Genomic DNA, 56377 nt, shown 5'->3' on the forward strand with positions numbered 1-56377 from the left:
AACTCGGTGGCCACCTCGTTGTGCGGTTCCTTGACGAGCATGTGGTCGTGCCAGATGCGCAGCGGGATGCCGGCGAGCCGTTCCGCGGTCTCGGCGAGCTTCGGGTGGAGGGTGAGCTCGCGCATCACCGGGTCCTGCTGCCAGACGTTGACGAGCTGGCTGAACACGGCCCCCATCGTGCTCTGGCCGCGGTGTTCCTTGAGGAACCGCTCGGCGGCCGACCTGAAGTGCTCGACCTCGTCCCGGTCCAGCAGGCCGGGGACTCGGACGAATCCGTTCTTTCGGTATTCCTCGATCATGTCGATCAGCGTCGCGTTTCGCTGATGGTCGCGGCCAGGGGGATTCCGACCGCTCGCCGTACGATTCCGACATGTCGGTGACCCTGCACGAGCGGGAGCTGTTCGGGGGCGGGCCGGTGCTCGCGGGGGTCCACACGCTGATGGGCGAGCTCGAATCGCACGGGCACGACTTCGTGGAGATCGCCGTCATCGGCGAGGGGCGCGGCACCCACCTGAGCGTTCACGGAGGGCACGAGCTCCGCCGCGGCGACGTGATCGTGCTGCGGCCCGGCGCGTGGCACGGCTTCAGCGGGTGCGACGCGCTCACCGTGGCCAACTGCTGCGTCTCGGCCGCCGCCCTGCGCGCGGAGTTCGCGCTGCTGGAGCAGGTGGGGGCGATCCACCGGCTGCTCTGGACGGACCCGGTCGCCGAGGGCGCTCGCGGGGTCCTGGTGACCAGGACGGATCCGGACGCCGCGCTGGAGGCGATCTCGGAGATCCGGCGGCTTTCCGCGGAGCCGTACCAGCGGCTCGGCGAGGCCCGGCTGCTCGGGCGGCTGCTCACCGTGCTCGGGACGCTGACCGACGGGCGCGACCCCGTCCCGCCGGCTCCCGGGCATCCGGCGGTGCGGGCCGCCAGCGGCCTGCTGGCCCGGGAGCCCGCCAGGGCGTGGACGATGGACGCCCTGGCCGCTGCCGTCCGCCTCGACCCCGACTACCTCGGGCGCCTGTTCCGCCGGCACGTGGGGCTGTCGCCGCTGGCGTACCTGGCCAGGATCCGGGCCGAGCGGGCCGCCACCCTGCTGCTCCACACCGACCTGCCGGTCGCCCGGGTGGGCGCCGAGGTCGGCTGGAGCGACCCGACCTACTTCGCCCGCCGTTTCCGCTCCCTGGTCGGGCTCACCCCCAGCCAGTACAGGAACCCTCAAACCGCGAACCGGGCCGTCACCGCTTCGGAGTGACGCGCAGCAGCCGCCGAATCCAGATGATTCTTGGACGTTTTCCCGCCCCGTGTCGGCGATGCCATCACCCCTTGTCGAAGGCCGGTCACCGGGAGCCGTGAGCCGGGCACCGCGGCCCGGCCGGCGGGGCGGGCGCGTTTGCGCAGGCTCTCCAGGGAAGCCGAAGCAGGCACCCACCGCATGGCAGAGGAGCACCCAGTGAGCGAATTTCCCTCGGCGAGCCGTACCGAATATCCCGAGTCCGGCTCCACATCCGGCACGGTCGATCGTGCCAAGCAGGCCGCGAGCGAGACCGCGCACACCGCGGCCCAGCAGGCCCGCAACGTCGGCGGCGAGATCAAGACCCAGGCCGGCCAGGCGGTCGGCCAGCTTCGAGGACGGCTACGCGACCAGGCTGACGCCCAGAGCCGCCGCGCCGCCGAGAAGCTGCGGTACTGGGCCGACGACCTGAACGGCATGACCGACGGCGCCAAGCCCGACAGTCCCGTCCAGGGCGTGCTGAGCCAGGTCGCCGGCACCGGGCACCGCGCGGCCGACTACCTGGAGGAGCGCGGTCTCGGCGGCGCCGTGAGCGACGTGCAGGACTTCGCGCGCCGCCGCCCCGCCGTCTTCCTGGCCTGCGCGGCCGCGGCCGGGTTCCTGTTCACCCGCATCGCCAAGGCGGGCGCCAAGGTCGCCCAGGAGGACCAGCAGGACTCGCGCGAGACCCTTCCGGTGGTCCCCGGCACCGCCACGACGACCCCCACGACCCCCACGACCACGGGCTACGGGGTGACCACGGCCTCGCCGTACTCCAGCCCGGCGGCCCCCACCACGACGCCGGCGCCGGCCGAGCCGTACCCGTCGCCCCGGTATCCGGAAGGTGACGTCCGATGAGCACGCCAGGTCCGCAGCCCTCGCCCTCGCTGGGCGACCTGGTCGGCGACCTCGGCAGTGACCTGTCGAAGCTGTTCCGCCAGGAGGTGGAGCTGGCCAAGACCGAGATCCGCGAGGAGGCCGCCAAGGCGGGCAAGGCCGCCGGCATGCTCGGCGGGGCGGGCGTCGCGGGCTGGATGACCGCGCTGTTCGCGAGCCTGGCGCTGGTGTGGGGGCTGGACGCCGCCATCGACGCCGGCTGGGCCGCGCTCATCGTGACCCTGCTGTGGGGCGCGGTCGCGGCGGCGCTGTTCGTGACGGGCCGCAAGAAGCTCCAGACCGTCTCGCCGGTGCCGGAGAAAACCGTACAGACGCTGAAGGAGGACGCGGCGTGGGCACGCGATCTGAAGAGCTGAAACAGGAGATCGAGCAGACGCGGGCCGAGATCGCCCGAGACGTCGACCGGCTGGCCGACAAGACCAGCCCGGCCCAGATCCTCCAGCGCCGGGCCGAACGCGTCAAGATCGCAACGAGAAACCTCAAGGAGCGCGTGATGGGTACCACCGGGCACGCCGGCGAGCGGCTGCACGACACGGCGGACAGCGTGCGGCACAACCTGTCCGAGGCCGGCGGCGCGGTGCGCGACACCACCTCGCACGCGGCCGACGCCGTCAAGGACGGCGCCTCGCGGGCCGCGGACGCCGTCAAGGCCGCCCCGCAGCAGGCGATGCGGAAGACGCAGGGCAACCCGCTGGCGGTGGGCCTGATCGCCTTCGGCGTCGGCGCCCTGGCCGCGGCCGTGATCCCCGAGACGCGGGCCGAGCGGCGCGCCGCCCGGCAGGTCAAGGAGCAGGCGGGCGAGTACATCGAACCGGTCGTCGACTCGGTCAAGGAGTCGGCCCAGTCGCTCGGCCAGGAGGTCAAGGCGACCGCCCAGGAGGCGGGCCGGCAGGTCAAGGAGGCGGCGGGCGACGCCGTCCAGGCGACCAAGGAGCACGCGCAGGATCAGGTGTCGACGGTCCGCGACCAACGCTGAGTGACCACTCGGACCAGGAGCCGGGCGAAGGCGGTCTGATTCGCCCGGCTCTCGCACGTCCAGATGACGCATCGACAGCGAGCTTGTGCCACTTCAGGATGGGTAGTCCCCTCCTGTCACACGTTGGAGGGAACATGTCACAGACAGTCATCGATCTCATCATGGCCGACCACCGCGATGTCGAGCAGCTCTTCGACAAGCTCAAGCGGCAGCCGGAGAACCGGCCCGCGCTCCTCGCCGAGCTGGCCGCCAAGTTCGTCGCCCACGCCCGCGCAGAGGAGGCGAAGGTCTACCCGGAGCTGGCCAAGGCCGACCCGTCCGAGCGCGGCGAGGTCCACCACGGCGTCGAGGAGCACCACGAGGCCGAGGAACTGCTGGCCAAGCTCATGCGCTCCGACCCCGACCGGCCGGAGTTCCTCGATGTGCTGAAGGACCTGGAGAAGGCCGTCAGCCACCACGTCGAGGAGGAGGAGAGCGAGATCCTTCCCGCCCTGGCCAAGGCCATCCCGACCGACCGCCTCGTCAAGATGGGCCGCGTCTTCAGCCAGGCCAAGGCCGAGGAGCTCGCCACTCCGCCCAAGCCGGCCGGCCGTACGAAGGCGGAACTGCTGGAGCAGGCCAAGGAGAAGGGCCTGAACGGCTACAGCTCCATGACCAAGGACGAACTGATCGACGCGCTCAGCGTCTAGAACTCGGGGAACGCTTTCATGCCCAAAGACACCAACCCGCTGGCCAAGGCCGTGGACAAGGCCGTCGACAAGCTCACCGACGCCGTGACCGACCACGGACCTGCCGCCGAGATTCCCGGACGCCCGGGAGCCGAGCCGCCGAGCCTCGACGAACCGGTCGAGCCGCGCGGCCCGCTGCCGCCCAAGCCGGACCAGCGCGGACCGGACCCGTTCACCGCGACCGGGCAGCCCTCGGGCGACACCCCCGAGAGCCGCGCCCAGGGCGGACCCTTCCTGACGACCGCCACCGGCACGCGGCTGCCCGACACCGACCACTCGCTGAAGGCCGGTCCGCGTGGCCCGGTGCTGCTGCGCGACCACCACCTGCGCGAGAAGATCACCCACTTCGACCACGAGCGCATCCCGGAGCGGGTCGTGCACGCCCGCGGCGCGGCGGCGCACGGCGTCTTCCAGTCGTACGGCACAGCCGCGTCCATCACCAAGGCGGCCTTCCTGGCCAAGGACGCCGAGACGCCGGTGTTCGTGCGCTTCTCCACCGTGCTGGGCTCGCGCGGCTCGGCCGACACGGTGCGCGACACCCGCGGCTTCGCGACGAAGTTCTACACCGACGAGGGCATCTTCGACCTGGTCGGCAACAACATCCCGGTGTTCTTCATCCAGGACGGGATCAAGTTCCCCGACATCATCCACGCCGGCAAGCCGCACCCGGATCGCGAGATCCCGCAGGCCCAGAGCGCGCACGACACGTTCTGGGACTTCGTGTCCCTGCACACCGAGGCCACCCACCACACGCTCTGGAACATGTCCGACCGCGGCATCCCGCGCTCGTACCGGACGATGGAGGGCTTCGGCGTCCACACCTTCCGCCTGGTCGCCGCCGACGGCGGCACGGTGCTGGTGAAGTTCCACTGGAAGCCGAAGGCCGGCGTGCACTCGCTGGTGTGGGAGGAGGCGCAGCTCCTGGGCGGGGTCGACCCCGACTTCCACCGGCGCGACCTGGCCGACGCCATCGAGGCCGGCGCGCATCCGCAGTGGGAGCTCGGGGTGCAGATCTTCCCCGACACGCCGGAGCAGACCTTCGAGGGCATCGACCTGCTCGACCCGACGAAGATCGTGCCGGAGGAGCTCGCGCCGGTGCAGCCGATCGGGCTGATGACGCTCAACGCCAACCCGGTCAACTACTTCGCCGAGACCGAGCAGGTCGCCTTCCACGTCGGGCACCTGGTGCCGGGCATCGACGTGACCGACGACCCGCTGCTGGCCGGGCGGCTGTTCTCCTACCTGGACACGCAGATCACCCGGCTGGGCGGGCCGAACTTCAACCAGCTCCCGATCAACCGGCCGCACGCGCCGGTCAACGACATGCTGCGCGACGGCATGCACCAGACCGCCGTGCACGCCGGGGCCGCGCCGTACCGGCCCAACTCGCTCGACGGCGGGTGCCCCTTCCACGCGCCCGACGGCTACGTGGAGGTGCCCGTGCCGGTGGAGGCGGCGGCGCGCGGACGGGTGGCGCCCGCGTCCTTCGACGACCACTTCAGCCAGCCGCGGCTGTTCTGGCTGAGCCTGTCGCCGGTGGAGCAGGAGCACGTCATCGCCGCGTACACCTTCGAGCTGAGCAAGGTCTACGAGCAGGCGATCAAGGAGCGGCAGCTTCTGGTGCTGGCCCGGATCGACCCGGTGCTGTGCCGGGAGGTCGCCGCCGGGCTCGGACTGCCGGTGCCCGACGGCGCGCCCGAGGGCGATCCGATGCCCAGCCCGGCGCTGTCCCAGGTGGGCAAGGCCTGGCCGACCGCGGGACGGATCGTCGGCATCGTCGCCGGCCCCGACCTCGACGCGCTCCGGACCGTACGGCAGGCGGTGCTCGACGGCGGCATGGTGCCGCTGGTCATCGCGCCGACCGGCGGCACCCTGACCGGCGACGGCGACCCGATCACCGTGCAGCGCACCTTCGCGGCGGCCCGTTCGGTGGAGTTCGACGCGATCCTCGTCGCCGGTGCTCCGGCGCCGGGCGCGGACGCCCAGGGCGCTCGTGACGCCAAGGCCGGTGTGCCCGGCCCGGTCGACCCGAGGGTGGCGCTGCTGCTCAACGAGGCCTACCGGCATGCCAAGCCGCTCGGCGGCTGGGGCCAGGCCGGGGACGCGTTCGCCGCGGCGGCCGTTCCGGCGGGGGCGCCGGGCGTGGTGCTCGGCGACTCGGCCACCGCCGTCCTGGAGGAAGTGACGGGGCTGCTGGCCCTGCACCGCGTGTGGGAACGCTTCCCGAGCGCTCTGGCCTAGGCAGGGAAGAAGGGGACGTCGCGACGTCGTCCTCAGGCAAGCCCAGAAGGGAGCCAACCGCTGGCTGGGATCGTATTCCAGCCAGCGGTTGCGCTTCGCCCCCGCGGTGAAACCCGCATGAGGTCGTCCAGCCACCGCCGTCTCGCCACAGTTGGCTGGCCTGCCGAAGCACTCACCTGACGTGCTGATCGGCACCAAGAAGGCGATCTACTCGTCTCTATAAATAGCGATATGATCGCCCGCTGATGGATGGCTACGGAGCTTTCATCTCATACAGCCACAGGGGTGACGGCGCGTTCGCCCCTCAGTTTCAGCGGCTGCTGGAAGGATTCGGTGCTCACGGCAGGCGAGGCCGGTCACTCCGGATCTTCCGTGACGACGCCAATCTCGCCGCGAACGCGGCGCTGTGGTCGTCGATCGAGACAGCACTTGCGGCCTCGGAATGGCTTGTTCTCCTCGCCCGGCCGGAGTCGGCGGCCTCAGCGTGGGTCGGACGAGAGATCGAGTGGTGGCGGCAGAACCGATCCGCAGACCGCCTCCTGATCGGTCTGACCGACGGGGAGATCGCCTGGGACGGCGCAGCAGGCGACTTCGATTGGGTACACAGCACCGCCGTACACCCTGCGCTGCGCGGCGCCTTCGAGGAGGAGCCGCGGTGGATTGACCTGCGGGGTGTCCGCGCCCTTCCACGACTGGACAGTGGCAATCCCCGGGTGCAGGAGATCCTGGCGGAGTTCTCCTCTCCGCTGCGGGGGATGGAGAAGGATGAACTGCTGGGGGAACACCTCGACCGATTACGCAGGGAGATCCGTCGCACCCGAGGAGCGCTCGTTGTTCTGGTCGCCTTGCTCATGGGCGCGGCGGGTGCCGGCGTCTTCGCGTTCATGCAGGCAAACCGCGCGAATGAGGAGGCGAACGTCGCCAGAGCCCGGCTCTTGTCCGCCACAGCAGAGCGTGATTCGGGTGAGGATTCGTCGCGGTCCCAACTTCTGGCCGCGGAGGGCTACCGGCTTCATCGGGATTCGCAGACCCTTTCCGCTCTCTTCCGTACGCTCAACGACAACCCCAGTCTTGTACGGCAGGCGTACCTATCAGCCGAGGTCACCGCGGTAGCGGCTTCTGGGGACGGACGGGTCGCCGTGGCGGGCGCCGCGGACGGAACAGTGATCCAATGGAACCTGCAGACGTCTGTTATGCAGAAGATCCGGCTGGCGCCGCGCCCGGTCACCGACGTCGGAATCTCCCGGGATGGCAGTGTCATCGCCGCGGCCAACGGACGGGCAGCCGTGATCTGGCGCCCTGGCGCCGATCCCAAGCCGCTGGCGGTTCCAGCGGCACACGGCGTGGCAGTCAGCGAATCGGGAGTGGTGGCGATCGTCTCCGATCCAGAGATCCGACCGCAACGTCTCGCCGTGTTCGACGGTGAACGGAGCAGCATGGTTCAACTGGGGGATGGCGCCTGGTGGGGAAGTATCGGGATGCCCGATGACCGGACGGTGGTTGTGCTGGGCGCGAATGGGCGATGGCAGCGATGGAACATCTGGGAACGGTCACTGGAGGAGCGGTCGACCGAGGAGGCGTTCCCGCCCAGCTATGACGTGGCAGCCGCGGCCGAGAACGGGAAATTTTTCGGATACATGAAGCTGGGCTGGGTGGTGATCGAGGACACTTCCCGGCCTGGCGCCAAGCCGCGCTTTTCGGGCCACGGTGGGCCGCAGAACATCACGCCGACCGTCTTTGCCATCAGCCAGGACGGAAAATGGGTGCTGACGGGAAGTGCCGACGAGTTGTGGTTGTCTAGCGCTTCTACGGATTCGGACGCGCGGCTCACCGCCTACCCCCTGGCCGGCGCAGGTGGTGCGGCGCGCGCCGCCTTCTCCGGCGTGGAGGGGCGATTGATCACCGCGAAGGGCCGCATTCTGACGCTCTGGGATCGGGCCCGGCGCTCGCGCCTCCAACAGGGCTGGACCTATCGCGTTCCGGAGGTGCCTGGGGCGGGAGGATACGTCGGACTCGCCGTCTCCCCAGATGGTCGGAAGGCCGCGCTCGTCGGCCCGTACGGCGAGGTATTGGTTCACGAGCTTGACAAACCTGACAACGGCCTCGGAGCGCGGACGCTCGACGGAGCCAAGCTCGCCTTCTGGCGGTCCGCCGACGAGCTGGTCGTGGCTGGCAACGGCCTGCTTTCGTATATCCAAAAAGGTGAACTGGAGTCTCAACAGGTCTCGGACGAGAGATCAGATCCCCTCGCAGCGGTGCCCACAGCTGACGGCAAAGGGGTTGTCATCGCTTATGCGTCGGGTGCCTTAGGCATCCATCCCTTCGACGGATTCGCCGTGAACAGCGTTGTGCACCCTGGCTTCGGCACCGCGACATACGCGGCCGTCAGCGCGGATACAAGGTTTGCCGCCTTTGTCGAGCAGGATGGCAAGGGGAGGATCGTCACTGCTGAGTCCGGACTTAGCAGGCCGATCCCCGGTGAGGCCGAGGGCGTGGCGTTTCACGACGACTACCTGCTCATCTCGCGGCCCAACGGGTCCCTTGACGTGTACGGTCGGAAGGATCTCAGATTGATCCATTCGGTGGCCGGGCGTCATGGCTACATCGGCCCGCTGACCGGTATCCCTGGCACTTCGCTCGTTGCCAGGATGCGAAACGACGGAACAGCGATCATCTACGACCTGCGGTCGGGGGCGCTCGTCGGGTCGCTCAATCTTCCGCAGAACCAGGGCTTTACCAGCTCCCCATGGCACAGCACCACCCTGCTGGGATATGAGGGCCAACTGCTGACCGCCACGCCAGGCGGTGTTCTCGCCCGCTGGACGGTAAGTGAACGCGGTTGGCTCGACACTGTCTGCGACAACACCCAACGAGACCTCACCCCTGGGGAGTGGAAGGAGGTCACGGGGACAGAGGCCCCTGGCGACCTCCGTTGCCGGCGTTGACCGTCCACCTGTCAGGAATCAGCTGCAGTGACAACAAGTCGCACTGCATCGACACCTGGCTCGGTCGCCGCTAGCCGCAGCTCACCTCCTCGGTCGGCCTGCCCGCTAGAGGGCGACACGTGCTGGGTGGCGATTCCAGGGAGAGGGGGCTCAGCTTGCCGCGGGTGGCCGGCTCGTAGCCTGTGGTGGTTGCCGGGCAACGAGAGTCCGCGCGGTAATGCCCGATCCGATCGCCCAGGTGGGAGTGTGCTGCCCGGGGAGCAGCTTGCGCCTCCCGTCCCGGCCGAGCAGGACCGGGCCGATTCGCCTGAGGTGAACCTGCTCCGTCACCGCTGCTCCCGTTGGCCGGTGAGCCGGGCGATCTCTTCGGGCGATCGCCGGAGCCCGACAGCAGCGAAACCCGGTGGCGGCGACCGGCGCGTCAGCTCTACGGGTAGATCCAGACCTGGCCCGCAGCGGCGCCTACCGGAGTGTGAGCGAGCGTGGGATGCACGGTCGTGGACACCTCGCGCGGCGGTTTGGCCTCGAGCCCGAGTGACTTCGCTCTCGTCGAGCGGGGCTCACTTCCGACGAAGCGGATCGAGCGGTCTCTGGTGGGCGGCCGCTCTCCGGACCTTCACCGCAAGATCATGCATCGCCGACTCGGGCGGCTGTAGCCGAGAGGTTTCACGCCAGCGGGGAAGGGCCGGGGGGTGAGCAACGTCGATCTCGTTTTCGCGCTGGCCGGTGCCGGCGCCCTGCTGGCCGCCGTCCTGCCCGGCGTGCTGCGCCGGCTGCCCTTCTCCCTCCCGCTCGTCTGCCTGCTCGGCGGCATGCTGCTGTTCTGGCTGCCGCTCCCGCTGTCGGCGCCCGACCCGGTCGCGCACCGCGTGGCGATCGAGCACGTCACCGAGATCTGCGTGGTCATCTCCCTGATGGGCGCCGGGCTGGCGCTCAACCGCAGGGTGGGTCTGCACCGCTGGTCGTCGACCTGGCGGCTGCTCGGCTGGACGATGCCGCTGACCATCGTCGCCGTGGCGCTGCTGGCGTCCTGGCTGCTGGGCTGGCCGCCGGCGGCGGCGCTCCTGCTCGGCGCGGTGCTGGCGCCGACCGACCCGGTGCTGGCCTCCGACGTCCAGGTGGGCGAGCCGGTCGATGCGGAGAACGCCGACGACGAGGTCCGCTTCGCGCTCACGTCGGAGGCGGGGCTCAACGACGGCCTGGCCTTCCCCGTGGTCTACGCGGCCATCGCCCTCGCCACCGTCGGCGGGCTGGCGTGGGCGGGGGAGTGGGTGCTGACGGATGTGCTCTACCGGGTGGCGGCCGGGGTGGTCGGCGGGCTGCTCATCGGCCGCCTGCTCGGCCGGCTGTCCTTCCACGCCAGCACCGAGAAGTTGCGCCTGGCCGAGCACCGTGACGGGTTCGTCGCGGTGGCGGCCACCTTCCTCGCCTACGGGCTGACCGAGCTCGTGCAGGGCTACGGGTTCATCGCGGTGTTCGTGACGGCCTGCACCATCCGCAACGCCGAGCGCGACCACGGCTACAACGGCATCCTGCACGGCTTCATCGAGCAGGTCGAACGGCTGCTCACCGCCTGGCTGCTGCTCCTGCTCGGCGGTTTCGTCATCGCGGGCGGGCTGTCCCCGCTCACCTGGCGTGGCGCGGCCGTGTCCGTGCTGCTCCTGCTGGTCGTCCGGCCGCTGACCGGCTGGCTGGCCCAGCTCGGCGGCCCCGGAGGCCCACGCGAACGAGCCGTCATCTCGTTCTACGGCATCCGCGGAATCGGTTCCCTCTACTACCTGGCGTACGCGCTGGGCCACGCCGACTTCGGCGTCCCTGCGGAGGAACTGTGGGCGATCGCCGCGTTCACCGTGCTCGCCTCGGTCGTGCTGCACGGGATCAGCGCGACACCGGTCATGAGGTACATGGACCGGCTGCGCGGCACCCCCGAACCGAAGCCGGTGGGGGAAGGCCATGACTCCTGATCGGCCGGTCCCGCCGATTTAGGCATACCGATACTCAGGCGCCACCCCCCTGTCACAGCGCACGATGCCCTCCTGGCAGCACTCCAGGGGAGGACCACCGTGCGCGAAAGACATCCGACCAGAAGACCGCTGACCTTAGCCGCGATATTCGCGATGCTCCTGGCCCTGCTCCCGCTCGCCGCGCAACCGGCGGCGGCCGAGGCGCCCGGGATCAAGGTCACCTTCAAGATCGAGTACCTCCGGCAGATCGAGGACCCGGACAGCGGCGGCATCGGGGACGGTGACTACTTCCCCCGCGTCAAGATCGCCGATGGCCCGCTGCACCAGGGAGCCCGGATCGAGGACGACGAGTTCGAGCCGTTCGGCCTGCCGGAGACGCCGGGCGGCTGGACGTTCACCCAGGAGAACCTGCCGGGCGACAAGCCGACCGTCGACATCACCGTCACGCTCTGGGACTGGGACGACGGGCTCAACACCAACGACGACCGGATGGACATCAGCCCCAACAACGACGACCTGGAGCTGAACCTGGTCTTCGACCTGCGCTCCGGCACCCTCTCCGGCGACCAGCTCGTCTTCGGCGTCCCGTGCGTGAAGTCGAACGGGCAGCCGGCCAAGGGGGAGAGCTGCATCCAGGGCGACGGCGACCACGGCTTCCCTCGGGACAACGACGGCCGGATCACCCGGATCGGCATCACCGCCTCGGCCGAGATGCCGGACACCGACCTCGACGGCATCCCCGACCTGGTGGAGCTGTCCGGGATCAGGAACCAGGCGGGCACCGTACTCGCCGACCTGCCGGCCCTCGGGGCCGACCCGTGCCGGAAGACCGTCATCCTGCAGCTCGACTACATGGCCGACGTGAACCCCGCCACCCAGCACTCCCACCAGCCCAAGCCGGGCGCGATCACGCTGGCGCGCGACGTGCTGGACCGGGCGCCGTTCCCGGCGGCGAACCCGTGCCCGTACGCGGGAACGCACCGCGCGGGCATCGACCTCATCTACCTCCAGGGCACGCAACTCGCCGAACAGGCGCAGCTCGGGCTCGACAGCAACGCCTACCGGAACGCGCGGAACGCGAACTTCCCCGCCGAGCTGGCCCGCTACGCGCACTACGGGATCTTCGCCCACGACCTGCAGGGCTCCCCGGGCACCTCCGGCCAGTGCTGCGAGCCGAACCGCGACAACAACAAGGACTTCATCGTCACCCTCGGCTCGTGGCGGACGATGTGCGTCGCCGACTTCACCCGTGACTACAACGGCGACGACACCCTGCAGACGACCGCGGCCGGCGACGACGTGACGACCGGGACGCAGATCCACGTCGGCGACAACCGCCGCTGCGACACCACCAGCGCCCACGCCACCGACGTCCAGGTGCTGACCCCCGGCACCGGAGCCGCCGACGCGAAGGTCGGCACCGACCAGGACCAGGCCGGCACGATCCTGCACGAGCTGTTCCACGCGATGGGCCTGCGGCACGGCGGCGACAACAACGACAACTTCAAGCCCAACTACCTGAGCCTCATGAACTACTTCTTCCAGACCGGCATCCCCAACAGCGCGCCGCCGCTGCTGGTGAACCAGATGCGCGACTGGAAGGTCGGCAACGTACGGCTGGGCCTGTCCGGCGGCGGCCTGGCGCAGCTCGACGAGAACAGGTTGAACGAGGCCGCCGGCATCGGCGACGGCACCGACTGGACGTTCTGGTGGACCGACAACGTCGCCAACCCGGCCAGCGGTTTCCGCCCGCTGCGCTCCGGCGCCGGCAACGGCCCGCTGAACTGGAACGACAACGCCACGGCCGGCACCAATATCCCGATCATCGACACCGCCACCGTCCCGGTGGACATCAACGCCGAGAACGGCCTGACCATCCTCAGGGACCACAACGACTGGCCCGCCGTCAAGTTCAGGGCGCAGTCGCCCGACCGGCTCGGCTGGGCGTGCAGCGGCTGGCCCGCCTCGGCTCCCACGTGCGCGGGCGCGGGCGAGAGCGTGGAGAAGGAACTGAGCTTCGACACCGTGATCCGCCAGGAGGTGGCCTTCTTCGCCGCCTACGACCCCGACCTCGCGGTGAAGAAGACCGTCGACAAGGCCGACGCCGAGCCGGGCGACACCCTCACCTACCAGGTACGGCTGGACAACATCGGCACCGGTGCGGCCAAGTCGATCGTGGTCAAGGACACCCCGCCGACCGGCGACGTCCAGACCAGGCAGGTCGGGCAGCTCGGCGCGGGCGGCACGGCGACCGAGACCTTCACCTACGTGATCCCGTGCACCGTCGAGGACGCCGCGGTCCTGACCAACAAGGCCCACGTGACCGCCACCGACCTGGCCGGCGGCGCCGAGGCCGCCACGGGCAACAACGACGCGACCGCCGCGACCAAGGCCCACGCGCCCAAGCTCACCCTCGACAAGCGCGCGACCGCCACCGTCAACGCGGGCGAGGCGATCACGGTCGACCTCAAGGCGGCCAACGTCGGCAGCGCCAAGGCGACCGGCGCCGTCCTGACCGACACGCTGCCCAAGGAGGTCTACTACAGCCAGGCGCTCGACCAGGGCGCGGGCCCCAAGCCCTCCCAGGTCACCCGCAACGCCGACGGCACCACGACGCTCACCTGGACGCTTGGCGACCTCGCGGCCGACGGCGACCGGCAGGTGCAGTTCACCGTACGGCCCAGCCTGCTGTTCACCGCGGGCGCCAAGCTCACCGACCAGGCGTCCCTCTCGTACGGCAACGCCCACGGCTGCACCTACGACCCGGTGACCGCGTCGGCCACGACCACGATCACCGAGGTCGCGCCCTCCCGCAACCCGCGTTCGCACGGCTACTGGAAGACCCACGCCGCCGAGCGCACCGCCGAACTGCGGGCCCGCATCCAGGCCACCTACCAGGGCTTCGACACCTCGGCCAGCGGGGCGCTCGACGACCCCGAGGCGCTCGCCGTCCTCTCCGCGGGCGGCCCGCAACCGGGTCCGGCCAAGTTCCAGCTCCTGGCCACGCTCTTCGACCTCGCCGCCCGCCACATCAACGCCGCCACCCGCATCGACAGCCCCCTCACCCGCCGCCTCGGCACAGCCACCGTCGGCGCCGCCGTCCGGTACGCCTTCGCCACGCTGGAGCTGCCGGTGAACAGCTCGTCGGCGCAGCGCTACTCGGACACGACGGCACTGCTGGACGAGATCGTCAACAACCGGAGCGAGGTGTACTGACCGTTTCTCGCGCCCGCCCATCCGGCTCCGGCCGGGTGGGCGGCGGCCCCGTGGCGAAGCAGCACCCGCCCGTCGGAGGCGCGGAAGGCGGCCACCCCCGCGCGCTCGCCTGGGTCAGAGGTGCTTCTTGTAGAACGGGATGAGGTGGTCCAGCGCCACCTTGACCGGCTCGGGCTGGTCGTAGAGATCGTAATGCGAGGCGCCCTCGACGACGACGAGTTCCTTGTCCTTGGAGGCGGCGCGGCCGTAGAGCTCCATGCCGGTGCGGTAGGAGCCGAAGGCGCCCGGCCGGTCGCCGATCACGATGCACAGCGGCTGGGTGAGCAGCACCTCGGCCCGGTCGAGGGCGTCCCAGCCGGCCAGCGCGGCTTGGCGCGAGAACAGGAAGCTGGTGGCGCCGTGCGGCTGGCGGCCTCGATCGGTCTTGTAGTACTCGGTCGCCTCACACAGGTCGATGTCGGTCAGACCGGCCTCCCTGGCGGCCTCCGGCGACGGGGGAAGCAGGTCGTTGACCACCCGGCCGGCACCGCGGGCCTCGGCCGTGCGCTGAGCGGCGATGGCCTCCAGCGCGCCCAGAGCGTCGTAGTTCACGAAACCCTCTCGCATCAGCCGGCCGACGTTGCCGGCGACGACGGTGCCGAGGGCCTTGATCCGGCGCTCGGTCATCGCGGCGCCGATGGCGTATCCGCCGCCGCCGCAGACGGCCAGGACCCCGATCCGGTTCTCGTCCACGTACGGCTGCGCGACCAGGTAGTCGATCACGTAGCTGAAGTCCTGCATCCGGAAGCCCGGGTCCTCGATGAACCGCGGTTCGCCGCCGCTGTCGCCCTGGAAGCTCGCGTCGAACGCGATCGCGACCATGCCCTCCTGCGCCAGCGCCGCGGCGTAGACGTTGCCCGCGGTCTGTTCCTTGCAGCTGCCGGTCGGGTGGGCGCTGATGACCGTGGCGTACTGCCGCTTGTCGTCGAATCCCGGCGGGAAGTAGATGTCCGCCGCGATGTCCCAGGCCAGCGCCTTGATACGGACCGACTTGGTGGTGGCGTTCGCCATTGTCGTCATCTCCTCCGTGGATGGAGCCGAGCGCGATCCCTGACGGGCGTTTCCCGCCGGGCGGTGCAGGGCTCACTACCGATAGTCCGGCAGCCGAGCTGGGGGAGGAAGAGAAAGCTTTATCCTAGGAAGAATCCTGCCCATGATATGGGCGCAGGCAGGGATCCTAGAATGGGTGCATGGCCACCACGTCGACGGCGCTGCAAGAGCTCGGCCGGTTCCTGCGCCGCCGGCGCGGCGAGCTTCAGCCGCACGACGTCGGGCTCGCGCCACGAAGGGGCGAACGGCGACGCGTCAGCGGGCTGCGCCGCGAGGAGGTCGCGCAACTGGCCGCCATCAGCGCCGACTACTACACCCGCATCGAGCAGGGCCGGCTCCCGCCCTCCGCGTCGGTCTTCGCCGCCCTCGTGCGAGTGCTGCGGCTGGACGAGGAGCAGTCCGACTATCTGCGCAGGCTCCTCGCCCGCACGGCATCGCCGCCGCCGGCTCCGGCGCGCGATCGCCGGCGGGGGCGCGGGCAGTCCGTCCGCCCGCAACTCACCCGCCTGCTCGGCCAACTCGATCGCGTGCCCGCCCTGGTGTTCGGACGGCATCTGGACATCCTGGCCTGGAACGACCTCGCCGCCGCCCTGCTGATCGACTTCGCGCACATCGCCGAGCGCGACCGCAACTACGTCCGCCTGGTCTTCACCGACCCGACGATGCGCGCCCGCTACCCCGAGTGGGAGCAGGTCGCCCGCACCTGCGTAGCGGTGCTCCGCATGAACGCCGCAGACAACCCCGCCGATCCGGCACTCTCCCGGCTCGTCGGCGACCTGTCGATCGCCTCGGCGGACTTCCGCCGGTGGTGGGCCGAGCGGCGGGTCGCCCACCAGAACTTCGGCACCAAGCTCGTCCGCCACCCCGTCGTCGGCGACATGGTCCTGGACTGGGACAGCTTCCAGCAGGTCGGCAACCCGGACCAGCAACTCATCATCTGGTCCGCTGAACCCGGCACGGAAGCCGAGGGACGACTCGCCGACCTGCGCACATCCCAGTGAGTGAAGGCGCCGGCTGAGAAGCTCAGGTCGGACGGCGCGTCACCCCACGTCGGTCAGATCCGCCTGGTAGCGGTACTCCCACGGCAGTCCCTCGTAGGCGCCGAAGCACGTGCTGTAGTCGGGATAGCAGATGAAGTGTTGGAGGCCCTTGCCGGCGTTCTCGGTGGTCATCCAGACGTTGACCTTGGTGGCCCCGCCGGGGACGTCCGCGTCGAGGGGAAGGGTCGCGGGGCCGGACTCGGTGCACCAGGTGCTGGAACTCTGCCAGTCCAGCCGCTTGCCGGAGTTGGCGATTCGGGCGTCCGCGTACACCCGCCGGCACCCGACCGCCTTGAAGGCTCCGGTGACGCTGACCGCGCGGTTGTACCAGGTGACCGTGCCCTTGTAGTAGCTCTGTCCGTAAAGGTGCTGGTGGGGTAGGCGGTGGCGCTGGCGGGCGCCGAACCGCAGATCGTCCCGATGACCGACACCACGGCGGCCATGACGGCGCCGGCCTTCCTCTTGCCGCTCTTCGCCCGCGCCATGTCCTTCAGCTTCACCATGACCACCACTCCCTGCTTCTGCCGGCCTCGGTGCCGTTGTTCGGCGACCCCACTCAACTCCGCGCCGACCGGGCGCCGCAAAGCATTCGAGCCGGTTCGAATCCACCACGACGACTGCTAGCGTCGGGCGGTGCTCGTGCTGCGGTTGGATGCCGACACGGTGTCCAGGACCCGGTTGTCGCCCTCTCCGGCGGCGGAGTCGGTGGCCTGGTTGAAGCTCGCCGCGGGGTCGAGGCGGCATCCGGTGTTCGGGGATCCCGGGCCACTCGCCCGCGCGTCTCTCGCCCACCCGGACGTCGCCCTGCTCGCGGAGCTGCTGCCGCAGAACGGCGACACCTACACGCCCGACCTGCTGACCCCGCAGCCAGGGACGGACGCGCAGGGGCATGGCCTGCTTGACGAGCAGGTCGCGCGGATCGAGGCCACGGCGCAGGACGAGCTCGAGACCCAGGTCTTCACCCACACCCGGACCCACTGGAGCAGGCCCCTGCGGGCCGTGACCCGCCGGATCGCCGAGTCCGGGCGGATGCAGCGGCGTCTCGCCAACGGGCTCGCCCGGTTCTGGCGGGACACCCTCGCCGACGGCTGGCCCCGGCTGCGCTCGATCATGGATCAGGACATCGCCCACCGTGCGACCGCCATCGCCACCTACGGCGTCGGCCGAGTGCTCGGAGCGCTTCACCCCGGCATCGAGTGGACCGGTGACGCGGTCACCCTCGCCAAGTCCTGGGACGGCGAGATCGACGTCACCGGCCGGGACCTGGTCCTGGTCCCGGGCGTGCTCAACTGGCCCCACGTCGTCATCCAGGTCGATGTCCCCGGCCAGTTCGTCCTCTACTACCCCGCCCAGCGGGTGGGCGCCGGCCGGGACCGCGGCTTCGGAGGGATCGCCCAAGTGGTCGGGAACGCCCCGCGCGGCCCTGCTGGCGGACCTCGAAACCGCCCGGTCGACCGCGGAGCTCGCCACCCGGACGGGATACAGCCCGGGCACCGTCTCCTACCACCTCGGCGCACTGCACCGCGCCCGCCTCGTCACCAAGGTCAGGGACGGGCGCTACGTGTTGTACCAGCGGACCGCACAGGCCGCCCGCCTTCTGGAAGAGCGATGAGCCGCCCAGCCACTTACTACCTGAAAGAGTGGCGTACACTTCAAAAACAGGAAGTCTGCGGTTAAGGTCGAGAACCTCAGGGTGAGCCCCTGCTTCGCTCGAAAGGAACCGCATGACCACCTTCGTTCTCGTGCACGGCGCCTGGCACGGCCCCTGGGCCTGGGAGCGCCTCACCCCGCTCCTGCACCAGGCCGGAACGCGTACCCTGGCCCCCGCCCTCACCCTGGACGGCGACGCCGGCCTGACCACCCATGTCGATGAGGTCCTCACCTGTCTGGACGGCGCCGCAACCGGCGGTGACGACGTGGTGCTGGTCGGGCACAGCTACGCGGGCCTGGTCGTCCGGCAGGCCGCCGACCGGCGACCCGATCTGGTGAACCACGTCGTCCTGGTCGACGGCTGGGCCGGTGGGGACGGCGCGAGCATGTTCGGCCTGGCGCCCGACGCCTTCGTCAAGGCGATCCGCGCCGCCGCCGACGCCCACGGGGACGGCCGTCTCATCCCGGCCCCGCCCCCGGTGAGCTTCGGCGTCACCGGCCCCGACGACACGCGCTGGCTCGCCCCCCGTCTGCGGCCGCACCCTCTGCGGACCTTCACCGAGGCGACCCGGCTGAGCGGAGCCGTCGACCGGATCCCCGGCACCGCCCTCTACTGCCGGCCGCAGACCTACCCCTTCGACCGGTTCGCCGAGGAGCTCGGCTACCGGACCGTGCCTGTGGACGGCCCGCACGACGTGATGCTGACCCACCCGCAGCAGTTGGCCGAGCTGCTGCTGGATCAGTTCAATAACCAGAAGCGCTGAGTTTATGATGCAGAAGTGGAACAGCGGAACTACAACCAGTACTGCGCGACCGCGCGCACCCTCGACCTCGTGGGCGAACGGTGGACGCTCTTGCTGATCCGTGAACTGCTGACCGGCCCCAAGCGCTTCAGCGACCTGCAGCAGAGCCTGCGGGGCCTGGGCACCGGCCTGCTGGCGGCCCGGCTGAAACACCTCGAACGCGAAGGGCTGGCCCGCAAGGTCACCCTCCCGCCGCCGGCCCGCACCCCCGCATACGCCCTCACTCCAGCCGGGGTGGACCTCGAACCGGTGGTGATGGCGCTGGCCCGGTGGGGGCTGACCTGGGCCATGGACGAACCCCGCGAGCAAGAGGCCTTCCACCCCGGCTGGGCCGTACTCGGCCTGAAGGCCTGCTTCGACGCCGAGGCCGCCGCCGGGCTGAAGGCGCTGTACGAGTTCCGCGTGGAGGAGGAGGTCTTCCACGCGCGCATCGACGACGGCACCATCGAAACCGTGCACGGCCCGGCCCAGCACCCCGACGTGGTCATCACGACCGGCCGGGAGACCTTCCGCGACCTCGCCGCCAGCAGGTCGACCCTCGAAGCGGCGATCAGCAGCGGCGCGGCCTCCGCCTCCGGCGACCGGCAAGCCCTGCGCCGGCTCCACCGGCTGTTCCGCCTGCCGTACCCGCGAACCCGGTCCCCGGCTCCGGCCTCCGCGTCATGACGCGGAGGCCGGCATCAAGATCCACGGGCTGTCAACCCTGACGTTCGTCCAATCCCGGCCCTGCCGTTCGACCAAGGTGCCTGGATGCTGCCGTTCCTATGGTCGGGGGCCATGAGAACTGACTCCTGGAATGTCGGTCGCCGGCTGCTGGGCTCGACGGTGTTGCTGGGTGCGGGGGCGGGAGCCGTCACCTGGCTTGCTCCGGGCGGGTTGGGCGAGGCCGGTCCGGTGAAGGTCGGGGGCGGGGCGTCGGCCTCCGCGTACCGAGAGGTGACCGGGGCGATGGCCGAGGCGCCGGCATGGGTGGGCACGGTGCTGGAGGTGGCCACGGAGGGCACCCTCGTGGTTCTCGGGCTGCTGCTGGTCCTGGTCTGGTGGCTCGCCGTCCGCCGCAAGGACGCCCACGGGGTCGGCGCCACTGTCCTGATCGTTATCGGCACCGTCGCCGCCTACGGGATCAGTGAGGCGGTGAAGCTGGTGGTGGACGAGGAGCGGCCCTGTCGGGTGGTGCGGGGAGCGGCGGCGATCGCGGAATGTCCCACGGTGGGGGATTGGTCGTTCCCGAGCAACCATGCCGCGCTGGCCGCGGGGCTCGCGGTCGGGCTGGCCGTACTGCGTCCCCGCCTCGCCGCGGTGACCCTGCCGGTGGCCGCGGCGGCGGCGCTGCTGCGGGTCATGGTGGGGGTCCACTACCCGCACGACGTGCTCGCCGGCGCGATCCTCGCCGCCACCGTGGTGGCGGCGGTACTGCTCGCGTTCACGCCGCAGGTGGCGCGGCTGGTGTCACCGCTGCTCGGCCGCCTGGGCGGGGACGACTCCGGCCTCGTGCGCCACCACGGCCGCCGCCGCCCGGTTGTCGACGGCCAGGCGGGCCAGGATTGAGCTGACGTGGGCTTTGACCGTCCCCTCCACCACGTGCAGCCGGCGGGCGATCTGGCCGTTGGACAGCCCGCCGCCGAGGAAGGCCAGCACCTCGCGTTCCCGGGCGGTGAGCGCCTCGATCCGCTTGCGGGCGGTGTCGCGCCGGCCGGCCAGGGCTCCCGCGCTGGTCGCCGCGAGATGGGCGACCACCCGGGCGGCGACCTTCGGTGACAGGTACGCCGCACCGTCGGCCACCGCGCGGACTCCCGCGATCAGTTCCTCGGGCTCACCGGACTTGATCAGGAACCCCGCGGCTCCGCCGCCGAGCGCTTGCAGGATGTAGTCGTCCTCGCCGAACGTCGTCAGGATGACCACACCGGTGGCCGGGACCGTCCTGCGGATCTCCGCGGCGGCTTCGATGCCGCTGAGTCTCGGCATGCGGATGTCGAGCACGGCCACCTGAGGGCGGTGGCGCTGCACCAGTTCCACCGCCTCGTGGCCGTCGGCGGCCTCGGCGACGATCGTGAGCTCCGGGTCAGCGGACAGTACGGCCCGCACGCCCGCGCGGATCATCGGCTCGTCGTCGGCGATCAGCACGCGGATCATCGGACGCTCACGCGGCGAGCACGTCCGCGGACACCAGCTTGCCCGCCCGGAAGCACAGCCGGTAGGCGTCCCCGGACCGGTCGTCGAAAGGATCGGCGGTCATCGCGTAGTACTCGCACGTCATGCCCTGTTCTGCTGATTCTGCGGCCCCTGGTCGATGGGCCGTCTGCTGGTCCGGCAGATACCGCCCCACCTCGGAACGATCCTGCCCGATCCGCAGGGCGGCGTAGTGCTCCGGAGCCAGCACCGACTGCCCCGCCGTCAGCATCTCCCGCCCTCGCAGGACCCCGCCGAGCAGCGCGCCCGTCACCAGGGGCAGCAGGAACGCGGCGGTCAGGGTGCGGCCGAGCCGGCGGCGGGCGCGCCGGTGCGCCTGCGGTACGGCACCGCCCGCGGCGGGCGACGCGAGACCGGGGAGGTGCGGCGATGGCGCCGCAGGGGTGTGCGGGAGCCGGGCTCGGACGGCGAAGCCACTGCCCGAGGGACCGTAGGTGAGGGAGCCACCGGCCAGCCGGACGCGTTCGTTCAGGCCGATGAGGCCGCGGCCCCCGCCCCGGGACGGGAACTCGACGATGTCCGCGGGGCCGTTCTCGACCAGGACCTCGGTCTCCGTGGCCGTGTGCCGGACCTGGACGGCCGCTGCCGCACCGGGCGCGTGCTTGGCGACGTTGGTCAGCGCCTCCTGCACGATGCGGTGCGCGGCCCGTTCGACCACCGGCGGCAGATCGCCCCTCTCGCCCTCGACGGACAACGTGACCGCGAGGCCGGACGCGGACGCCTTGCCGACCAGGTCCGCGAGGTCGGCACCGACCGGCTGGGCCGGCGCCCCGTCCGTCTCCTCGCGCAGGATGCCGATCACCTCCCCGAGGCGCTCCACGGCGCCCGCCGCCCTCGCCCTGATGTCCGCCGCGGACGTCCGGTGCGCCTCCGGCAGATCGGGCGCGAGCTTCATGGCGGCGGCCGACAGGGCGATCAGGCTGAGGTCGTGGCCCAGGACGTCGTGCATGTCCTGGGCGATCCGGGTCCGCTCACGCAACCGGGCCTGCTCGGCGACGAGCCGCTGCTCCCGTTCCAGATGCTCGGCCCGCTCCCAGCCGGCCCGGACGAGTTCCCGGTACTGGCGCCGGAACCGGCCCGCGAACCAGGGCAGCATGCCGGCCCCCACCACCACCGCCACGAACCGGCCCCCCAGTCCGATCCAGGAAGGGAACACCGAGACCGCCACCACGACGACCGCGAGCACCGCGACCAGCACGAGCGCCGCCGACCGGGCCCGCCCGGACCGCGACCCCGCCACGAACGCGGCGACCGCGGTCGGCACGGCCCACCACAGGCTGATGACACTCAACCCCGCGGCCACCGTGGCCACCGCGCTCAGCACGGGCGGCCACCACCCTCCAGCGTGCTCGGTTCTCGCTCTTTCCACGACCGTGACGATACGCAGAGCCGTGGAGCACCGGCACCGCCGAAAGTCCCATACGCAGCGCCAGGAAACCGGGATCAGGCGCTCGGGCGGTGTCCGGGGCTCAGATGGCCGAGGATCAGGCGCGCCACTCCGTCCGGAGCCTCCAGGTGCATGTCGTGGCCGGTGGCCAGGTCGGCGAGGGACAGCAGCGGGGTCTGCGCGGCGGCTGCCCTCAGTTCGCGAGCGAAGCCGCGGACGTAGGCGTCGAAGGCCGCCGAGACGGCCGGAGGCAGCATCGCACTCAGGTCCGAGCCGCTGGAGGAGACCACGAGGAGGGGGCAGCGGGCCGCCCGGTAGACGGCGACGAGGTCGAGCGCGTCCATCTGCGCGATGAAATGGGTCATCTCCGGATCGCCCGCCGTCTGTTCGGCGAGGAACGCCCGCATGGTGTGCTCGGCTTCGACGGGGTCGACCCCGTCGAAGGGGCCGGTGGGGTTGGTGTGCCCGTCCAGATTGACGGCCAGCGGGCAGCCGGGGTGCTCTGAGGCCCACAGGGCCGCGACGATGCCGCCCAGCGAGTGCCCGACCACGGCGGGACGCTCCAGTCCGTGGGCCAGGATCGCCTCACCCACGAACTCGACGGCTCCGGCCCACGACCACGAGCCCAGATCCGGCAACTCGACCGCCACGGTGCGTAGCCCCGCCGCCTCCAGCAGGGGTGCGGCGAGCCGCCAGTCCGTGGACGTCCGGCCACCGCCGGGCAACAGCAGAATCTCCGTCACCGTGGCACCCTCTCGGCCTGGCGGCCGGCCCGGCAACCTGATTTCGGCCTTCGGCTGCTGGTCATCCGTCCGTGGCCGGGCTTCGGCCGGGGTGGTCGGTGAGGCCGCGTCCGGTGGCTGCCATCGCTGCCAGCAGCACCGCTTCGCCTAGGTTGCCGAGGATGGGTACGGCGACGGCGGCTCCGGCCGAGGTGAGGAGGGCGATCGCCCCCAGGGCCAGCCAGGGCCGCCGCCGCCGTCGCCAGATGGCGAGGCCGGCGGCCAGGAGCGCCACGGTGGTGACGAGCGCGGCCACAGGAGGTCCGCCCGGCTCCGCGTCGACGTAGCGCAGGGTGTCCAGCCAGTGCCGGGGCTCCAGCCGCAGCCCGCTGAGGGCCACGACGTCGAAGACGATCAGCACCCCGGCCACCACCCACGCCGATACGGCGAGGCCCCGCCGCGCCACCCAGGCCAGCATCCGGGCCGGGACGCTGAGGTCCCGCCGCTCCGCCCCGTCCACGACCCGGACGGGGACGGTGAGGTCCCGCTGGTCCTTCCCATCCGAGACCTCGGCCGGTACGGCGGGGCGGTGTCGTGCCAGGGTTGCGGCGTGCACGATGAGGAGCGGCGTGAGCACCGCGTGCAGGGCGAAACGGCCGACGTTGAGTGCCTCGAGGGCCGGCCCCTCGCCGAGGAGCCGGCCGGACGCGATGATCGCCGAGTCGGCGGCGATCCCCAGCCCGACCGCCACCGGAAGCCACAGCCCGGATCGCGCCAGCCGTACGGAAAGCGCGATCTGGACCAGCGCCAGCCCGGCGTAGAGGGCGGAGATCACGGCTCGTGGTCGACGACGGCGCGAGCGGCCAGCCGTGGCCGGAGCCAGGCGGCCACCTCGAGGTGCGCGGGATGCTCCTGGTAACCGCGCAGGGCCTCGGGCGAGGCATGGACGGTGATCAGGCACAGGTCGTAGGAGACCGGCGTGCCGAGCGTGTCCAGTCCGACGGTGAGGTCCTCGATCTGTTCGACGCGGCCGTTCAGCCCGTCGAGGAGTTCCTTGGCCTTGGGCGCGTCGGCGGGATCGGCGAACTTCATCAGGACCACGTGGTGCAGCACGTCAGCCTCGCTCGTGGACGACGGTGACGAGGGGGTCGGCGGCGTCGCCGAAGCCGTAGATGTAGGCCGCGGCCAACTGATCGCCCAGGCTGGCGCGCAGGAACAGGGCGCTCCACTTGGCGGCGGTGTCGATGCTGTCGTCCTGGGAGAGCGTCTGGGGTGTCGGGTCGGGGCGGGCGCCGGGCGGGGTCTGGGTGTCGGTCAGGCCGAAGTGGTTGGCTCCGTGCACGGTTACGTAAGCCTTGGGCGGTGCGGCGAGCGCGTCGTAGGTGGCCCGCGCGGTGGCGGGGAGGTTGACGCCGTCGGCGTCGCCCTGCACCAGGGCCACCGGCACACCGGCGTTGGCGATGGGCGCGCCCGTGCTCGCGCCGTAGAAGGCGGCGGCGCGCAGGGCTGCGGGGCGCTGGTAGACGGGGCCGAAGCAGAACGGCGGGGTGCAGGCGTTGCCGAGAGAGAACAGTCCGGCGGCGCCGCCGAAGGAGTGCCCGAGCAGGACCAGCCGGCCGGGGTCGAGGCGCCCGGCGAAGGGGGAGCCCGCGCGGGTGTTCTCCGCGGTGGCCCAGTCCACGGTGGCCTGCAGTTGGAGGCTCTCGGGGAAGAGCCCCGTTACCGGTCCGACGGCGCGCCGGTGGTCGGGCACCGCCACGGCGAAGCCGAAGCCGGCGACGGTTTTGGCGAAGCGGGTGTAGCTCTCCTTCGGGACGTTGCCGCCCTGGAGTAGCAGCGCGACCGGGAGGGGGCCGCGGCCGGGAGGCAGGTGGACGGTGGCGGGGTCGGCTCCGATGTGCGTTTCGTGGCTGCTCACCCAGCCGGGCGTGGCGGCCTGCGCCGGGGGTGCCACCGCCAGGACGGCGACCGCGGCCACCCCGGCGACGCCCAGCCGCCTCAAAAAGGCCAGCCATCCAGAAAAGGCCGGCCGCCTCAAGAAGGCCAGCCGTCCCGAAAAGGCTGGCCGCCGCAAAAGGGCCGGCCGCCCCGGAAAGGCCGGCTGCCCGGAAAGGGCCGGCCGCCGCAAGATGGCCGGCCGTCCGAAAGAGGCGGGCCGTCTCAGGAAGGTCATGATGATTGTTCTCCGATCGTGGCGGGAACCGGTGAGGCGGCGCGCAGCCGCCAGACGGCCACGGCGAAGGCCGTCCAGATGAGCGTGTTGAGCGACTCCTCGACCCACTGCAGGGCGATCGGCTGCTCGGGGCGCGAGGCGAGCAGCCCCATCGCGTAGGTGCCGAGGAGGTTGAAGCCGAACAGGAGCCGCCCGGCGAGCTGCCGCGACAGCAGCAGCAGGCGGATGGAGAGGATGGTCGCGCAGACCGTCGTGACTATCAGCAACGGCCAGACCGCCCCGGTGGCGACCGCGGCGGCCAGCCCGGCCAGGGTGAAGCCCGCGAACGCCCACAGCGGCGCCCTGGGACGAAGCACCGCCCAGGCCAGCAGCGCGAACCCGGGCGCGAACAGGTAGAACTGCGCCCCGGACAGCAGGGCGACATCGGGCCCGCCGACCGCGACCAGCAGCTTCCACAGCGCCTTCAGCGCGCCGCCGAGGACGACGAGCGTGCCGCCCAGGCCGCCCGCCGCGCGAGCGGGTCCGGCGAGCAGCGGCACCAGCAGGACGACGCCCGCCGCCATGGCGAGCACCGGCAGGAAGTCGACGAGAGCCAGGGAGAGGGGGTAGTCCACGAGACCTCCCGGATGGAAACGATGTTTCCAAAATAGCCGCGCGGGCCGTTGACGGGAAACGGCGTTTCCATAACGATGTGCGGCACGAGGACCTGCGGCCGAGGAGCGCGCACATGACCGCTGACGAGCACGTCGACATCCCGGTGGCGGGTCGCGCGCCGTTACGGGTCAGGCTGGACTCGGCCGCCCCGTTCGGCTGGTGGCCCGCCGTCTGCATCGCCCTGGTCGCCTTCATCGACCGGGTGGAGTTCAACCTGATGGCGGGGGCGCTCCCCGTCATCCAGCGGGAGCTCGGCTTCGGCGACACCGCCGGCGGCGCGATCGCCTCCGCGGCCGCGGTGGCCGGGATCGTCCTGCTCATCCCGGCCGGCCGGCTGGCCGACCGGGGCCGCCGGACGTGGATCGTGGCCGCCGTCGTGGGCGTCTGGTCGCTGCTGACGCTCGGCAGCGGCCTGGTCACCACCTACGCCATGCTGTTCGCCGTGCGGGTGGTGCTCGGCGGCGCCGGGTTGCTCTACAACCCGGCCGGCTCCAGCCTGCTGGCCGACTACTTCCCGGGCAGCAGCCGGGCGCGGGCCTTCGCCATGGAGCGGTTCGGCTACTTCGCCGGCCCGGCCGGCGGCGTCATCGCGGGCGGCGCGCTGGCCGGCCTGTACGGCTGGCGCACGATGTTCTTCCTGGTCGCCGTGCCCGGACTGATCATCGCCCTGCTCTGCCTGACCCTGCGCGAGCCGGCCAGGGGCACCGGCGACCGCATCGAGCTGCTGCGCTCGGGCGAGCAGCCCAAGGAGCAGCCCGTCACTCCGAGCCTCCCAATCCGGCGGGAGCTGTACGGCCTGCTGTCGATCAGGACGCTGCGCGCGATCGTGATCGGCCTCAGCACGCTCTTCTTCGGCCTGGGCGGCCTGATGTTCTGGCTGCCCACCTTCTACGCCCGCACCTTCGGCCTGCCGGCCGGCGCGGCCTCCGCGATCGCCGGCGGCGTGGGCCTGGCCGGGATGATCGCCGGTGCGTTGGTCAGCGCCCGCTTGGGCGACCGGTGGGCGCACCGGCGGGTGACGCTCGGCGCCGTCGGGCTGCTGATCGGCGCGCTCAGCCTGGCCGCGTCGGTGGCGGTGCCGGTGCTGGGCGTCCAGCTCCTGTTCCTGGGGGTGGCCAACTTCGGCATCATGCTGGCCATCCCCGCCCTCACCGCCGCCGTGGCCGACGTGGTGCCGGCCGCGCGGCGGGGGCTGGGTTTCGCCCTGTCGCAGTTCGTGGTGTCGTTGGCGGGGGCGTTCGGCCCGCTGCTGGTCGGCGCGGCCTCGGAGGCCACCGGCTCGCTGCGGGTGGCCTACGCGCTGCTCGCCGTGCCGCTGGTGCTCGGCGCGCTGCTGACGCTGCGGGGCCGGTCCAGCCTGGAGGCGGACCGGCGGGCCGCGTTGTCAGTGCTCCCGTAGCAGGCTGCCGGCGCCGTGCACCTGGTCGGGGATGCCGTTGGAGCGCAACGCCATCCACCAGGTGGCCGCGTTGATGGCGATGACCGGCAGGCCGAGCCAGCGCTCGGCCTCGTCGGCCAGCCCGACCATGGACAGGTTCGTGCCGCACTGGACGATCGCGTCCACGCCGGGCGCGACCTCGACCAGGGCCTGCCTGAGCTCGGCCTCGGTGACGTGGGCGATGGAGACGGCGGTCGGGCATTTGAGCCCCTTGATGGCGGCCACCTCGAAGCCGATCTCGGAGAAGAACCTGACCACGTTCTCGTCGCCCACCGGCTGGTAGGGGGTGACGACGCCGATGCGGCGGGCGCCGTACAGGTGCAGTGCCCGCTCGCAGGCCTCGGCGCCGGTGGCCACCTGGAGGCCGGTGAGGTCGTGGATCTGCCGGACGAACTGCCGGTTGCCCTCGACGCCGCCCCAGAACGTCTCGGCCGACATGCCCATCACCATGGCGTCGGGCTCGCAGGTCAGCACCCGCTCGCAGGCGGCGCCGATCTCCGCGCGGATCTGGTCGAGCAATCGTTCCATGCCGATGTTCCCGGCCATGTTGCCGTCGCGGATGTGGATCCGGCTGAAGTGCGCCGTCACCCCGGGCACGATCATGCGGTAGAAGTCGGGTTCGACGACGGTGTTGGTGGACGGCGCGATCACGCCGAACTTGCGCCGCCAGCCGAGCGCGTCGGTCACGGGATCACCTTCCGTCGGGTGAAGGGGGCGGTGACGAAGCGGTAGAGCACCTTGCGCGGGGTCAGCCAGCGCACGTGCGCGCCGTTGGCGGCCTTGGCGAGAGCCTGCTCGGCCAGCCACGGCGTCACCGTCTCCACCCGGTCGGCGAGGATGTCGTAGACCTTCCGGCTGCGCGGGGTCAGGTCGTGCAGCAGCAGGTCGGTGGTGACCATGCCGGGGCTGAGCAGGCCCACCGAGACCCCGGGCGGCACTTCCTTGGCCAGGGCCAGGGTCAGGTAGGTCAGCGCCCGCTTGGTCGCGCCGTAGACGGCCAGCCCGGCCACCGCCCGGCCGTCGCTGCCCAGGCCCTCCATGTTCCAGACGTGGCCGTGGCCCTGCCGGGCCATCCCGGCCAGGGCGACCGCGCACCCGTTGATCACGCCGTTGAGGTTCACGTCGACCACGCGGTGGGCCTCGTCGGCGGGCAGCTCCCACAGCGGCAGCCGGGACTGGGTGATCCCGGCGTTGTTGATCCACATGTCGACGCGGCCGTGCTCGCGCACGGCCCGGTCCCACACCGCCTGGAGCTGCTCGCGCTCGCGCACGTCACCGTCCTTGGAGCCGCAGACGACGACCTGGTGCCCGAGCCGGGTGAAGTGCTCGGCGAGCCCGCGGCCGATGCCGCGGGTCCCGCCCGTCACGACGATGACCATGTCAGGACCCCGTGGACCACGGCCGCGGGCCGGCCGCCCTCGGACAACTGGTAGACGACGGCGAGCGTCCTGCCCGCGCCCATGCCCTGGGTGGCGTCGACCATGAACTCCCGGCCCTTGAGCTTCCCCACGTCGGTGAAGTGCAGGCTGGGATAGTTCGCCCTGCCGTACGCCTGCGCGTTGCCCCAGGCCCCGGGCCCTTCGTAGAAGGAGCGGAAGCCGTCACGGCGCACCTCGACGGTGTGCCGGCGCTCCAGCGCACCCGTCCAGGTGACGTGGTGGCGGGTCCTGAGCAGGGTGAGCGGCTCCAGCTCCACCGTGATGTCCACCGTGCCGCCCGGCTTCTGGTCCGCGCCGTACAGCTCGCATGTGCCGCGGTAGGCGCCGGCGGTCTTGGTGGGCAGGATGAAGGAGGCCGGGCCGTTGGCGGTCTCGTCGGCGATCCACTGCTCGACCTTAGCGGCCTCGCGGGTGTACAGGCCGTTGAAGGCGGCCACGATCGCCGGTCCCTGGTACATCAGCGACGAGTAGACCTGCAGGTCGCCGATCGTCTGGTTCCAGGTGTTGAGGTCCACCTGCCAGCCGGGGCTGTAGTAGTGGGCGTCGACGAACCCGCCGTACGGCTGGCCGGTGCCGTAGAAGTCGGGCCCGGTGTACACGCGGTCGGCGTCGGAGTCGATCACCCCGAACGCGAACGGCGCGCCGAGCCGGAACCGCCCGGCGAGCGGGCCGCCCGCCTCCAGGCCCCCGTCCATGTAGTAGGTGGTCGTGCCGTTCTCGAACACCGACGAGCGCGTGACCTGCTCGAAGCCCACCCAGGTGCCGGTGGCGTCGAACAGGGAGGGCTTGCCGTGCCACTCGCCGGCGATGCGCTGCTGCCAGACGCTGGGCTCGCTCATGCGAGGAGTTCCTTCCTGACGCGTTCGGCCTGTTCCTCGCCGAGGAGCCGGCGCACCTGGGCCCAGACCGGGTCCACGTCCGGGTCGAAGAGGTTGGCCCGGTTGGCCGCGTCCCGCGCGGCCAGGTCCCCGTCCACCGGGGGCACGCCGCCGCCGAGCAGGGCCAGCCAGTGGTCGAGGTAGGTGTCCACCGTCGGGTCCAGCCCGGCGAAGGCCGCCTCGGTGGCGCGGCAGACCAGCATCCAGGGCGACATCATCGCCCGCTGCCGGGGGCCCACCGCCGCGGGGGAGAGGCCGTCGAGCCGCCAGGCCCGCTCCAGCGGTTCGGTCAGCGGCAGGAAGCAGGCGTCGAGGTAGGCCAGGTGGGTGGCCAGCTCCGCGCGCGGGATCAGGTCCAGGTGCATCGCGTGGTAGTCGGCCGAGGCGACCGCGTCCAGCGTGAAGTGCGGGACCGCGGACTCCGGGGGCGTGAAGGCGAAGATCATGTGGCTGTCCAGGCCGATCGGCGGCACCGCCAGGCTGACGGTCACCACCTTGTCCACGAGCGGGCCGCGCAGCACGGTCAGGTGGCCCGCGCTCAGCGGCACCTGCTCGGCGACCTCCAGGCCGAGAGCGGTCACGAGCCGCTCCAGGGTGCGCTCACTCAGCGCCGTGGGCAGGCTCATCGCCGCCTCCTCTGGTCTTGTGGACCCACGCGCGGGCCAGTTCGGGGTTGTCGCGCCGGGCGGGCGAGGGGATGACGGTGGCCCGGCGGCGCGGGACGTCGCCGGTCACGAGGTCGTCGTCGCCGATCCACCAGCCGTCGTCGATGAGCTGCTGGCGCCGGCGCCGGTAGGCGACCTGGAGGGCGTCGCTGCGGATGTGCAGTTCGGCCGACAGGTCGAAGGGCAGCAGTTCGGGCCGCTGGGCCTCCACGACCACCCGGTCCTGCTCGAAGATCTTGCCGATCCGCCGGATCGCGTCCCGGTCGGCCCACTTGCGGGTGAAGAAGTTGCGGAAGCCGATGATCTTGACGAGCGTGCGGTCCTGGGACAGCGGGATGTTGAAGTCGTAGAGCAGCATGTCGCCGAAGGGCAGCCGGACGTGCAGCTTGACCACGTTGGGCAGGTACCAGCCGTTGGTGACCACCACCTCCTGCTGCTCCTTCTTGTACAGCCGGCTCCACAGGCCCTTGGCGGGCGGCGGGCTCATCCGGATGTCGGCCTCGCACTTCCACTCGTCCTGGGTGAGCTCGAAGTCCGGGATCTGCGGCTTGTCCGGGTTGCCGAACGCGGTGCCGTGCACGAACGGCGCGTGCGCCGCGTCGACGACGTTCTCCATCGTGCGCTCGTAGTTGGCGTTGATCGTCGTCTCGTAGTAGACCGCCCGGAAGGCGGGGTCGTCGTGCTCGGGGATGTGCGGGATCGGCGGGCGCCGCTCCTCGGGCAGGTCGCCGAGGAAGGCCCAGACCATGCCGTGGCGCTCCACGGCCGGATAGGCGTCCACCCGCGCCTTCTTGGGAATGCCGCGGCCGCCGGGATTGGCCGGGATCTTCACGCAGGTGCCGTCCGGCTCGTACTCCCAGCCGTGGTACGGGCAGGCGATCCGGTCGTCGCCGGCCAGCCGGCCCATCGACAGCGCGCCGCCGCGGTGCACGCACAGGTCCGACAGCAGGGCCACCTCGCCGTTGCGCCGCCGCCACAGCACGAAGTCCTGACCCAGGCAGGTCACCTTCCGCGGCTGCCGCTGGACGGCGTGGCTGAACTCGACGGCGTACCAGAAGTTCTTGAGCATGGCTCCTCCTCGAGGGCGGCCCGCGCCCGCGCGTCACCGTGCAGGTGCGTGCGCAGGAACAGGGTGAACAACCGGGCCAGCTCGGCGCGGGGCTCCGAGGTGGCGGGCAGGTCCAGGAAGGCGCGGGCGGCCGTCCGGTCCACCGGGTCGGCGATCGTGAAGTGGTTGGCTCCCTCGAGCACGGCCAGCAGGTGCTCGCCGGGCGGCAGCGCCTCCTCGAAGGTCCGCCGGACGGGGTCGTGGCCCTCCTGGCCGTAGCGGTCGGCGCTGCCCGTGATCACGCCGTCGCGGGTGCCGCCCGCCAGCAGCACCGGGCAGTCCACCTGCGCGGGCACCACCGTGCCCGGCGGCCAGCCGAGCATGGTCGCCACCATCGTGTGCGCGCCGTAGGCGAAGACCGCCCGCACGCCGGGGAAGTAGCGGGCCGACTGGAGCACCACCGAGCCGCCGGCCGAGTGCCCGCCCAGGGCCACCCGCTCCAGGTCGATGACGCCTCTGAGCAGGTCGATCTCCGTCAGTGCCGCCAGGATCTCGCCGAGGGCCGGGCAGGTCGGGCGCGAGCCGTACACCTGGGGCCTGGCCGCGTCCAGGTCCACCCCGGGCGTCAGCCCGTACTCGCCGCCGAACAGCTCGCCCACCCGGTCGAAGGTCACGCACACGAACCCCGCGGCGGCGATCTCGGTGGCCAGCCAGCGGTAGGCGTCCTGGCCGACGTTGATGCCGGAGACGAACAGCACCACCGGGTACGGCCCGCCGGCCGGCGGGAAGACGCCGGTCAGCCGGTCGCCGTCCTCGGCGGCCGGGTAGTAGATCTTCAGGTGGGCGGTGTCGAACCGGCCGGTCCCGGCCGCCCACCACAGCGAGCGGATCATGCCGGCCCCGGCAGCGTGCGGTCGCCGCCCCACAGGCCTCTGACCAGGCGTTCGGTCTCCTGTTCGCCGAAGTAACGCACGCCCATCACGTTGGCCGGGTCGCGTTCGGCGATGTTGCGCCGCGTCGCCAGGTCCGCCGCGGCCAGGGCCGGCCGCTCCTGGACCGGGACGGGTTCGGCCTCGTCCACCCAGGTCAGCCAGCGGTCCACGCGCTCGTGCAGCACCCCGCGCACGGTGTCGAGGTGGGCCGGCTCGCGCGGGAAGGAGTAGCAGAAGGCGGTCGGGGACAGGCTGGCGCGGATGAAGGCGGCGCGGCTGGTGAACCAGGTGAAGTCCGGGTTGCTCTCCCGGAAGGCGAGCCAGCCGGCCTCGGACGGCGTGTAGTAGCGGTCGAAGTACCCGGCGTCCCGGGTCAGCCCGGCCCTGGGCAGGAAGTCCTGGTAGAACCAGCCCTCGGGCCACACGAGCAGGGCGATCCCGAGGTGCGGCACCCGGATGTGCGGCCCGAGCCAGACGGTCAGGTGCAGGTTGGCGAAGCCGGCGGTGGGGTCGCCGAGCCAGGAGTGGACCATCCAGTCGACCTCCGGCCCGGCGTAGGCGTCCAGCCGGCCGCCGGGCCCGTCCGGGCGGGAGCCGTACGCGCCGGGGGAGGCGGGGTCGAGGCTCAGCTCGAAACGGGCGTCGATCTTGGCTTTCAGCTCGGCGAGCAGGTCCCGCATCCGCTCGAACGTCTCGGTGACGTCGACCACGGGGGACTCGTCGAGCATCTGCTCCACGTGTTGCAGGGTTTCGTTCACTGGGGTCCTTCCAGGAGGGCGCCGGCCGCCCGCCACGGCCGCCCGGCCACCAGGTCGGTGCCGCGCGAGACGAGCCGGTTGACGGCCTGCGCGGGGGCGACGACGCCGTGGACGAGCAGGTCGGTGTTCTTGACGTGGGTCACGAGGGGGTGGCTGATCCGGCCGGTGAAGGGGCCTTGCCAGGTGGTCCACAGGGTGAAGTCGGGGGACAGGCCGAGGATCGCGCCGGCCAGCCCGTCGGGGCCGTCGGGCCCGGCGGCGACCAGGTTCAGCCGGTTCTCCGCCGCCCGCTCCAGCAGGCCCAGGCGCAGTTCCCACGGTTCGCGCGGGGTGAACGGCACGGCCACCACGTCGGCGTCGGCCAGCGCGGCCAGCCGGAACTCCTCGGGGTGCCGGGCGGCCTCGCCGGTGATGATCGCGAGCCGTCCCCAGGGGAGCACGTGGATCCCGGCGGGGCCGTCCCCGCCGGTCACCGGTCCGCCGGGCCCGACGAGGACGGCGTCGCCGGTGACGACGTGGCAGGCCGTCCCGCGCACGGCTCGCGCCGCCTCCTCGGCGGAGACGGGGGAGCCCTCGGGGAGCGCGACGAGCAGGGCGCATTCGGTGGCGGCCTGCCGTACCAGGGCGGCGTCGCCCCGCACCACCGCGACCGGGAGACTGTCCGCGCCGGCCTCGGCCGTGCGGCCCGGCGCGGGCGCGGCGAGCGGGCCGTAGCGGGCGGGCCGGCGGCCGGCGAGCAGGGCGGCCCGCTCGGCGTCGGCCGCGCCCGGGTCGATGTCGGCCACGACGACCGCCTCGCCGGTGCGGGGCGCGCGGGCGACGACGCCGCCGTCGGGGGCGACGATCTGGCTCTCGCCGGCGCCGTGCAGCCACTCCGGCGGCACGCGCAGGCCCTCGCTCACCGCCTCCAGCCGGTCGGCGGGGATGAGCGGGCCGACCTTGTTGGCGGCCACCACCCAGACCTTGTTCTCCGCGGCGCGGACCGGGACGTGCAGGGACGCCTCGTCGACGGCGAAGGAGTTGAGGCTGTTGAGCAGGACCTGCGCGCCCCGCAGCGCGAGCCCGCGGGTGACCTCGCAGATGACGCCCTCCATGCAGGCGTACAGGCCCAGGCGTCCCACGGGGGTGTCCAGGACCGGGCCGGCCTCGGCGCCGGGGGACAGGTGGTCGTTCTCCGCGCCCATCAGCACTTGCTTGTCGGCCTCGCCGAGGAGCTGCCCCGCCGGGCCGTACAGCAGGGAGGCGCCGGTGGTGCGGCCGTCCGGCCGGGCGAGGGTGACGCCGATCTTGACGTGCGCGCCGTGCCGGGCCGCCCGCGCGGCGACCGCGCTCAGGAACGGGTCGCCGTGCCGGCAGGCCAGGGCGCGGGCCTGCTCGCGACTCTCGTACCAGGACAGGTGGTGGCAGAACTCGGGGAGCACGATCAGTTCGGCGCCCTCCGCCGCCGCGGCGTCGATCAGGCGCAGGGTGGTGGCGAGGTTGGCGGCGATGTCCGTGCCCACCTCGTACTGCACGGCGGCGACACGCACCACGGTGCCTCCTGTTACGTATAGCGAAACAGTGTTTCCAAGCAGGATCTCGCGAAAGCGGGGGAGATGTCCAGTGCGCGACATCTCCCCACGGGTCACGGCTACGGCACGAGCGGCTGGATCACGCCCGCCGAGCGCAGGCTCTCGAAGTAGTCGCCGCCCGGGTAGAGGCCAGGGGTCGTGCTCCCGCTGACGAAGTCGCCCGCCCAGCCCTTGGCGAGGGTCTGCAGCGCGGAGACGTTCTGGGCCTGCGGGGTGCCGCAGGCCAGCTTCTCCGGCCCGGTGGCGCTGGAGCCCTCGACGTCGATGTGCGAGCCGGTGGTCAGCCGGACGCCCAGGAAGGGCCTGGCGAGCTGCTCGGTCAGCTCCTGCGTGCCGCTGCCCCCGCTGTTGCAGGTGTAGGGCGGCGAGGAGATCGCCAGGATCGGCAGGCTGGTGTTGGCGAGGTGGTTGAGCGAGCTGCCGAGGTTGTCGCCGGCGAGCGACTTCACCGGGTCGAACAGGATCAGCCCGCGCACCTTGGCGAAGGCGGCCGGGTGGCGGGCCCGGAGCTGCTGGGCGACGTACGGCACCGCCTCGCCGCCGGCCGAGTGCCCGGCGAGGACGAACGCGCCGGGCAGGGCCAGGTCGGGCCGCCCCGCTCTGGCCCTGGCGTCGGCGAAGCTCCGGTCGAGCCCGCCGGCCAGCACGTCGGCGACGTTGCCCAGGAAGGCGGTGTTGTTGCCGAGGTTCTGCAGGGTGCAGCCGAAGATGTTGGCCGAGGGCAGCGTCGGGGCGAAGACGAGGAAGCCGTCGGCCGCGAAGCGCTGCGCGGTGTCGGTCATGCCGTCGTTGGAGCCGGCGAAGCCGTGCTGTAACCACAGCAGGGCTTTCGGCGGGCCGGACGGGAAGTACCAGTCGCTGCTCTGGCGGAGCGTGGTGAAGGCGCAGCGGATCTCCACCGTGTTCTCGATCTTGGTGACCGACTGGGCGTGCGCGGGGGTGTGCAGCAGGGCCGCGGTGACGACGAACGCGGCCGGCAGGCTTCTGAGGCCCAAGGCTCCTCCTCGGAACGGTGTTTCTTATAAAGAAACGGCGTTTCCATTTGAAGTCAAGACCGGTTCCAGGCCGCCGGTCGCGTCAGGGGAGGGGGTAGGCGGTGGCCGCCAGGCCGGGGCCGCCGGGCCGGAAGGCGGCCGGAGCGTGCACCACGGTGCTCTGGACGTACTCCAGCAGCCCCTCCTCGCCGTACTCGCGGCCGTGGCCGCTGCGCTTGACCCCGCCGAAGGGGGCGCGCAACGACATCCCGGTGCGGTTGTGCGTGTTGACGAAGACGAAGCCCGCCTCCAGCCGGTCGGCGACGGCGAACGCGCGGTCCTCGTCCGCCGACCAGACCGAGGCGGCCAGGCCGAGCTCGCTGTGGTTGGCCCTGGCGACGGCCTCGTCCACCGTGTCGTACAGGAGCAGCGGCACGGCGGGACCGAACTGCTCCTGCGTCACCAGCGGTGCGTCGTCCGGCAGATCCGGCACGAGCACCGGGGGCACGAAATAGCCGGCGCCCAGGTCACCGGTGGAGCGGCCCAGCGGCATCGCCGTACCCGGAACCAGCGCCCTGATCCGCTCGGCCGCCTGCGCGCTGATGACCGGGCCCATGGTGACGCCCGGCGTCAGCGGATCGCCGACGAGCAGGATCCGCTCGGCGGCCGCGACGTAGGCGGCCGTGAACTCGCCGGCCCTGGCCCGCGGGACGTAGAGCCGCTTGGCCGCCATGCAGACCTGCCCGCTGGTCGCGAACGACGCCATCACCAGGCGCTCGTAGTCCTGGCCGGTCAGCGAGAAGTCCGGCAGCAGCAGCGCGGGGTCGTTGCCGCCCAGCTCCAGCACGGTGGGCGTGAGCATCGCCCCGGCCGCCGCCGCGATCTGCCGGCCCGCCGCGTCGCCGCCGGTGAACGCCACCTTGCGGACCAGCGGATGGCCGACCAGCGCCTGCCCGGCCGCCGCGCCGCCGTGCACGACCTCGACGCCGGGCAGCGCCGCCGCCACCTCGCTCACCGCCAGCGGGGCCAGCGGCGACGGCTTGATCACGCAGGTGTTGCCCGCCGCCAGTGCCGGAGCGAGCTTGAGCATCGCCAGGATGACCGGCGCGTTCCACGGGGTGATGCAGACGACCACGCCGTACGGCTTGCGCCGGATCAGCAGCCGGCCCGCCTCGTCGTCGAGCAGGCGCTCGCCGAGCACCCGGGGCGCGTGATCGCAGACCCAGCGCAGGTGGGCCAGGGCGAAGGCGAGCTCGCCACGGCAGTCGGCCAGCGGCTTGCCCGTCTCCCTGGCCAGCAGGACGGCCAGCTCCCCGGCCCGGGCCTGCACGGCGGCGGCGCTGCGGCGCAGGGCGTCGATCCGGTCGGCCGGCGCGCGGGCCGACCACTCCCGTCCCGCGGCCTCGGCGCGGCGGACGGCGGCGCCTGGGTCGGTCTCGGCGACGCGCCCCACGACCTCGCGGATCCGCGCCGGGTTCTCCCGGACGATCACCCCGGCTCCCGGAGCGAGGAGATCAGGCAGGCGCGCAGCAGGTGCTCCCTGGCCGCCACCGGGTCCGCGGCCAGCGCGCGCAGCTCGTCGTGCACGTCAGGGGAGCGCATCCGCGCCCAGTTGCGGTGACTGATCGCCTGCACGTGCTCCAGCGCCACCGCCCGCCGCCTGGCGGCCACCCGTCCGGGCGAGTCGCGGCCGAGGAGGGCTCCGGCCATGAGGACGGCGTCGTGGATGCCGCTGTTCATGCCCAGCCCGCCGAGCGGGTTGTTGACGTGCGCCGCGTCCCCCGCCAGGAGCACCCGGCCGGCCAGGAACCGGGTGGCCACCCGCTGGTGCACCCGGTACGGCGTGGCGTGCCTGATCTTCCATTCGCGTCCCGGGTCGGCGACCGCGCGCAGCCGGTCCCGCAGCTCGCCGGGCCCGTCCGGCAGCAGGACCCGCCAATGGTCGGGTGTCCGCAGCAGGACCAGCCACTCCTCGGGGTCGAAGACGTAGTTGATCGGGGCGAGGCCGGGCAGCAGGGCCGCCAGGTCCTCCTCCACGGAGGCGACCAGGAAGGTCTCCGGGTAGGTCAGGCCCTCGAAGCCGATGCCGAGCGCTCGCCGTACCGCGGAGTGGGCGCCGTCGGCGGCGATGATCCAGTCGGCGGTGTGGCGCTCTCCCGTGGCGGTCGTGACCGTCCGATCATCGACCTCGCGCACCTCCCGCCCGAACAGGACCTCGCCCCCGTGCCGCCGCACGTGCTCCAGCAGGATCGCGCAGAGCTTGTTCTGCTCGCACTGCACGCGGAAGGGGTAGGGGGTGTCGGCCGCGAGCACGCCCAGGTCGAGCGTGGCGATCGGGCCGCCGCGGCGGTCGCGGTACTGGAAGGTGCGGGCCACCAGGCCCCGCTCCAGCAACTCGCCCAGCACCCCCAGGTCGGCGAGCATCTCCAGGGTCGGCGGGTGGAAGGTGGAGGCCCGCGACTCGGCGGCCGGTTCGTCGCCCGCCTCCAGCACGGTGACGGGCATCCCGCCGACCGCCAGCACGAGCGCGGCGCTCAGGCCGACGGGCCCGGCGCCGGCCACGAGGACGCTCACCGCTCCACCCCGACCACCCTGGCCCCGGTGAAGAACAGAATGGTCTCGGCGGTGCCCTCCTCGCCCAGGCCCGACAGCCCCCAGGCCGGACGCGGTGTCATCAGGTGCAGGCTCAGCACGCTGGAGCCGTTGACCTTGACCTCGCCGGCCCGGATCCGCTGGGCGGTCGCGAGCGCCCGCTCCTCGTCGGCGCCGATCACGTACCCCTCCAGCCCGTGGCCGGTGGCGTTGGCCAGCTCGACCGCCTCCTCCACCGTGTCGTACGGCACGACGGCGGCCACCGGGCCGAAGATCTCGTCGGCCAGGTCGGCGCCGGTGATCAGCGTGGGCGGGAGGAAGTGTCCGTTGTCCGGGATGTCGCCGTAGGCGGTCGCGTGGCCGCCGGCCAGGCCGATGGCCGCCCGGACCCGGCGCAGGTGCGCCGAGTGCACGAGCGGCCCGAACTCCGTCTCCGGCAGCAGCGGATCGCCGATCCGCAGCGCGGCCAGCCGTTCCCCGGTCGCCGCCACGATGTCCCCGAGTGCGGCCCGGGGGACGAGGAGCCTGCCGAGCGCCCGGCACCACTGGCCGTTGAGCGTCGTCAGCAGGTTCGCCGCCGCGGTGGCGGCGGCCCCGACATCGGCGTCGGGCAGGACGAGGAGCGGGTTGTTGCCGCCCAGCTCCAGTTGCGCCGGACGCAGGCGCGCCGCCGAGGCGAGGGCCACCGACCGGCCGCCGGCCAGGCCGCCGGTGAAGGAGACCGCCCTGATCCGCGCGTCCTCGGCCAGCCGCGCTCCCTCCCGCGGGCCGCCGTGCACGAGCTGGAACACGCCGGGCGGCAGCACCTCGCCCAGCACCTCGGCGAGCACCTGCGTCCCGTAGGGGGCGTACTCGCTGACCTTGAGGATCACCGGGCAGCCCGCCGCCAGCGCGCTCGCCGCCTTGTGCGCGGCCATCGGCGCGGGCGCGTTCCACGGCACCAGGCAGAGCGCCGGGCCCCACGGCATCCGGCGCACCTCCACGCCCTCGCGCGAGGCGTCGAGCAGGCCCGCTCGCACCTGGGCCGCCGCCAGCGCGAAAGCGCCGTGCACGATCACGGCCAGCGCGCCGGTCTGCGTGATCGGCACGCCCGTGGCGAAGGACTCCAGCGCGGCGATCCGCTCCGCCACCGTGACCGGCTCCTCCGACGCCGAGGACCGGCCGGGCCCGTCGGGCGGCAGCGGCCGGTTCAGCTCGGCCGACACCCGCTCCAGCAGCGCGGCCCGCTCCTCGGCGGGGGTGGCCTCCCACCCGGGGGCGGCCCGTTCGGCCGCGGCCAGCGCCGCCTCCAGGCGGGCGCCGGAGGAGCCGAGCGCTCTGCCGACCGGCTCTCCGGTGGCCGGGTTCTCCAGATCGAAACCGAGGTCCTCGGTGCACGCCGCCCACTGCCCGGCCACCAGGTCCGCCTGCGGAAGGGTCATGACCGTTCCGCCGTGGCGAAGAGCTCGTTCTCCTTGTCCTGGGTGACCATCTGTGCGACCTCCAGCCGCCCCCGCTCGGCGGGGAAGGTCATCACCAGCCCCATGGACAGGTCCCGCAGGGCGCGTCCCACGACCCCGCCCATCATCGCCCCCGAGGTGCCGGACGCCTTGAACGCCCCCAGCGCCACCCGGTGGCACGCCTCGGTGACCGACCCCTTCCCGAGCCGCCACTGCCGGAACACCTCGGCCTTCGGCCGCAGCGGCGGCTGCGAGGTCTCCAGGAGCAACTGCCGGCGCAGCCACAGGTAGGCGGTCTCCAGATCGGCGGTCATGTCGCCGATGAGCTGCTGGTGCATGGGGGAGGAGGCGATCGGCCGGCCGGTGTCGGCGAAGGTCTTGCGGGTGAGCTGCTCGACGACCACGTCGTAGACGTTCTGCGCGCAGCCGGTGTAGACGGCGGCGATGGCGAGCTGGTTGCCCACGAAGCTGCCGCGGCTCATCTTCAGCATGCGGGTGAAGGCGCCGGGCACGGTCAGCGCCTCGTCGTCGGCGACGAACACCTCGTCCAGGCGGATGCCGTTGTTGGCGGTGGCCCGCATCCCGAGCCCGTCCCACGGCGCGCGGGTGGCGACCCCGTGCGCCTCGCGCGGCACGAAGAAGGTGACCAGCCCCTCGGCGGTGTCGTAGCCGTCGAGCCTGGCCGTGGTCAGGTAGTAGTCGGCGACGCCGGTCGCGCAGCCGAAGGACTTCTCGCCGTCCAGGAGCCAGCCGCCCTCGGTACGGCGGGCGGTGGTGGCGATGGTGATGTTGGCGGCGGAGCTCTTGACCGACTCGGAGGCGAAGTTGGCCAGCCAGGCGCCGCCCGCCATCCGGGTCAGCACCTTCTCCGCGAAGGCCCGCACCACCGGGGTCTCCTCCGCGGTGAACAACCCGGCCTCGATCGCCTCCAGCGGGAGCAGGCCCCGCGAGGCGCTGGTGTTGTGGAAGAAGTAGGCCAGGGCGGTGGAGGGGCAGGCGGTGCCCATCGCGAAGGTGGCGGCGGCCAGGTCGCGCAGCGTGCCCCCCAGCCCGCCGTAATCCTCGGGCACCACCAGCCCGAGCAGGCCCGCCTCCCGCAGCAGCGCGACGTGCTCCACGGGGAAGCGGGCCTCCTCGTCGGCCTTGGCCGCCGCGGCGCGCAGCGCCGGCAGCACCGACTCCACCCGTTCCGCGCGGGCGCGCTCGGCTTCGGTCATGTCGTCGACCAGGCGCTCGCCTGTCAGTCTGTCGGTCACGCTCAATCCCCTTCAGCAGGCGAATCGGTAGGTCCGTCCGGGCAGGGCGGAACCCCAGGAGCTCTCCAGCTCGGCCGCGCCGGCGACCAGCGCGGCCCGGTCGACGGCGCTGTCCACCTCCAGCTCGCCGGCCAGGAACAGCACGTCCTCGGCGGGCAGGGCGCCGTCCACCCCGCCGAGCGTCGTGTCGAACTGCCACACCCCGCTCTTCATCGCCACCAGGGCGTTGACCAGGCCGATGCCGTGCCGTTCGCGGAGACCGACGCGCAGGCTCGTCCCGCCCGCGGCGGCCGAGGCGTCCTGCAGCAGGCGCCGGACGCCGATGGGGGTGGCGGGCGAGCCGCCCTCCTCCAGGGCGATCTCGTCGCAGCCGAGCGCGGCGAGGCGCGCGATCGCCGAGGTCACGCCGTCGCCGCCGGCGAAGGAGTCGGGCAGGTGCGCCACCGTGGCCAGGCCGGCCCGCCGCGCGGCCTCGACCACCCGGGCCTCCGCGTCCTCGCCGCCTTCTGCGGGTGCGGTCGCGGCATCTGCCCGCGGCGGTGCGGGGCCGGGCCGTCCGGCCACGAACTCCACGACGCCCGCTCCCGCCTTGACCACGGCGCCGATCTGGCCGGGCCGGTCGACCAGCGCCGAGGCGGTGGCCGGGTCGAGCTCCTGCCCGGCATCGGTACGGCGGGCCGGATCGTTCCACGGCCCGGCCAGCCGTACCCGCATGCCCGCCCCCCGCAGCAGCCGCGCCAGCGGCGTGGCCTCGACCCCCCTGCCACGCAGGGCGGCGAGCAGGCCGGTGTCGGCGACGGAGATGCGGTCGGGGAGCGGATCGGCCAGGTGGCTCCAGGTGCGCGAGTGGAACAGCACCGGCGCCACCCGCCGCGGCGTGGCGGAGGCGAGCACCTCGCCGACGAAGATGGTGTGGTCGCCGCCCGGGTAGGCGTGCGCGACCCGGCAGTCGAGCCAGCCGACGGCGTCGCCCAGCACCGGCGCCCCGGTCAGCGCGGTGGTCCAGGCGTGGCCGGCGAAGTGGTCGGGGTGGTGGCCGGCGAAGCGGCGGCCGAGCGCGGCCTGGTCCTTGCCGAGGATGCTGACCGCGAAGCCGCCGTGCTCGCCGACGAGGTGGTGCGTCCTGGTGCCGCGGGCCAGACAGACGAGCACCATGGGCGGGTCGAGGCTCACGCTGGAGAAGGCGCTGGCCGTCATGCCGTGCCAGTGGCCCGCGGCGCCGGTGGTGACGATCACCACCCCGCTGGGCCACTGGGCCATGACCGCCCGGAAGTCCGTTTCCACGACACCTCGCTGTTTCTTCAATGGAAACGCTGTAACGCTGAAGGTAACGGCTGGCCATTTTCATGTCAATGTGACGATGTTTCCCTCAGCGAAATACACTGGCCTCGTGAGCGTCGAGACGGAGAGTCAGAGCAGATCCATCGCCTCGGTGGAGCGGGCGATGGACGTCTTGCTGCTGTTCGGCCGGAGTCCCCGGCCTGACCTCGGGGTGACCGAGATCGCCACCGAGCTCGACCTGACCAAGGCGGCGGTGCACCGCATCCTCACCGCCCTGCGCAGCCGCGAGCTGATCGCGCTGGATCCGGTCTCGCGCCGCTACTCCCTGGGGCACGCCGCGATCGCGCTCGGCCGGGCCTACCTGGCCCGGACCGACCTGCGGGCGATGGCCGGCCCCGAGCTCCGGCTGCTGTCGGCGCGCACCGGCGAGACGGCGACCCTGTCGGTGCGGCGCGGTGACACGCGGCTGTACGTGGACCAGGTGGTCCCCGCCCAGGAGCTGCGCATGGAGGTCTCGCTGGGCATCCCGTACCCGCTGTACGCGGGCAGCTCCTCCAAGGCCATCCTCGCCTTCCTGCGCGAGCCGGAGATCGAGGCCTTCCTGGCCAGGCACAAGCTGGAGCCGCTGACGGCCAAGACCATCACCGACCCCGGCAAGCTGCGCGCCGAGCTCGCCGCGGTGCGCAAGCGCGGCTACGCCACCTCCCTGGGCGAGCGCCAGGAGGGCGCCGCCTCGGCGGCGGCGCCGATCTTCGACCACGACGGCCTGGTGATCGCCTCGGTGAGCGTGGCCGGGCCGAGCGCCCGCTTCAAGCCGTCGGCGCAGGAGACGGCGGCGACGCTCCTCGAGGCCGCCGCGCGGCTGTCGGCCCAGCTCGGCCACCGCCCGTCATAGGGCGGCGCCGGGTTTGAGCACGCCCAGCACCGCCGCCGCGAGCACACCGGCCCAGATCGCCCAGACGTACGGCAGGCAGCCGTCGACCGAGGCGCGCAGCTTCCCCTCCACCTCCGGCGTCGAGCCGGAGGCGGCCAGGGCGCCGAAAGCCGGCCCGAAGCCTCTGAGCTTGAGCCGGATGCCCAGCCCCGCCGCGATCGTCAGGGCGTAGAGCGCCAGCTTGCCCCCCAGCCAGCGCGGGTCGGTCGTGACCCCGAACGGGCGCTCGGCGATCAGCGTGTAGGCCGCCGCCCCGGTGATCGCGGCGATCAGCCCCAGCCTGATCGTCCAGTCGGCCCGTCTGACCAGCGGATGCCGCCCGGGCGCGTGGTGGTCCCGCACCGTCAGCGCGAGCCAGCCGAGCGCGAACGCCCACACCGCCAGCACCGACCACCACGGGAACAGCGCGACACCGAAGAGCTCGGCGCCGTGGGGTTCCAGCGCCATCAGCGTGAACCCGCTGGGCAGGAAGAGCACCAGGCAGATCTTCGGTCCCAGGTCGAGCCCGCTCATGATCTTCACTGCCGTCGTGCGGGCCTCCGGTCCCAGGGCGGGGTCGAGCACGTACCGGCTGGCGTAGAAGACGCCCAGGTCCCCGCCGAGCCAGAAGACGAACAGCACCAGGTGGAGCACGATCCACCAGCCGTGCGGATGAGGTCCCACGTCGCTCCTCTCCGATGAGATGGAAACGAAGTTACCCTCTCGGAAACAGAGCAGGAAGAGGTAGCTTGAAACGATGTTCCACAAATTGGAACATGAGGCCACGCAAGGATTGACCCCGAAAACGTCAGACCCTTAGCGTGAATGGTCTGACGTTTCACGATCCCTGGGAGTCCCCGTGACCGTGCACGAGGCAGCCATCGGCCGCTACTTCGAGGACTTCACGGTCGGCGACATTCACCAGCACCCGCTCGGCCGCACCATCACCGAAGCGGACAACACCTGGTTCACGTTGCTGACCATGAACACCAACCAGAACCACTTCAACGCCCACTTCGCCGAGCGCGCCCCCTACGGCAGGATCATCGCCAACTCCGGCCTGACCGTCGCCGTGGTCCTCGGGCTGTCGGTCATGGACATGAGCCAGACGGCCGTCGTCAACCTCGGCTGGGAGGAGATCAAGCTCACCCACCCGGTCTTCGTCGGCGACACGATCTACGCCGAGTCGCTCGTCCTGGCCAAGCGTGAATCCGCCTCGCGGGCCTACGCCGGGATCGTCTCCTGCCGCACCCGGGGACTCAACCAGGACGGCGACGAGATCATGTCGTGGCGGCGGACCGTCATGGTCTACCGGCGCGACGCCCCCCACGACAAGGGCTACTTCCCGCAGGCCAAGACCGGGCCCCTGACCGCATGAGAATCACCTACGGGCCGTGGGGCGAGACCCTGGCCGAGCTGACCTCGGCGGCCAGAGCCGCCGAGGAGGCGGGCGCGGAGCTGATCTGGCTGCCCGAACTGCACCGCAGTGCCACCGTCAGCGCCGCCGCGGTGGCCTCGGCCACCACCCGGGCGGGCGTCGGCACCGCCATCGCGCTCGCCTTCACCCGCAGCCCGATGGTCACCGCGCTGGAGGCCCTCGACCTCGACGAGCTGACCGGCGGCCGGTTCGTCCTCGGGCTCGGCTCCGGGGCCAGGCGGCTCAACGAGAACTGGCACAACGCCCGCTGGGACAAACCCCTGGCCCAGCTCCGCGAGACCGTCGAGGTGATCAGGACCATCGTCGCCGGCTCGCACACCGGGGAGCCGCTGGAGTACCGGGGCGATTGGCAGCGCCTCAGCGTGCGCGGCTTCCGCCGGCCGTACCAGCCGGTGCGCACCCGGATCCCGATCTACCTGGCCGCGGTCGGACCCCAGCTCACCCGGCTGGCCGCGCGGATCGCCGACGGATGGATCTCGCACGAGCTGTGCTCGCCCGCCTACCTGCGCGAGCACGTGCTGCCCAACCTCGCCGGCCGCCCCGACGGCTTCGACGTCGTGGTCTCCGGCTGCTGCTCCATCGACCCCGATCCCGCCCTCGCCCGCGAACGCGCCGCCGGCGTGCTCGCCTTCTACGCCTCGGTCGCCACCTACCGCGACTTCTTCGCCTTCCACGGCCTGGCCGCCGAGCACGCCCGCGTGGTCGAGGCCTTCCGCTCCGGCCGCGCCGCGGAGGTGCCCGGCCGCATGGTGGAGCCCCTGGCGCTCACCGGCACGCCGGAGCAGGTGGCCGCCAGGATCGCCGAGTACGCCGGCCTCGCCGACACGATCAAGCTCACGCCCGCGGTGTACGGCAACAGCCCCGCGCAGATCCGCGAGAACCAGGCCCGCATCATCACCCTGATCAGGGAGCTGACCGCATGAGACCGTTGCAGGACGTCCGGGTCGTCAGCCTGGAGCAGTACGGCGCCGGCCCCTTCGGCACGGTGCACCTGGCCGACCTCGGCGCCGAGATCATCAAGATCGAGGACCCGCGCGCCGGCGGCGACGTCGGCCGCTACGTGCCGCCCTACACCGAGGGCGAGGACTCGCTGTTCTTCGAGACGTTCAACCGCAACAAGAAGTCGATCTCCCTGGACCTCGCGACGCCCGCCGGGCGCGAGGTCTTCGAAGACCTGGTACGGCACGCCGACGCGGTCTACTCCAACCTGCGCGGCGACGTCCCGGCCAGGATGCGCCTGACCTACGACGACCTCAAGCACCTCAACCCGGCGATCGTGTGCTGCTCGCTGACCGGCTTCGGCATGACCGGCCCGCGCGCCGCCGAACCCGGCTACGACTACATCCTGCAGGGGCTGGCCGGCTGGATGGAGCTCACCGGCGACCCCGGCGGCCCGCCCACCAAGTCCGGCCTGTCCCTGGTGGACTACTCCGGCGGCTTCGTGGCGGCGATCGCCCTGCTGGCGGCCCTGCACGCGGCCCGGCGCGACGGCGTGGGCACGGACTGCGACCTGTCGCTGTACGACACCGCGGTGAGCATGCTCAGTTACGTCGGCACGTGGGCGCTCAACACCGGCTACCGGCCCGCCCGCCTGCCCGGCTCCGCCCACCCCTCCCTGGTGCCGTTCCAGAACTTCGCCGCCGAGGACGGCTGGCTGGTGGTGGGCTGCGCGAAGGAGAAGTTCTGGCAGCGGCTGGCCGCCATCCTGGGGCCGGAGTTCGCCGATGAGCCGCGCTACGCCACCTTCGCGCTGCGCCGCGAGTTCGCCGCGGAACTGCTGCCCCGGCTGGCCGAGGTCTTCCGGACCAGGACCGTGGCCGAATGGCTGGCGGTGCTGGCCCCGGCGGGCATCCCGTGCGGACCGGTCAACGACGTGGCGCAGGCCCTCGCCGAGGAGCACACCGCGGCCCGCGGCCTGATCGCCGAGGTCGAGCACCCGCGCTACGGCCGGGTGCGCCAGCTCGTCTCCCCGGTGCGGGTGGGCGCCGAGCCGGTCGAGCACCGCCGGGCCCCGCAGCGGGGCGAGCACTTCGAGGAGGTCGTCGGCGGCCTGCTCGGCTACTCGGCCGAGCGAATCGGCGCCCTGGCGGCGGCCGGCGCCTTCGGAGCGCCACGATGACGGCCGCGCCGGCGGGACCGCCGACGTCGCCGACGGCCGCGGCCCGGCTGGCCGGATGGGCCCTGGGCCTGACCCTGGAGCAGGTGCCGCGACCAGCCCGCGAGGCGGCGCTGCGGCACCTGCTGGACGGGCTGGGCTGCGCCGTCGCCGCCGGGACCGGCCTGCCCGCGGTCCGGGTCGCGCGGGACCTGGGCGGCCCCCCGGAGGCGACGATCCTCGGCACGCCGTGGCGGGTGGGGGCGCCCGCCGCCGCGCTGGCCAACGGCACGCTCGTGCACGCGCTCGACTTCGACGACACCCACGCCGGCGGCCTCGTGCACGCGACCGCGCCGGTGCTGCCGGTCGCCTTCGCCGTGGGCGAGGAGACCGGGGCCGCCGGCGCGGAGGTGCTGATCGCGGCGCTGACCGGCTACGAGACGATCTGCCGGCTGGGCGCCGCCGTACCGCACGGCTTCCACGCGCGCGGCCTGCACGCCACGGCGGTCTGCGGGGTGTTCGCCGCGGCGCTGGTCGCCGCCCGGCTCTACGGCCTGAGCCACGCCCAGTGCGTGGACGCGCTCGGCATCGCCGGGAGCCAGGCGGGCGGGCTGCTGGAGTTCCTGCACACCGGCGCCTCCACCAAGCAGTTGCACCCCGGCTTCGCCGCGCAGGCCGGGATCATGGCCGCCCGGCTGGCCCGCGCCGGAGCCTCCGGTCCCGCCAGCGTGCTGGAGGGGGCCCACGGCCTGTACGGCGCCCTGCTCGGCCGGCCCGGCCTCGACCCGATCACCGGGCTGGGCGAGCGCTGGGAGGTCACCCGGATCGGCGTCAAGCCGTACCCGGCCTGCCGGCTCCTGCGCGCCAGCCTCGACGCCGCCCGCACCTTGAAGACGGACGCCGGGGAGATCGCCGAGATCACCGCCGAGGTGCACCCGGACGCCGCGCCGATCGTCTGCGGGCCGGGCAAGGACCGGGTGCGCACGCCGTACGAGGCGAAGTTCAGCCTGCCGTGGAGCGTCGCCGCGATGCTCGTCGACGGCGAGGTCACCGTGCGCACCTACGCCGACGTCGACCGGCCGGAGGTCGCGGCGCTGGCCGCGAAGGTCCGGCACGAGGTGACGCCCTTCCCCGGCGTCGCCGCCGACCAGCCGGGACGGCTGCGCGTCCGGTTCGCCGACGGGACCTCGGCCGTGGCCGAGTCCCCGCCCCTCTCGCCGGATCCGGCCGAGCAGGTCCGCGCCAAGGCCCTCGGCAACGGGCTGAGCGAGCGCGCGGCCGGACTCGTCCTGAACCTGCCGGGCCTGTCCACCCTCCAGCCCCTGATCCAGGAGTTGATCGCATGACCGTGAGGCTGCCGGCCGTGACCGGCGCCGGCGCGCAGGAGGCCTACGCCCGGGCCCTGAGCGAGCTGGCGGAGACCGGCCTGTCCGAGGACGACCTCGTCCAGGTCGTGCAGTACGTGACCGAACCGGCGGCGGCCCGCGCCCCGGCCGGCGTGACCGTCTCCACGGTGACGGTCGAGGGCCTGCTGGACGGGACGGCCGCGGTCGAGCTGACCGCCTGGCCGGGCGGCGGCGAACGCATCCCCACCCCGCACGGCGTCGTCACCGTCGCCGACGAGATCGTCTACCTGCCCGGCATCCTGCCCGCCGACCTGACGGCGGGCTTCGGCGAGCAGTACCGCTCCTGCCTGGAGGTCGCCGGCGAGCTGCTGAAAGCGGCCGGAACCGGCCTGGAGGCGCTGGTGCGCACGACCGACTACACCGCCACCGCCACCCGCGCCGACTACCCCCGCTGCGGCCGTCCCCGCCGCGAGCTGCTCGGCGGCACCGGCACAGACGGGCGGCCGGTGCATCCCGGCGCGGCGGGCATCCTGGTGGACCGTCCTCCGGTGCCCGGCGCGATGGCCTGGCTCGACGCGGTGGCCTCCCGGCGGCCGCTGCGCGCGGTGAACCCGGGCTGGCGGCGCTACGAGACGCTGACCTACAAGCCCGGCGTGGTCGCGGGCGACACGCTGTTCATGTCGGGGTTCGGGGCGCTGGAGCCGGCCACGCAACGGGCCCTCTTCGCCGGCGACCTCGAGGCGCAGGCGGAGTTCACCTACGCGGCGATCGCCGCGGTCCTGCGCGAGGCGGGGCTGGGCGGGGAGTCCGTGGTGCGCCTCGTCGAGTACGTCACCCCCGACGGCGTCGCGAGATATCCGGGCATCGCGGCGATCCGCGAACGCTACTTCCCCGGCGCGCCCGCCCTCACCTCCGTGGTCTGCTCGGCCCTGCTGCGCCCGGAGTTCCTGATCGAGGTCGTCCCCACGGCGGTGTTCCCGTGAGCGACGAGGTCAGCTACACCGCCCCGGAGGAGCTCGGCCGGGCCGCCATCCGCTACTTCGCCCAGGCGGTCGGCGACGACAACCCGCTCTACACCGACGAGGACTACGCCCGCGAGCACGGCTACGCCGGCGTGATCGCCCCGCCCACCCTCATCTGCGAGACCAACCAGTACACCGGCCTGCCCAGGGACGAGGACGGCTCCACCGCCCACCGCTGGCCGCTGGACCTGCCCGGCCGCCGCCAGGTCAGGGGCGGCAACAGCTACGAGTTCCACCAGCCGGTCCGGCCCGGCGACGTGATCACCGCGACCTGGCGGATCGAGCGGGTCGAGGAGAAGGCGGGCAAGGTCTTCGTCACCTCCCGCGCCACCTACACCAACCAGCACGGCGAGCTGCTGGCCGTCAACGAGGAGGTGCTGGTGTGGATCTGATCCCGCCGCTGGAGCGCCGCATCGAGCTCCCCGACATGATCGCCTACGCCGGGGCGACCTGGGACTGGCACCGGCTGCACTACGCCCCCGAAGGCCTCGACCGCCCGGTGGTGGACGGCCAGCTCTTCGGCGCCCTGCTGGCCGAACAGCTCCAGGACTGGCTCGGCCCCGGCCACCGCCTCACCCGCCTGCACTTCCGCTTCCGCAGCATGGTCTTCGCCGGGGAGACGGTCCGCTGCACCGGCCGGGTGCTCAGCCGCGCCGGCGGGGTGATCACCGTCGAGCAGCAGGTCGTGGTGGTCGGCGCCGGAGGCGAGCCGGGCCGCGTCGCGGTCGCCCCCGCCGGAGCCACGGTGGTGCCCGCATGACGGTCGCCATCGCCGGGGCCGCCGAGTCCGACCTGGGCGTGACCGGCCGCTCCATCATGGAGCTGCAGACCCAGGCGGTCACCGGCGCCCTGGCCGACGCCGGGCTCGGCCTCGCCGACGTGGACGGCCTGGCCACCGCCGGCGTCTCCCGCTTCTCGGCCACCCAGGTGGCCGACTACCTCGGCATCCGGCCCTCCTGGAGCGACTCCACCTTCGCCGGAGGCTCGGCGTTCGAGATGTACGTGGCCAGGGCCGCGCAGGCGATCGAGGCCGGGCAGTGCACGACCGTCCTGATCTCCTACGGCTCCGACCAGCGCAGCGCGCGCTCCCGCTCGCTGGCCGGGGTGCTGGAGCCGCACACGCCGGAGGCGGAGTTCGAGGCCCCGTACGGCCCGCTCTACCCGATCTCGTACTACGCGATGGCCGCCCAGCGCTACCTGCACGTCCACGGCGCCGGGCGGGAGGACCTGGCCGAGGTCGCCGTCGCCGCCCGCGAGTGGGCGCTGCTCAACCCCAGGGCCTACCGCCACGGCGCCGGGCCGCTGACCGTCGAGGACGTGCTCGCGTCGCCCATGGTCTCCTCGCCGCTGACCGTCGCCGACTGCTGCCTGGTCACCGACGGCGGCGGCGCGATCGTGCTGACCAGCCTCGAGCGCGCGCGCGACCTGCGCCGCCCGCCCGTCGTGGTGCTCGGGTACGGCGAGGCCACCACCCACACCGGCATGGCCACCGCCGACGACCTGCTGCGCCCCGGTTCGATCGAGTCGGGCCGCCGCGCCTTCGCCATGGCGGGGCTGCGGCCCCGCGACGTGGACGTGGCGCAGCTCTACGACTCCTTCACCATCACCGTCCTGCTCACCCTGGAGGCGCTGGGCTTCTGCGGCCCGGGGGAGGCGGGTGACCTCGTGCGCAGCCGGGCCCTGCCGTACAACACCAACGGAGGCGGGCTGTCCTACTGCCACCCCGGCATGTACGGCCTGCTGCTGCTGGTCGAAGCGGTCCGCCAGCTCCGCGGCGAGTGCGGCCCCCGCCAGGTCGCCGGGGCGGAGATCGCGCTGGCCCACGGCACGGGCGGCATCTTCTCCACCCACGCCACCGTCCTGCTGGGAGCCGACCGATGACCCCCTGGTGGGCGGCCGCCGGGGAGGGCCGGCTGCTCCTTCAGCGCTGCCGGGCCTGCGGCCACCTGCAGCACTACCCCCGCGCGCTCTGCACGGCCTGCGGCGGCACGGACCTCGGCTGGCAGGAGTCGGCCGGGCGCGGCGTGGTGGACTCCTTCACCGTCGTCCACCGCGCCCCCTCGCCCGGCCACCGGCCGCCGTACGTCGTGGCCCGCGTCCGCCTGGACGAGGGGCCGATCCTGCTGACCAACCTGGTCGGCGACGCCGGCTGGCACTGCGACCAGCGGGTCCGGCTGGCCTGGCGCGCCCTGGACGACGGCCGCCGCCTGCCCGTCTTCGAGAAGGAGTGAGATGGACTTCGAGCTGGACGACGATCAGCGCGCCTTCCGCGAGACGTTGCGCGCGTTCGTCGACAAGGAGATCGTCCCGGTCGCGGGCGAGTGGGAGCGCACCGGCCGCTACCCCACCGAGATCGTCGACAAGATGAAGCTGATGGGCCTGTTCGGGCTGACCGTGCCGGAGGAGTACGGCGGGCTGGGCGCGGACCTGGTCTCCTTCGCCCTGGTCTTCGAGGAGATCGCGCGCGGCTGGATGGGCGTGGCCGGCGTGCTCGGCTCGCACACGCTGTCGTGCCGGATGATCGCCCGGTACGGCACGCCCGAGCAGAAGGCGGCCTACCTGCCCGACCTGGCCACCGGCGCGCGCCGCAGCGGCATCGCCCTCACCGAGCCCGGCGCGGGCACCGACCTGCAGGGCATCACCACCACCGCCCGCCGCGACGGCGACCACTACGTCGTGCGCGGCACCAAGACGTGGATCACCAACGCGCGCCACGCCAGCCCCCTGCCCGTCCTGGTCAAGACCTCGGTCACCGAGCCCGCCCACCGGGGCATGTCCGTCCTGCTCGTCGAGGACGGCTTCACCGTCAGCCGGGACCTGCCCAAACTCGGCTACAAGGGCACCGAGACGTGCGAGGTCGTGCTGGACGACGTGCGCGTCCCGGTCGCGAACCTGCTCGGCGGCGTCGAAGGCCGGGGGCTGCAGCAGGTGCTGTCCGGGCTGGAGAGCGGCCGGATCAACGTCGCCGCCCGCGCGGTCGGCATCGCCCAGGCCGCCTACGACGCGGCGCTGGCCTACTCGCGTGAGCGCACCGCCTTCGGCCGGCCGATCGCCGGCTTCCAGGCCATCCAGCTCAAGCTCGCCGACCTGGCCACCGAGATCCAGGCGGCCCGCCTGCTCACCTACTGGGCCGCCGCCCGCGCCGACGCCGGCGGCCGGGCCGACATGGAGGCGGGGATGGCCAAGTACTTCGCCTCCGAGACCGCGATCAGGGCGTCGCTGGAGGCGATGCGCATCCACGGCGGGTACGGCTACTCGCAGGAGTACGTCGTCGAGCGGCTCTACCGCGACGCGCCGCTCATGGCGATCGGTGAGGGCACCAACGACGTGCTGCGCACGGTCATCGCCCGCTCGCTGCTGTCGGGCAAGGGCAGGGTGGGCTGGTGAGGTCGGCCCTGTACGTTCCGGGGGACCAGCCGGCCAAGCTGGCCAAAGCGCTGGAACGCGGCGCCGACGCGCTGATCGTCGACCTGGAGGACGCGGTCGCGCCCGCGGCCAAGGCCCGGGCCCGCGCGGAGGTCGCGGACTGGCTGCGCGCGTTGCCCGCCGATCCCGGCTGCGAGATCTGGGTGCGGATCAACCCCGGCGAACCCGGGCACGCCGACCTGCGGGCCGTGGCGTTGCCGACGGTCACGGGCGTGTGCGTGGCCAAGACCGAATCGGCCGCCGAGCTGGTCGCGCTCGCCGCGCTGCTGGACGACGCCCCCTGGATCGGGCTCTGCCCGCTCCTGGAGAGCGGGGCCGCCGTCCTGGCCGCCGTGGAGATCGCCCGGGCGCCCCGGGTGCGCAGGCTCCAGCTCGGCGAGGCCGACCTGCGGGTCGACCTGGGCATCGAGCCGGGACCGGACGAGCGCGAGCTGCTGTGGGCGCGCTCGCAGGTGGTCGCGGCCGGCGCCGCCGCCCGGATCGGCCCGCCGCTCGGCGCGGTCAGCCCCGACTTCCGCGACCTGGATCGCCTGCGGGCCTCGACCGAGGCGCTGCGGCGCCTGGGCTTCCGCGGCCGGGCCTGCATCCATCCGGCGCAGGTCGCGGTGGTCAACGAGGTGTTCACCCCGGCCGCCGAGGAGGTCGACCGGGCCCGCGCGCTGATCGCCCGCTTCGAGGCGGCGGAAGCGGGTGTGGTGCTGGACGAGGCGGGGCGGATGGTCGACGAGGCGGTCGTCCGCCAGGCTCGGCGGCTGTTGTCGTGATCGGTCTCGACGATGGCCTGCTCGACCGGGAGTACGTCCTGCCGGGCTCCACCGTCCCGGTCCGGCTGGCCCGGTTGAGCCTGGACGGCGACGGCGGGTCGGTGTCGCTGGTGCGCTTTCCGCCCGGCTGGACCAGGCCCGGGCGCGGGCACTACCTGGCCGGGGAGGAGTTCGTGGTGTTCGAGGGCGAGCTGCGGGTCTCCGGGGTCGGCTACCTGCCCGGCGACTGGGGCTGGCTGCCCGCCGGAGCGCCCAGGTTCGAGTCCGCCACCCCCTCAGGGGCGTTGGCGCTGGCGTGCTTCGACGGGCCGCCCAAATGGGTGGCGGGTGACGGCCCGTCGCCTGTGCCGCCGAGGCGGGTCCGGCTGGGGTCGGTCGCGGTCCCGCCCGGCGGGCTCGAACTGCTGGCGGGCACCGTCCTGCACGAGCGTCCGCCTGCCGTACCTGACGCTGACGTCGAGGTGCTCGCGCTGACGGAACGCCGGTGGGGGCTGCTGGAGGCCGGGCGGGAGCCGCCGTCCGGGCGGCTCCTGCTCCGGCGGCGCTGAGCCCGGTCGTCGTCCTCAGCGCGGGACGACGGTGAGGCGGGCCAGGCTCGCCACGCCGTCGCGGTCCGGCAGCCGCCCGGCGGCCTCGATCAGCGCCTCGACCTGATCCGGCGCCAGCGCGCGCCCGGCGCTGGCGCGGAACTTCAGGGCCTGCTCCGCCCGCGACAGCGGGTGCTCGGGGCCGCCCCGCGAGGAGTCCACCCGGTGCTCCAGCATCGAGCCGTCGGCCAGCCGTACCCGGAGCACGGCGGCGAACGAGCGCGGGAACAGCTCGGAGGCCCGCTCGTCGGCCACGCACCGCACCCGGGCCGCCAGCGCCAGCCGGGCCGGATCGAGCTCCACGAAGTCGTCGAGCGCGAGCCCGAGCCCGCCCCCGCCCAGCAGCGCGGCGGCGACGGTGTAGGGCCCGGAGAACTTGGCGTGGTACGGCGTGCGCGGCCGGATCTTCTCCTCGTACGGCTCGGCGATGGTGCGCAGCACCGGAGCGGCCACCCCCAGCTCGACCTCCTCGATCCCGGCTGGATCGAGCCCCCGCGCGCGCAGGGCCAGCGCGCAGTCGACGCCCGGATGGGTGAAGTGGTTGGACGGGTAGGGCTTGTAGACGGTGCGCAGCAGCTCCCACCGCTCACCCAGGCCCGACAGCAGCGCGCCGGCGTCGAAGCGCCCGTCGATCCAGGCCTGGAAGAAGCCGAAGCGGCCCTCCAGGACGGTCGGCGGCCCGGTCAGCCCTTCGGCGGCCAGGACGGCGGCCGACACCCCGGCGTGGGCGGCCCAGCCGCAGTGCGCCCGCTTGACGCTGCCGCCGGTGCGGTTGGCCTCGAGCAGGCCGGAGCCCATGCTCGCGGCGATGCCGGCGGCGTGGGCGAGGCCGCCGGCGTCCAGGCCGGAGACCAGCCCGGCGGCGACGGCCGCGCCGATCGTGCCGCAGATGGAGGTGGCGTGCTGCCCCTTGTCGAAGAAGAGCGAGTTGCGGGCCTCGGGCAGGTAGGAGGCCATGCCGAGGCGGTTGCACACCTCGATGCCCGCGGCGACGGCGGCGATCAGCGTGCTCCCGCTCGCGCCTGCGGCCTCGGCGGCGGTCAGGGCGGCGGGCACCACGGGGGCGCTGGGGTGCAGGACGGAGGGCAGGTGGGTGTCGTCGAAGTCGAGGGCGTGGGCGAGGGTGCCGTTGACCAGGGCGGCCGAGGGGGCGGGCAGCCGGTCGCCGCTGCCGATCGCGGTCGCCTCCGGGCTGCCGCCCCACCGCCGGACGGCGCGCAGGACCGCCGGGGCGGCCCCCTCGCCGGGCCCGCCGGATTCGGCGTCGGGTGCGGCGTCGGGATCGGCGTAGGCGGCCAGGCAGTTGCCCAGGACGTCGAGGATCCGGCCGATCACGTCGTCGTGCACCTCGGTGGGCACGCCGGCGTCCCGGCAGCCGGCGGCGAAGGCGGCCAGGCGCTGCACGTGCGTCGTCATGCCGGGCTCACGAAGGCGAGCGGGCGGGCGGGCGCGCCGGTGGCGCCGACGATCGGGAGCGGGGCCAGGACGAGCAGGAACTCGCGGGCGCCGCTGTCGAGCAGCTCGGCCAGGCGCATCGTCTCGACGATGTGGACGCCGGACTCCACCAGCAGGATCCGGTGCACGGGGAGGGTGGCGTGGCCGCGGCCGGGCGCGATGTGCTCGAAGGCGATGCTCTCGCCGCCGACCAGGCGCGGCGCGCGCTCGGCCAGCCAGCGGCCCGCCCGCTCGCCCGGGCCTGGCACGCCGTCCCGGTGCCCGACGAAGGCCGGCCCGTCCGCCCACAGCCGGGACCAGCCGGTGCCGATCAGGACGGCGTCGCCGGCGCGGATCTCCAGCCCGGCGGCGGCCCGTTCCAGGTCATCGGGGGTGATCTCGTAGCCGGCGGGCAGGACCGCCACCCCGTGCGCCGCGGCCACGTCCAGGAGCACGCAGCGCCCGGCGTAGGGCTCGAACTCGTCGATGCCGAGCGAGCCGAACCCCTCGTGCGAGGTGAGCTCGGCGGCCGGCCGCCCGCCGTGCAGCAGCCCGTCCTGGCTGACGTGGGCCGGCGCGTCCACGTGGGTGCCGACGTGGCCGCCGGTGACGATCACCTCGTTGGCCGCCGAGCCGCCGTCGGGGCGGACCAGGTCGCCGTGCCGCCGTTCGAGCGCCATGCGGAAGGGCGGATGGTTCGGCGACTGCGGCATGCCCTTGCGCATGGGCTGTGCCAGATCGAACATCCTGGCCGCCGCCACGGCCCTCCACAGGGTCATCGGAGCGTTCCGTTCTGCACCGCACAACTCCCAGAGCCAGTGTTCCAATTTACGGAATGGTGTTCCAAACTGTACCCATGGTGGGCGAGCCGGTCCATCAAAAGGAAACAATGTCACCGGATGGGAAACCTCGATGCTCTATCTGGTCTACCGGATGCGACTGTCGCCGCGGGCGCGCAGGGACATGAAGGCGTTCTGGGCCTGGCTGGAGGAGCGCGAACGCTGGTTCTACCGCGACCTGCCCATGGTCAGGGAGGTGCGCTGGTACTACAGCGTGGTCGGCGAGGTCTACACGCTGGAGAACTGGGCCGCCTTCGAGGACGAGGCGGCGTGGGCCGCCTACCGGGCCGCCCTGGCCACGCTGAAGGC

General features: G+C 72.7%; 56 protein-coding genes and 1 pseudogene (2 of these 57 running past the window's edge). 30 read left to right on the forward strand and 27 right to left on the reverse strand.

All coding sequences use genetic code 11. The features are described 5' to 3' along the window. A protein-coding gene (locus AB0I67_RS20655; protein WP_357925772.1) for a phytanoyl-CoA dioxygenase family protein crosses the window boundary here: on the reverse strand, positions 1-299 show its 5' end (the start). Its footprint begins 421 nt before the window's first position; only the first 299 of its 720 coding nucleotides appear in the window; it begins with the start codon at positions 297-299; its stop codon lies beyond the left edge, outside the window. A 71-nt stretch (positions 300-370) separates the two neighbouring features. Here AB0I67_RS20655 and AB0I67_RS20660 point away from each other — a divergent pair, with 71 nt between their 5' ends. From AB0I67_RS20660 to AB0I67_RS20700, 9 genes are all read left to right on the forward strand, one after another. Beyond that, complete coding sequence (locus AB0I67_RS20660; protein ID WP_357925774.1) at positions 371-1240, forward strand: AraC family transcriptional regulator; 870 nt, start codon at positions 371-373, stop codon at positions 1238-1240. A 198-nt stretch (positions 1241-1438) separates the two neighbouring features. Beyond that, on the forward strand, positions 1439-2116 hold the full coding sequence (locus tag AB0I67_RS20665; RefSeq protein WP_357925776.1) for a hypothetical protein: 678 nt from the start codon (positions 1439-1441) through the stop codon (positions 2114-2116). Next, on the forward strand, positions 2113-2511 hold the full coding sequence (locus AB0I67_RS20670; protein ID WP_357925779.1) for a phage holin family protein: 399 nt from the start codon (positions 2113-2115) through the stop codon (positions 2509-2511). The genes AB0I67_RS20665 and AB0I67_RS20670 overlap by 4 nt, the downstream gene beginning before the upstream one ends. Continuing rightward, positions 2487-3131: a DUF3618 domain-containing protein gene (locus AB0I67_RS20675; RefSeq protein WP_357925781.1), complete on the forward strand. Its 645-nt coding sequence runs from the start codon at positions 2487-2489 to the stop codon at positions 3129-3131. Before AB0I67_RS20670 ends, AB0I67_RS20675 begins: the two co-directional genes overlap by 25 nt. 134 nt (positions 3132-3265) lie before the next feature. Continuing rightward, entirely contained in the window at positions 3266-3820 is a 555-nt protein-coding gene (locus AB0I67_RS20680) for a hemerythrin domain-containing protein (RefSeq protein WP_357925784.1), read from the forward strand. An 18-nt stretch (positions 3821-3838) separates the two neighbouring features. After that, positions 3839-6100 (forward strand): catalase, encoded by a 2262-nt coding sequence (locus AB0I67_RS20685; RefSeq protein WP_357925787.1) that lies wholly within the window; start codon positions 3839-3841, stop codon positions 6098-6100. Positions 6101-6345: 245 nt separating this feature from the next. Then, entirely contained in the window at positions 6346-9045 is a 2700-nt protein-coding gene (locus AB0I67_RS20690) for a WD40 repeat domain-containing protein (protein ID WP_357925789.1), read from the forward strand. Positions 9046-9737: 692 nt separating this feature from the next. After that, positions 9738-11009, forward strand: a complete 1272-nt coding sequence (locus AB0I67_RS20695) for a cation:proton antiporter (RefSeq protein ID WP_357925792.1) — start codon at positions 9738-9740, stop codon at positions 11007-11009. A gap of 153 nt (positions 11010-11162) precedes the next feature. Next, positions 11163-14225, forward strand: a complete 3063-nt coding sequence (locus AB0I67_RS20700) for a CARDB domain-containing protein (protein ID WP_357925795.1) — start codon at positions 11163-11165, stop codon at positions 14223-14225. Positions 14226-14339: 114 nt separating this feature from the next. Here the strand turns inward: AB0I67_RS20700 and AB0I67_RS20705 are convergent, their stop codons facing one another. Continuing rightward, positions 14340-15275 carry an alpha/beta hydrolase gene (locus AB0I67_RS20705; protein ID WP_357925798.1) on the reverse strand — a complete coding sequence of 312 codons (936 nt, stop codon included), beginning with the start codon at positions 15273-15275 and terminating at the stop codon, positions 14340-14342. A gap of 179 nt (positions 15276-15454) precedes the next feature. Here AB0I67_RS20705 and AB0I67_RS20710 point away from each other — a divergent pair, with 179 nt between their 5' ends. Next, complete coding sequence (locus tag AB0I67_RS20710; protein WP_357925800.1) at positions 15455-16315, forward strand: helix-turn-helix domain-containing protein; 861 nt, start codon at positions 15455-15457, stop codon at positions 16313-16315. 39 nt (positions 16316-16354) lie between these two features. On the opposite strand, the gene AB0I67_RS20715 is transcribed toward AB0I67_RS20710, so the two are convergent. Then, positions 16355-16627 (reverse strand): hypothetical protein, encoded by a 273-nt coding sequence (locus AB0I67_RS20715; protein WP_357925803.1) that lies wholly within the window; start codon positions 16625-16627, stop codon positions 16355-16357. Positions 16628-17101: 474 nt separating this feature from the next. Between AB0I67_RS20715 and AB0I67_RS20720 the strand changes: the two are divergent. From AB0I67_RS20720 to AB0I67_RS20740, 5 genes and pseudogenes are all read left to right on the forward strand, one after another. Continuing rightward, a pseudogene (locus AB0I67_RS20720) lies at positions 17102-17698 on the forward strand (DUF5937 family protein); the annotation flags it as partial. Continuing rightward, positions 17670-17966 carry a helix-turn-helix domain-containing protein gene (locus AB0I67_RS20725; protein WP_357926350.1) on the forward strand — a complete coding sequence of 99 codons (297 nt, stop codon included), beginning with the start codon at positions 17670-17672 and terminating at the stop codon, positions 17964-17966. The pseudogene AB0I67_RS20720 and the gene AB0I67_RS20725, both read left to right, overlap by 29 nt. A 112-nt stretch (positions 17967-18078) precedes the next feature. After that, positions 18079-18768, forward strand: a complete 690-nt coding sequence (locus tag AB0I67_RS20730) for an alpha/beta fold hydrolase (RefSeq protein WP_357925805.1) — start codon at positions 18079-18081, stop codon at positions 18766-18768. 15 nt (positions 18769-18783) lie between these two features. Next, entirely contained in the window at positions 18784-19473 is a 690-nt protein-coding gene (locus tag AB0I67_RS20735; RefSeq protein WP_357925808.1) for a helix-turn-helix domain-containing protein, read from the forward strand. A 111-nt stretch (positions 19474-19584) separates the two neighbouring features. Continuing rightward, the gene (locus AB0I67_RS20740) at positions 19585-20355 is read left to right on the forward strand and encodes a phosphatase PAP2 family protein (RefSeq protein ID WP_357925810.1); all 771 of its coding nucleotides are present in this window, start codon (positions 19585-19587) and stop codon (positions 20353-20355) included. On the opposite strand, the gene AB0I67_RS20745 is transcribed toward AB0I67_RS20740, so the two are convergent. The 7 genes from AB0I67_RS20745 to AB0I67_RS20775 form a co-directional block, all read right to left on the reverse strand. Next, positions 20257-20940 (reverse strand): response regulator transcription factor, encoded by a 684-nt coding sequence (locus AB0I67_RS20745; RefSeq protein ID WP_357925813.1) that lies wholly within the window; start codon positions 20938-20940, stop codon positions 20257-20259. The two genes, AB0I67_RS20740 and AB0I67_RS20745, sit on opposite strands and share 99 nt — an antisense overlap. A gap of 7 nt (positions 20941-20947) precedes the next feature. Next, complete coding sequence (locus AB0I67_RS20750; RefSeq protein WP_357925815.1) at positions 20948-22366, reverse strand: histidine kinase; 1419 nt, start codon at positions 22364-22366, stop codon at positions 20948-20950. 74 nt (positions 22367-22440) lie between these two features. Then, entirely contained in the window at positions 22441-23127 is a 687-nt protein-coding gene (locus tag AB0I67_RS20755; protein ID WP_357925816.1) for an alpha/beta hydrolase, read from the reverse strand. 61 nt (positions 23128-23188) lie between these two features. Then, complete coding sequence (locus AB0I67_RS20760; protein WP_357925818.1) at positions 23189-23941, reverse strand: hypothetical protein; 753 nt, start codon at positions 23939-23941, stop codon at positions 23189-23191. Further along, positions 23938-24219, reverse strand: a complete 282-nt coding sequence (locus AB0I67_RS20765) for a Dabb family protein (protein ID WP_357925820.1) — start codon at positions 24217-24219, stop codon at positions 23938-23940. The genes AB0I67_RS20760 and AB0I67_RS20765 overlap by 4 nt, the downstream gene beginning before the upstream one ends. Position 24220: 1 nt before the next feature. Continuing rightward, positions 24221-25108 (reverse strand): hypothetical protein, encoded by an 888-nt coding sequence (locus AB0I67_RS20770; protein ID WP_357925821.1) that lies wholly within the window; start codon positions 25106-25108, stop codon positions 24221-24223. A gap of 167 nt (positions 25109-25275) precedes the next feature. Further along, positions 25276-25893: a hypothetical protein gene (locus tag AB0I67_RS20775; protein ID WP_357925823.1), complete on the reverse strand. Its 618-nt coding sequence runs from the start codon at positions 25891-25893 to the stop codon at positions 25276-25278. 113 nt (positions 25894-26006) lie between these two features. On the opposite strand from AB0I67_RS20775, the gene AB0I67_RS20780 reads away from it, so the two are divergent. Beyond that, entirely contained in the window at positions 26007-27332 is a 1326-nt protein-coding gene (locus AB0I67_RS20780; protein ID WP_357925825.1) for an MFS transporter, read from the forward strand. On the opposite strand, the gene AB0I67_RS20785 is transcribed toward AB0I67_RS20780, so the two are convergent. From AB0I67_RS20785 to AB0I67_RS20850, 14 genes are all read right to left on the reverse strand, one after another. Beyond that, the gene (locus AB0I67_RS20785) at positions 27318-28058 is read right to left on the reverse strand and encodes an arylmalonate decarboxylase (protein WP_357925827.1); all 741 of its coding nucleotides are present in this window, start codon (positions 28056-28058) and stop codon (positions 27318-27320) included. The genes AB0I67_RS20780 and AB0I67_RS20785 overlap by 15 nt on opposite strands. Further along, a complete protein-coding gene (locus tag AB0I67_RS20790) occupies positions 28055-28738 on the reverse strand; it encodes an SDR family oxidoreductase (RefSeq protein WP_357925829.1) in 684 nt (227 codons plus the stop codon). Before AB0I67_RS20790 ends, AB0I67_RS20785 begins: the two co-directional genes overlap by 4 nt. Beyond that, positions 28735-29649, reverse strand: a complete 915-nt coding sequence (locus tag AB0I67_RS20795) for a hypothetical protein (protein ID WP_357925831.1) — start codon at positions 29647-29649, stop codon at positions 28735-28737. Before AB0I67_RS20795 ends, AB0I67_RS20790 begins: the two co-directional genes overlap by 4 nt. Continuing rightward, on the reverse strand, positions 29646-30314 hold the full coding sequence (locus AB0I67_RS20800; RefSeq protein ID WP_357925833.1) for a hypothetical protein: 669 nt from the start codon (positions 30312-30314) through the stop codon (positions 29646-29648). The genes AB0I67_RS20795 and AB0I67_RS20800 overlap by 4 nt, the downstream gene beginning before the upstream one ends. Beyond that, on the reverse strand, positions 30289-31422 hold the full coding sequence (locus tag AB0I67_RS20805; RefSeq protein ID WP_357925835.1) for an aromatic ring-hydroxylating dioxygenase subunit alpha: 1134 nt from the start codon (positions 31420-31422) through the stop codon (positions 30289-30291). Before AB0I67_RS20805 ends, AB0I67_RS20800 begins: the two co-directional genes overlap by 26 nt. Next, the gene (locus AB0I67_RS20810) at positions 31356-32294 is read right to left on the reverse strand and encodes a dienelactone hydrolase family protein (RefSeq protein WP_357925838.1); all 939 of its coding nucleotides are present in this window, start codon (positions 32292-32294) and stop codon (positions 31356-31358) included. The genes AB0I67_RS20805 and AB0I67_RS20810 overlap by 67 nt, the downstream gene beginning before the upstream one ends. Then, positions 32291-33091, reverse strand: a complete 801-nt coding sequence (locus AB0I67_RS20815) for an oxidoreductase (protein WP_357925840.1) — start codon at positions 33089-33091, stop codon at positions 32291-32293. Before AB0I67_RS20815 ends, AB0I67_RS20810 begins: the two co-directional genes overlap by 4 nt. Further along, a complete protein-coding gene (locus tag AB0I67_RS20820; RefSeq protein ID WP_357925842.1) occupies positions 33088-34623 on the reverse strand; it encodes a carbon-nitrogen hydrolase family protein in 1536 nt (511 codons plus the stop codon). Before AB0I67_RS20820 ends, AB0I67_RS20815 begins: the two co-directional genes overlap by 4 nt. Positions 34624-34721: 98 nt before the next feature. Beyond that, positions 34722-35657 (reverse strand): alpha/beta hydrolase, encoded by a 936-nt coding sequence (locus AB0I67_RS20825; RefSeq protein ID WP_357925845.1) that lies wholly within the window; start codon positions 35655-35657, stop codon positions 34722-34724. Between the two features lie 82 nt (positions 35658-35739). Beyond that, positions 35740-37128, reverse strand: a complete 1389-nt coding sequence (locus AB0I67_RS20830; protein ID WP_357925847.1) for an aldehyde dehydrogenase family protein — start codon at positions 37126-37128, stop codon at positions 35740-35742. Continuing rightward, positions 37125-38210 carry an FAD-dependent monooxygenase gene (locus AB0I67_RS20835; RefSeq protein ID WP_357925850.1) on the reverse strand — a complete coding sequence of 362 codons (1086 nt, stop codon included), beginning with the start codon at positions 38208-38210 and terminating at the stop codon, positions 37125-37127. Before AB0I67_RS20835 ends, AB0I67_RS20830 begins: the two co-directional genes overlap by 4 nt. After that, complete coding sequence (locus AB0I67_RS20840) at positions 38207-39649, reverse strand: aldehyde dehydrogenase (RefSeq protein WP_357925853.1); 1443 nt, start codon at positions 39647-39649, stop codon at positions 38207-38209. The genes AB0I67_RS20835 and AB0I67_RS20840 overlap by 4 nt, the downstream gene beginning before the upstream one ends. Beyond that, a complete protein-coding gene (locus AB0I67_RS20845) occupies positions 39646-40923 on the reverse strand; it encodes an acyl-CoA dehydrogenase family protein (protein WP_357925856.1) in 1278 nt (425 codons plus the stop codon). Before AB0I67_RS20845 ends, AB0I67_RS20840 begins: the two co-directional genes overlap by 4 nt. Before the next feature lie 12 nt (positions 40924-40935). Next, a complete protein-coding gene (locus AB0I67_RS20850) occupies positions 40936-42207 on the reverse strand; it encodes a flavin reductase (RefSeq protein WP_357925858.1) in 1272 nt (423 codons plus the stop codon). A 106-nt stretch (positions 42208-42313) separates the two neighbouring features. On the opposite strand from AB0I67_RS20850, the gene AB0I67_RS20855 reads away from it, so the two are divergent. Beyond that, the gene (locus AB0I67_RS20855) at positions 42314-43099 is read left to right on the forward strand and encodes an IclR family transcriptional regulator (RefSeq protein WP_357925861.1); all 786 of its coding nucleotides are present in this window, start codon (positions 42314-42316) and stop codon (positions 43097-43099) included. Here AB0I67_RS20855 and AB0I67_RS20860 read toward each other — a convergent pair. After that, the gene (locus AB0I67_RS20860; RefSeq protein ID WP_357925864.1) at positions 43094-43801 is read right to left on the reverse strand and encodes a hypothetical protein; all 708 of its coding nucleotides are present in this window, start codon (positions 43799-43801) and stop codon (positions 43094-43096) included. The two genes, AB0I67_RS20855 and AB0I67_RS20860, sit on opposite strands and share 6 nt — an antisense overlap. Before the next feature lie 175 nt (positions 43802-43976). Between AB0I67_RS20860 and AB0I67_RS20865 the strand changes: the two genes are divergently transcribed. From AB0I67_RS20865 to AB0I67_RS20920, 12 genes are read left to right on the forward strand one after another with little or no spacing between them, the layout of a single operon-like run. Further along, complete coding sequence (locus AB0I67_RS20865; protein ID WP_357925866.1) at positions 43977-44495, forward strand: MaoC family dehydratase; 519 nt, start codon at positions 43977-43979, stop codon at positions 44493-44495. Next, positions 44492-45478: an LLM class flavin-dependent oxidoreductase gene (locus AB0I67_RS20870; RefSeq protein ID WP_357925869.1), complete on the forward strand. Its 987-nt coding sequence runs from the start codon at positions 44492-44494 to the stop codon at positions 45476-45478. The genes AB0I67_RS20865 and AB0I67_RS20870 overlap by 4 nt, the downstream gene beginning before the upstream one ends. Beyond that, complete coding sequence (locus tag AB0I67_RS20875; RefSeq protein ID WP_357925872.1) at positions 45475-46674, forward strand: CoA transferase; 1200 nt, start codon at positions 45475-45477, stop codon at positions 46672-46674. Before AB0I67_RS20870 ends, AB0I67_RS20875 begins: the two co-directional genes overlap by 4 nt. Next, positions 46671-47996: an MmgE/PrpD family protein gene (locus tag AB0I67_RS20880; protein WP_357925875.1), complete on the forward strand. Its 1326-nt coding sequence runs from the start codon at positions 46671-46673 to the stop codon at positions 47994-47996. Before AB0I67_RS20875 ends, AB0I67_RS20880 begins: the two co-directional genes overlap by 4 nt. Then, positions 47993-48979 (forward strand): RidA family protein, encoded by a 987-nt coding sequence (locus tag AB0I67_RS20885; RefSeq protein WP_357925877.1) that lies wholly within the window; start codon positions 47993-47995, stop codon positions 48977-48979. Before AB0I67_RS20880 ends, AB0I67_RS20885 begins: the two co-directional genes overlap by 4 nt. After that, positions 48976-49410 (forward strand): MaoC family dehydratase N-terminal domain-containing protein, encoded by a 435-nt coding sequence (locus tag AB0I67_RS20890; protein WP_357925880.1) that lies wholly within the window; start codon positions 48976-48978, stop codon positions 49408-49410. Before AB0I67_RS20885 ends, AB0I67_RS20890 begins: the two co-directional genes overlap by 4 nt. Next, the gene (locus tag AB0I67_RS20895; protein ID WP_357925883.1) at positions 49401-49778 is read left to right on the forward strand and encodes a MaoC/PaaZ C-terminal domain-containing protein; all 378 of its coding nucleotides are present in this window, start codon (positions 49401-49403) and stop codon (positions 49776-49778) included. The genes AB0I67_RS20890 and AB0I67_RS20895 overlap by 10 nt, the downstream gene beginning before the upstream one ends. Then, on the forward strand, positions 49775-50899 hold the full coding sequence (locus AB0I67_RS20900; RefSeq protein ID WP_357925885.1) for an acetyl-CoA acetyltransferase: 1125 nt from the start codon (positions 49775-49777) through the stop codon (positions 50897-50899). Before AB0I67_RS20895 ends, AB0I67_RS20900 begins: the two co-directional genes overlap by 4 nt. Further along, positions 50896-51249, forward strand: coding sequence for a Zn-ribbon domain-containing OB-fold protein (locus AB0I67_RS20905; protein WP_357925887.1), 354 nt, complete (start codon positions 50896-50898; stop codon positions 51247-51249). Before AB0I67_RS20900 ends, AB0I67_RS20905 begins: the two co-directional genes overlap by 4 nt. A 1-nt stretch (position 51250) precedes the next feature. After that, entirely contained in the window at positions 51251-52405 is a 1155-nt protein-coding gene (locus AB0I67_RS20910; RefSeq protein ID WP_357925889.1) for an acyl-CoA dehydrogenase family protein, read from the forward strand. After that, positions 52402-53208: a CoA ester lyase gene (locus AB0I67_RS20915; protein WP_357925892.1), complete on the forward strand. Its 807-nt coding sequence runs from the start codon at positions 52402-52404 to the stop codon at positions 53206-53208. The genes AB0I67_RS20910 and AB0I67_RS20915 overlap by 4 nt, the downstream gene beginning before the upstream one ends. Beyond that, on the forward strand, positions 53205-53756 hold the full coding sequence (locus tag AB0I67_RS20920) for a hypothetical protein (protein WP_357925895.1): 552 nt from the start codon (positions 53205-53207) through the stop codon (positions 53754-53756). Before AB0I67_RS20915 ends, AB0I67_RS20920 begins: the two co-directional genes overlap by 4 nt. A gap of 15 nt (positions 53757-53771) precedes the next feature. Here the strand turns inward: AB0I67_RS20920 and AB0I67_RS20925 are convergent, their stop codons facing one another. Next, complete coding sequence (locus tag AB0I67_RS20925; RefSeq protein WP_357925897.1) at positions 53772-55211, reverse strand: MmgE/PrpD family protein; 1440 nt, start codon at positions 55209-55211, stop codon at positions 53772-53774. Beyond that, on the reverse strand, positions 55208-56008 hold the full coding sequence (locus AB0I67_RS20930) for a cyclase family protein (RefSeq protein ID WP_357925900.1): 801 nt from the start codon (positions 56006-56008) through the stop codon (positions 55208-55210). Before AB0I67_RS20930 ends, AB0I67_RS20925 begins: the two co-directional genes overlap by 4 nt. Before the next feature lie 133 nt (positions 56009-56141). Between AB0I67_RS20930 and AB0I67_RS20935 the strand changes: the two genes are divergently transcribed. After that, positions 56142-56377, forward strand: the 5' portion of a protein-coding gene (locus tag AB0I67_RS20935) for a hypothetical protein (protein WP_357925903.1). The gene runs 109 nt beyond the window's last position; only the first 236 of its 345 coding nucleotides appear in the window; it begins with the start codon at positions 56142-56144; its stop codon lies off the right edge, out of view.

It is taken from the genome of Nonomuraea sp. NPDC050310, assembly GCF_040655795.1.
In the GTDB taxonomy this organism is placed as follows: domain Bacteria; phylum Actinomycetota; class Actinomycetes; order Streptosporangiales; family Streptosporangiaceae; genus Nonomuraea.

Bases quoted from the DNA above. Each gene is read 5' to 3' on its own strand.
- AB0I67_RS20660 (WP_357925774.1), top strand. From the start codon at position 371: ATGTCGGTGACCCTGCACGAGCGGGAGCTGTTCGGGGGCGGGCCGGTG.
- AB0I67_RS20670 (WP_357925779.1), top strand. From the start codon at position 2,113: ATGAGCACGCCAGGTCCGCAGCCCTCGCCCTCGCTGGGCGACCTGGTC.
- AB0I67_RS20680 (WP_357925784.1), top strand. From the start codon at position 3,266: ATGTCACAGACAGTCATCGATCTCATCATGGCCGACCACCGCGATGTC.
- AB0I67_RS20685 (WP_357925787.1), top strand. From the start codon at position 3,839: ATGCCCAAAGACACCAACCCGCTGGCCAAGGCCGTGGACAAGGCCGTC.
- AB0I67_RS20690 (WP_357925789.1), top strand. From the start codon at position 6,346: ATGGATGGCTACGGAGCTTTCATCTCATACAGCCACAGGGGTGACGGC.
- AB0I67_RS20700 (WP_357925795.1), top strand. From the start codon at position 11,163: ATGCTCCTGGCCCTGCTCCCGCTCGCCGCGCAACCGGCGGCGGCCGAG.
- AB0I67_RS20705 (WP_357925798.1), bottom strand. From the start codon at position 15,275: ATGGCGAACGCCACCACCAAGTCGGTCCGTATCAAGGCGCTGGCCTGG.
- AB0I67_RS20710 (WP_357925800.1), top strand. From the start codon at position 15,455: ATGGCCACCACGTCGACGGCGCTGCAAGAGCTCGGCCGGTTCCTGCGC.
- AB0I67_RS20725 (WP_357926350.1), top strand. From the start codon at position 17,670: ATGTCCCCGGCCAGTTCGTCCTCTACTACCCCGCCCAGCGGGTGGGCG.
- AB0I67_RS20730 (WP_357925805.1), top strand. From the start codon at position 18,079: ATGACCACCTTCGTTCTCGTGCACGGCGCCTGGCACGGCCCCTGGGCC.
- AB0I67_RS20740 (WP_357925810.1), top strand. From the start codon at position 19,585: ATGAGAACTGACTCCTGGAATGTCGGTCGCCGGCTGCTGGGCTCGACG.
- AB0I67_RS20745 (WP_357925813.1), bottom strand. From the start codon at position 20,940: ATGATCCGCGTGCTGATCGCCGACGACGAGCCGATGATCCGCGCGGGC.
- AB0I67_RS20780 (WP_357925825.1), top strand. From the start codon at position 26,007: ATGACCGCTGACGAGCACGTCGACATCCCGGTGGCGGGTCGCGCGCCG.
- AB0I67_RS20795 (WP_357925831.1), bottom strand. From the start codon at position 29,649: ATGAGCGAGCCCAGCGTCTGGCAGCAGCGCATCGCCGGCGAGTGGCAC.
- AB0I67_RS20800 (WP_357925833.1), bottom strand. From the start codon at position 30,314: ATGAGCCTGCCCACGGCGCTGAGTGAGCGCACCCTGGAGCGGCTCGTG.
- AB0I67_RS20805 (WP_357925835.1), bottom strand. From the start codon at position 31,422: ATGCTCAAGAACTTCTGGTACGCCGTCGAGTTCAGCCACGCCGTCCAG.
- AB0I67_RS20810 (WP_357925838.1), bottom strand. From the start codon at position 32,294: ATGATCCGCTCGCTGTGGTGGGCGGCCGGGACCGGCCGGTTCGACACC.
- AB0I67_RS20840 (WP_357925853.1), bottom strand. From the start codon at position 39,649: ATGACCCTTCCGCAGGCGGACCTGGTGGCCGGGCAGTGGGCGGCGTGC.
- AB0I67_RS20870 (WP_357925869.1), top strand. From the start codon at position 44,492: ATGAGAATCACCTACGGGCCGTGGGGCGAGACCCTGGCCGAGCTGACC.
- AB0I67_RS20875 (WP_357925872.1), top strand. From the start codon at position 45,475: ATGAGACCGTTGCAGGACGTCCGGGTCGTCAGCCTGGAGCAGTACGGC.
- AB0I67_RS20880 (WP_357925875.1), top strand. From the start codon at position 46,671: ATGACGGCCGCGCCGGCGGGACCGCCGACGTCGCCGACGGCCGCGGCC.
- AB0I67_RS20885 (WP_357925877.1), top strand. From the start codon at position 47,993: ATGACCGTGAGGCTGCCGGCCGTGACCGGCGCCGGCGCGCAGGAGGCC.
- AB0I67_RS20900 (WP_357925885.1), top strand. From the start codon at position 49,775: ATGACGGTCGCCATCGCCGGGGCCGCCGAGTCCGACCTGGGCGTGACC.
- AB0I67_RS20905 (WP_357925887.1), top strand. From the start codon at position 50,896: ATGACCCCCTGGTGGGCGGCCGCCGGGGAGGGCCGGCTGCTCCTTCAG.
- AB0I67_RS20910 (WP_357925889.1), top strand. From the start codon at position 51,251: ATGGACTTCGAGCTGGACGACGATCAGCGCGCCTTCCGCGAGACGTTG.
- AB0I67_RS20925 (WP_357925897.1), bottom strand. From the start codon at position 55,211: ATGACGACGCACGTGCAGCGCCTGGCCGCCTTCGCCGCCGGCTGCCGG.
- AB0I67_RS20930 (WP_357925900.1), bottom strand. From the start codon at position 56,008: ATGACCCTGTGGAGGGCCGTGGCGGCGGCCAGGATGTTCGATCTGGCA.